Raw genomic sequence first — 57671 nt, forward strand, 5'->3', positions numbered from 1 at the left:
TGGGAAGGCCAAGAATTTCGGCGGGGTTGGTCATGCTGTTTCTCCCTTGCGCCGACGTCCCCCCCTCGAGGGGAGGGTGGCCCGAAGGGCCGGGTGGGGTCGCCGATGAAGTGCTCGATCTTATCTTACTGCTGTTCGAAACTGACATGGATTTGAGGCAACGCGATCATTCTCCTCCCAAGGCGCCAACCAGGTCGGCGCACTGCACGCAGGACCCCTCTCGGCCCTTCGGGCCACCCTCCCCTCGAGGGGGAGGGAAAATCGAGCTTAGAACGCTTCCGCCGGCAGTGCCATCAATGTATCGGCGCCGCTGGAGATGCGGGCGAGGTGCGCCGACGTTTCCGGCATGATCCGCTCCATGAAGAAGCGCGCCGTCACCAGCTTGCTATCGTAGAACGCCGAAGAACCATTGGCGCCGTTCGCCAATTTCGCCCCGGCCGCCTTGGCCATCTGCGCCCACATATAGCCCAGCGCCACCAGGCCGAAGAGATGCATGTAGTCGGTCGAGGCGGCACCGGCGTTATCGGGCTTGGCCATGCCGTTCTGCATCAGCCACATCGTCGCCGCCTGCAGATCGTTGAGGCCCTTCTTCAGCGCCTTGGTAAAGGGCGCCATCTTCTCGTCAGTGCGGTTCTCCTCGCAGAACTCGCCGACCTCCTTGAAGAAGGCCTGCACGGCACGGCCGCCATTCAAGGCCAGCTTGCGGCCGACGAGGTCGAGCGCCTGGATGCCGTTGGCACCCTCGTAGATCATCGCGATGCGGGCATCGCGCACGAACTGGCTCATGCCGTGCTCTTCGATATAGCCGTGCCCGCCGAACACTTGCTGCGCCATCACTGCGTGGTCGAAACCCTTGTCGGTGAGCACGCCCTTGACCACCGGCGTCATCAGCCCGGTGTAGTCGTCGGCGGCCTGGCGGTCCCTGTCGTCACTGGCACGGTGGGCGATATCGGACTTGATCGCCGTCCACAGTGCCAGTGCGCGACCGGCCTCGTTGAAGGCCTTCATGGTCATCAGGCTGCGGCGGATATCGGGGTGGACGATGATCGGGTCGGCCTTCTTGTCCGGCGCCTTCGGCCCAGACAGCGAGCGTCCCTGCAGGCGATCCTTGGCATAGGACACAGCGTTCTGGTAGGCGACCTCCGACAGAGAGAGCCCCTGCAGGCCGACGCCGAGCCTCGCTTCGTTCATCATCGTGAACATGGCTTTCAGCCCGCCATTCGTCTCGCCAAGCAGCGTGCCTTGTGCCTCGTCATAATTCATGACGCAGGTCGAATTGCCATGGATGCCCATCTTCTCCTCGATCGAGCCGCAGGAGACGGTGTTCTTCTCGCCAGGATTGCCTGATGCATCGAGCTTGAGTTTCGGCACGATGAACAGCGAAATGCCCTTCACGCCTTCCGGCGCGCCGTCGATGCGGGCCAGCACCAGGTGGACGATGTTGTCCGCCAGGTCGTGCTCACCGGCCGATATGAAGATCTTCTGGCCTGAGATCCTGTAGGTGCCGTCGCCATTGGGAACCGCCCTGGTGCGCAGCAGGCCGAGATCGGTGCCGCAATGCGGCTCGGTCAGGTTCATGGTGCCGGTCCAGACGCCTTCGACCAGCTTCGGCAACCAGAGCGCCTTCTGCTCGTCGGTGCCATGGGTAATGATCGCGGCGATCGCGCCCTGCGTCAGGCCGGGGTACATCATCAGCGACATGTTGGCCGAAATCATATATTCGGAAACAGCGGTATGCACCGCGTAAGGCAGACCCTGGCCGCCAAATTCGACGGGTGCGGCCAGCCCCAACCAGCCGCCCTCGCGGTATTGGTCGAAGGCCTCCTTGAAGCCCTTCGGCGTCGTCACCGAACCGTCGCCATGGCGCTCGCAGCCTTCCATGTCGCCGACGCGGTTCAGCGGCTGCATGACATTTTCAGCGAGCTTGGCGCCCTCGGCGAGGATGGCCTCGACGACGTCCGGCGTCGCGTCGGAAAATCCGGGAAGATTGGAATAGCGCTGGTAGCCCAGCACTTCTTTCAGCACAAACAGCGTGTCCTGGACCGGCGCCCTGTAGATCGGCATGCATTTCCTCCACCATGCGGCCTTGGCCCCGAATCCCCAATGTGAAGTCAGACGGGCATGCGGACCAATGTTCAGGTCGAAATAGCAAAAGTTGACGTTTGCGTAAACGTCAATTTTTTGATGCGACAAATTAATCCCCGCCGCTCGCTCATAGCGTAACGGCGCTGGCCGTAGCCAGTCCGAACAGATTGAAAGATATTCGTCCCGTCGCAGCCGCAAGACAAAGGGAAGAGCCGCGCAGCCAAGGCCCACGCGGCTCTCTCCCAGAAGGTTCACCGGAAACGGGCGAAGAATTACCCGGCGACGCTGGCCTGCGGCGCCGAGCGTTCGCTCAGCATCTGACGCACCGCCGCCATCGAGTTGCTCAACTCGTTGATGGCATCGTCGATCAGAGCCCGCTGCTTCTGCAGGCGGGCAAGCTGCTTCTCCGACTTGTCGAGCGTCAGTCGCAACTGCTTGGTGTTGGAACCGCTGGGGTCGTAGAGGTCCATCATTTGCTTGACGTCGCGCAGCGAGAACCCGACCTTGCGGCCGAGCAGGATCAGCTTCAGCCGCGCCTTGTCGCGGCGCGTGTAGAGACGGGTCGAGCCGTCGCGCTGCGGATTGAGAAGGCCCTTGTCCTCGTAGAAACGCAGCGTACGCAGCGTTACTCCGTATTTCTTGGCCATCTCGCCGATGCGGACAAGATCCTCGCCGGCTTTATCGGACATGTCATTGGTATTGGCCGCGGCTTCGCCGGGCGAAACAAGTTTCATGGTCACTGGCTTTCCCCATCTGGTGGCGCCGCGGCCCTGGACCGTGCGTCGCCTGAGTCGAAGCGGGGGCGTGCTTCCACTCGTGGTTTCAACAAACAAAATCGCAAACGGCACAATCTGCACCCTTACGTTTACGTCAATTCTATACCGATAGCCGCCTCACGAAGCAAGGGCGTCGTGCGGGAGGACCTTTTTGCCGCATCCGCCACCGCATGGCCCGGCGGCGCTTCAGGCGCTCGTCAACATCGTTGCAACTTCTTAAGCTTGGTTAACGCGTTGTTTACCACGTTGGGCGAATTGTGCGCATGTCGGTCACCCGTGGTTATCCTGTAGCGAATTTTTCACGGTTTCGGAGTCCACCGCAGCAAAGCCGCGGCCGTCTTCGTTTCCGGCAGGACTTTGGGAACTGGTCATAAAGCCAGCAGTGAAACTGAACGGGCGCATCGATGAACAGCAAGCGGTCCTATCTCGATACACTCAACACCGGCCGGCAGCGCAGGCCATACACCACGCTTGAACAGCTCAACCGTTCCCTGGAAACGCTGGAGCAGCGGCTGGAGCGGACGCGCGAGGACTTGAGCGAACGTCCCGATCCGCGCCGGCTGAGCGCGGAGCCGCGCTATGCCAGCGCCCGGCCCTATGAGGATCCGCGCCCCGAGCAGCCGCCGAAAAGCCCGGCGCCGGCTGCCTTCGACCAGAATTACCAGGCGATCGCCCGCGACATCGACCGCGTGCGCGGCCAGGAGGACGGCGTCGCCGTGGTCGGCAAGATCGCCGGCGAATTGCGCGGCCTGCGCGAGGAACTGCGCCACCAGATGACCGCCGGCCTGCAGCGCGAATTCGAAGCGCTGCGCAACGACATCGAGCGGGCTTTCCAGGCAAGCACCGAGCCGGGTGGCCAATCGACGGGAGGCAAAGGCAGCGCCGAACTCGGCGTCGAGTTCGAGCGGCTTTCCGGCGCCATCCAGTCCCTGGCCGAAAAGAGCGACGACAGAAGCGTCAACATGCTCCGGCTCGATCTGGAGCAGGTCAAGGCCGCGCTCGACACATTGGCGCGCGAGGAGAGTGTGCAGGCGGTCGGCCGCCGCTGGGACGAGTTCGACCGCCGCTGGACCGCGTTCGAGGATCGTGTCGATGCCGATCAGCGACAGCGGTCGGACGCACCCGGTCTTTCGATGCTGACCGAACGGCTCGAACAGATCAGCAATGCCGTCAACAATCTGCCGGAATCGCTGTCGCTGCGTTCGCTCGAAGAGAAGGTCCGCACGCTTGCCGGCGCCGTCGAGCATTTCGCCCGCCAGCAGGACAGCCTCGGCAGCAGCACATTCGCAATGATCGACGAGCGGCTGGACGAGATTTCCCGCGCCATTGTCGCCTCGACCGTCGCCGCGCAGGCCAATTCATTCGACCCCGAAGCATTCGAGCGTATCGAGAAGCGGATCGCCTCGCTTGCCGAACAGATCGAGGAAGTGACGCAAGTCCACCCCAGTGGCGAGGTCATCGACCGCCTCAACATGCTGTCGAGCCGGGTCGACGATCTTGCCAGCCGGGCCAATTTGCCTGAGCAGGCGATGGAGCGTCTCGACAAGCAGATCGCGCTTATTGCCGACAAGATCGACCGGGCGCCTACCATGCCGGACGCCGACTATATCTTCCAGGGGCTGGAACAGCGTTTCGACGTGCTGTCCGGCATGATGGAGCGTCGCCAGGGCGACGCGATCGAACAAGGCAACATGCTGTTTCGCGATCTCGAGCGCCGGCTGGACGAAGTTGGCGACAGGCTGGACCAGCGCATGCCGCAGATCGACGGGGCCGGCATCATGGACGCCCTCGACGCCCGCTTCAGCGCGCTGGCCAAGCGCTTGGAGACGCGCGTTCCCGATCACGCAGGTGAAGCCGCGATCCGTGGCCTGGAAAGCCGGCTCGAAGACATTTCAATCCGGCTGGATTCATCGGCGGCACAAGTCGCCGGTATCGACCCGGCCCTGATCCGCAGCCTGGAAGCGCAGGTCGCGGGCCTTTCGGCGCACCTTTCGAAACCCGGCGCGCCACTGCCGGAATTGGAGGATATCAGCCCTCGTCTCAACGAAATCGAGAAGTCGCTGGCTGGCACCCGCGATTCCATCCTCAGCGCGGCGCGCGAGGCAGCCGAGAGCGCCGTCCGTTCGTTGGCGGGCTCCAGTGCCAACACGGCGGCCGTCTCTGGCCTCGCCCAGGATCTGAAGACGCTCGAAGCACTGACGCGCCGTTCCGACGAGCGCAATTCGAGGACCTTCGAAGCCATCCACGACACGCTGCTCAAGATCGTCGACCGGCTGGGCTCGCTGGAAACCGGCGAGCCGACCGACGCTGTGAGCGAACTTCTGAATACGCAACCGGCAGAGCCGGACAGCTGGCGCGGCGTGCGATCGTCAAAGATGGCCGTACGTGACGCGCCGTCCATGGACATCGACCAGCCACTGCCGCTGACGGAAGACATGGCCGACCTCGACAGCCATGTCTCTGCCATGATCAGCGATGAACCAGGTTCCCATAGCGAACCGAGCACGCGCACGCCGGCCGAAGCCGCCGCGGCCGCGGCCATGGCGGCGCTTGGCTCGGACACGTCGGAAAAAAGCCAGCCGACCGGCGGCCGGAAGTCGATGCTCGGCGGACTGGCACGCGCCTTCAAGGCCAAGAAGGAGACGATTGTTCCACCGCTTGCCGGCTCCGCGCCTGATGTCGAGATACCGGTTGCCGATCTCGACGAGCCGCTGGACCCGAAGGTTGCCAACCGGCCGCTGGAGCCCGGCTCCGGCCCACCTGACCTCAACGCCATCATGAAGCGCGTGCGCGACGAACGCGGCCCGCCCGGCAGGGCCGGCAATGCCGACGCATCGAAATCCGACTTCATCGCCGCAGCCAGGCGCGCGGCGCAAGCGGCCGCTGCCGAGGCCGACGCTCTCAAACGGCAATCGACGATGAGGGGGCCGGTAAAGGCGCTCAGGATCGGCGACTTGCTCAAGGCGCGACGCAAGCCGATTCTGATGGCAGCCGCCGCGGTCATGCTGGCGCTCGCCGGCCTGCAATTAGGCAAGGCCTTTGTCTCCGACCCGGTCGATATTGCCAGCAACGACACGGCGCCGATGGCGGCCGCGCAGCCAGCGGAAAGCGCATCGATCGGTACCGTCAACGAGCCGAAGACGGACACAGAAACTGCAGGGGATAGCGCACCAGACCACGCTGTCCGGCAGGCAGAGCCATCCGAATCGGTAGCCGAGGACGACATGCCGGCGCAGGCCGCCATCGTCACGCCGTCATATGGCGAAAGATCGGCGGATGCCGAAACGCCGATCGACTCAGGGTCCGCGGCCGAGCCTGTTCCTGCGCCAATGGCTTCAACGACGTCGCCCGATCCGGCGGCGGCGAACGTGACAGCGTCGGCACCTGCGGGCTCGACCGCTGCGGACGCCGAACCAATGGCCACCGCGCCGGACGCCACGCCCGCGACCCAGGACATGACCGGCACGGTGACGTCAGCGGTTGCTTCGACGGCGGCGGCCACTGCCAAGATCGACATTCCAGCCGATGCCGGCCCGGCTGCCTTGCGTGACGCAGCGGCCGGCGGCGACGCCAAGGCACTGTTCGAGATCGGCTCGCGCTACGCCGAATCGCGCGGCGTCAAGCAAGACATGGCAGCGGCCGCCAAATGGTACGAGAAATCAGCCGAGCTCGGCTTCGCACCGGCGGAATACCGCATCGGCAACTTCTACGAGAAGGGCACCGGCGTCGCGCGCGACGTCAAGAAGGCGAAGACCTGGTACCAGCTCGCCGCCGCGCAGGGCAACGCCAGCGCCATGCACAACCTCGCCGTGCTCTTCGCCATGGCGGCGGACGGCGTGACCGACAATGAATCGGCCGCGCACTGGTTCCAGGCCGCCGCCGATCTCGGCGTCAAGGACAGCCAGTTCAATCTCGGCATCCTGGCGGCGAAGGGCGTCGGCATGAAGCAGAATCTCGAAGAGTCCTACAAATGGTTCGCGCTCGTCGCCAAGACCGGCGACAAGGATGCGGCGGCAAAGCGCGACGAGATCGCCAAGGCGCTCAGGCCCGAGCAGCTCGAACGCGCACGCGCCGCCACGGAGCTGTGGAAGGCAAAGCCGCTCGATCCTGCGGCCAATTCGGCCGATATTCCCGAATCGTGGCAGGATGGCACGCCGCAGACGACCGCCAGCGTCGACATGAAGAAGGTCGTTCAGAACATCCAGCGCATTCTCAACAAGAACGGCTACGAGGCCGGCAATGACGACGGCGTGATGGGCCAGAAAACCAAGGATGCCATCATGGCTTTCCAGACCGACAACGATCTGAAGCCTACCGGCACGGTCGACGAAAAGCTGGTCAAGGCGCTGCTTGCGCGCAAATAACGTCAGATGCGTCGTTTCCGCGACGCCTTTGCCACACATTTGCCTGTTAACTGATTGAGTTGTTTTTTGTTTCGGCGACGTGGCGAGGTTTGACTTCGCCGCCCGGCCGGCGCAAGAACGGACAGGCTTTTGGCGCGAATGCCCGCTACGGTTGCATTCGCCGACGGGCAAACTGATCGAGACTGACGGGTGGGCATCTATCTCCCGATCGCGGAAATTTCCGTCAACATCTTCGTGCTGCTGGCCATGGGCGCGGCGGTGGGTTTCCTCTCGGGCATGTTCGGAGTGGGCGGCGGCTTCCTGATCACGCCGCTGCTGATCTTCTACAACATACCGCCGGCGATCGCAGTCGCCACCGGCGCCAACCAGGTCATCGCCTCCTCCTTCTCCGGCGCATTGTCGCACGTGAAGCGCGGCACGCTCGACTTCAAGCTCGGCGGTGTGCTTTTGGCCGGCGGCATCGTCGGCTCGACCGGCGGCATCTTCGTCTTTGGCTTCTTGCGCCGGCTCGGCCAGCTCGACCTGTTCATCTCGCTGCTCTATGTCGTGCTGCTCGGCACCGTCGGCGGGCTGATGCTGGTCGAGAGCGTCAATGCGCTGCGCGCCACGCGCAGCGGCGCGGCACCGGTGCTGAAGAAATCCGGCCAGCACAACTGGATTCACCGCTTGCCGCTGAAGATGCGGTTCAGGGCCTCGAAGCTGTTCGTCAGCGTCATCCCGGTGCTCGGCCTCGGCGCCGGCATCGGTTTCCTGTCGTCGATCATGGGCGTCGGCGGCGGCTTCATCATGGTGCCGGCGCTGATCTATCTCTTGAAAGTGCCGACCAACGTCGTCGTCGGCACCTCGCTGTTCCAGATCATCTTCACCTCGGCCTACACCACGCTGGTCCATGCCACCACCAACCAGACGGTCGACGTCATGCTCGCCTTCTTGTTGATGGCGGGCGGCGTCGCCGGCGCGCAATACGGCGCCAAGGCCGGCCAAAGGCTGCGCGGCGAGCAGCTCAGGGCGCTGCTCGCACTGCTGGTCCTGGCGGTTGCCATCCGGCTCGCCATCGATCTGTTCGTGACGCCGCCCAGCCTGTATTCGCTGTCCGGCGCGGATCCGACCTGATGGCGGGTTTTAGGACGTTCCTGGCCGTTGCCTCGCTGTCGCTGTTCGCCGCCTCGTCACCGGCAAGAGCGCAGACGCCGGTTACCGAAAACATCCAGATCGGCCTGTCCACCGACCATGTCTCAATCACCGCCGGCTTTTCCGGCGCCGACCTCACCATCTTCGGCTCATTGGAAAATGCCGACCCGCGTGTCGCGCGCCAGGGGCGCTACGACATCGTGGTCGTGCTTGAGGGTCCGGCCCGGAAGGTCGTCGTGCGCCGCAAGGACCGGGTGCTCGGCATCTGGATCAATCTGGAGTCCGAGACCTTCAAGAATGTGCCGGTGTCCTATTCGGTGGCGACGACGCGGCCGCTGCAGGACGTCACCGACCCCAACAGCTACAAGCAACTGTCGCTCGGCGCCGCCAACATCTATATGCAGCCGGCCGACGCTGGCGACAGTCCGGCGACCATCGAGGAGTTCACCGCGGCACTGCGCGAGCGCAAGACGGCGACCGGCCTCTACAGCGTGAATGTCGGCGGCGTGCAGTTCCTGTCGCAGAACCTGTTCCGCGCCACCGTCAGGCTCGCCCCCAATGTTCCGGTCGGCACCCACAAGGCACGCGCGTTCCTGTTCAAGAGCGGCCTGTTCATCAAGGAAAGCTCCGCCCAGCTCGAAATCCGCAAATCCGGTTTCGAACAGTCGATCTTCCGCGTCGCCCACGATTATTCTTTCCTGTATGGCGTCTTCGCGGTGTCGTTGGCCATGCTGACCGGCTGGCTCGGAAGGCTCGTCTTCCGGAAGGATTAAACTCTCTTCAACAGGCGGTTCCCCTTTTTACGCTCGTGGGTTAGACCGCGACCCCGGCCCGGCCGAACACCGGCTGTCGCTCCCCAAATAAAAAATACAGGACTTTGCGATGCGACCAGCATTCGGCGGTATCGACTTCGGCACTTCGAACTCCACCGTCGGCGTGATCAGGAACGGGCAGCCGCATTTGGTGGCGCTGGAAGACGGCGAGGTGACCCTGCCCAGCGCGGTGTTCTTCAATTTCGAGGACAACCGCACCTACTTTGGGCGCCGCGCCATCGCCAACTATACCGACAGCATCGAGGGTCGCCTGATGCGCTCGCTGAAGAGCGTACTCGGCGGTACGCTAGTCCATGAAAAGACGCGCATCAAAACCCGATCGATCGCCTTCACCGAGATCATCGGCCTGTTCGTCGGTCATCTCAGGAAAAGGCTGGAAGAGGATGCGGACGATACGGTTGAAAGCGTGGTGCTCGGTCGTCCCGTGCAGTTCGTCGACGACGATGCCGAGGCCGATGCCAAGGCCGAAGGTGAACTCGAAAACGCCGCCCGCACCCAGGGCTTCAAGCATATCGCCTTCCAGTTCGAGCCGATCGCGGCGGCGCTCGACTACGAGCAGACGGTGACGGGCGAAGAGCTGGCGCTGATCGTCGACATGGGCGGCGGCACGTCCGACTTCTCGATCGTGCGGGTCTCGCCGCAGCGCGCCCGCTCCCTCGATCGCAAGGACGACATTCTGGCCAGCCGAGGCATCCACATCGGCGGCACCGACTTCGACCGGCTGTTGAGCATCGCCCATGTGATGCCGCAACTCGGCTACCTCTCGCCGACCAAGGACGGCAAGCGCAACTTGCCGGCCAGCTACTTCATCGACCTGGCGACATGGCAGCGCATCAATCTGGTCTACACCGCCCGCGCGATGACGCATCTGCGCCAGATCCGCTACGAGGCGGAACGCGCCGACCTGGTCGACCGGCTCATCTACATCGTCGAGCATCGTTACGGGCACGCGCTGGCCGCTTTGGTCGAGAGGGCCAAGATCGAGCTGACGGAGCAACCGTCCGCCGAGGTGATGGTCGCGCTGACGGGAGCGAAGTTTGCGACCGAAATTACGCGCGCCGGGATCGAAGACACGATCGCCAGGGATATCGAACGGGTGGCCGCGACGGTTGGTGAGACGATCCGCGACGCGCAGGTGAAACTGTCCGACATCACCGCGGTGTTCCTGACCGGCGGATCGACCGCCATCCCGCTGGCAAGGCAGCAGATACTGGCCCTGGTGCCGCAGGCGTCGGTCATCGAAGGTGATATGTTCGGCTCGGTCGGGCTTGGGCTGGCGCTCGATGCGCAGCGGAAATTCGGCTGACCCGGCTTACCCGCGGACGGTCTCGCCGGCCCTCACGCCCAGATGCGCCTTGAGCGCCATCTGGGCCAGACTTGCCTGCCGGTCACGATGCGTGATCATGGCGAAATCGCGCTTTGGCAGATCGATCGGCACGGCTCGCAGGCTGCCCTCGGCGACCGCGCGTTCGACAACGAGCTCCGAAATGATGGTGGCGCCGGCGCCGGCCTCGACCGCCTGACGGACCGCCTCGTTGCTCGGCAGCACCAGGAATATCCGCAGCTCTGCGAACGATATCCCTTCGCGGCGGGCAAGATCTTCCAGCACCTCGCGCGTGCCCGATCCGCCTTCCCTGATGATCCAGCGGAGTTCCCTGATATCGGGATGCCCGCGCGAGACTTCGGCGATCTCGGGATGCGAATGCGCCACGACCAGCATCAGGCGATCCACATCGACCTTGGCGCGCCGCAATATGTCCGATTCAGTGCGCCCCTCGACCAGGCCAAAATCAGCCGTACCGTCGAGTACGGTGGTCTCAACCTGCCTGGTGTTGCCGATGGTCACGCTCAGCCTGACGGCGGGATAGGCCTCGTGGAAGGAGGCCAGCCGGCGCGGCAGCCAGTAGCTGGCGATGGTCTGGCTGGCGGCGATGGAAAGGCTGCCGGTGATCGTCTGCGAGACGTGCTCCAGCACGTCGTGGGCGGCAGCCGCCCGTTCGAGCACGGCCTTCGCCTCGGGCAGAAACCTGCGCCCGGTCTGCGCCAGTTCGATGTTGCGACCGACCCGGTTGAACAGCTGGACGCCATGCTGCTGTTCGAGCGAGCGGATGGCGGCCGAGGCGGCTGACTGGGAAATGCCCAGCAGCTCGGCCGCCTTGGTCATGTGCCCCCGTTCGGCGACAGCAACGAATATCCGCAGTTGGTCCAGGGTCATGCGGAGAATTAAGAAAGAATTTCGATTGGAATTACAAGAGCAACTTGTTAGACGGATCGATTGCTTTGTTCTAATTTTCCCGGCGGAGTTGGAAAAATCGCGGCCAACCTGGAACGGGTAGAAAAGTGATCGGGCGGTTCAAATCCTTGTTTGCCCATTGGACCCGCGGCCTGCGGCGTCGGCTTGCCGGCGACCGTTATCATCCGGAAGAACACTATATGCGCGGCCCCGGGCCGAAGACGAGAGCCAAATTCGCAGACCGCAAAAGCGCCGAATCATGAACCACGGACCGCTGCGCGGCGCCAATTCCGCACCGTCCCAACGGTCGCTTGCCGACACCCGCGCGCCCGACGAGGGTGATGGCGTCGATACCTCGCCTGATGTCTCCGACAGCATCGCCAAGACCACCTGCTACATGTGCGCCTGCCGCTGCGGTATCGACGTCCACATCAAGGACGGCAAGGTCCGCTACATCAACGGCAACAAGGACCATCCGGTCAATCGCGGCGTGCTGTGCGGCAAAGGCAGCGCCGGCATCATGCAGCACTACAGTCCGGCCAGGTTGAAGAAACCATTGCTGCGCAGCGGTCCGCGCGGCTCGGGAGAGTTTCGCGAGATCGAGTGGGAGGAGGCCTTCTCGATCGCGACGGAACGGCTTTCGAAAATCCGCCGCACCGACCCAAAGAAACTCGCCTTCTTCACCGGGCGCGACCAGTCGCAATCGTTGACCGGCTGGTGGGCGAGCCAGTTCGGCACGCCGAATTTCGCCGCCCATGGCGGCTTCTGCTCGGTCAACATGGCGGCCGGCGGGCTCTATACGATCGGCGGCTCGTTCTGGGAGTTCGGCGAACCCGACTGGGACAACACCAGGTACTTCATGCTGTTCGGCGTCGCCGAGGACCATGATTCCAACCCGATCAAGATCGGTCTCGGCAAGCTCAAGGCGCGCGGCGCCAAGGTGGTCTCGATCAATCCATGCCGCACCGGCTACAACGCCATTGCCGATGACTGGATCGGCATCCGGCCCGGCACCGACGGCCTGTTCGTGTTTGCTCTCATCCATGAACTGCTGAAGGCCGGCCGCGTCGATCTCGATTATTTGCTGCGCTACACCAACGCCCATGTCCTCGTCATCCAGGAGCCGGGTGCAGCCGATGACGGGCTGTTCGCACGCGACAGCGGCGGCAATCCGCTGGCCTGGGACAGGCTGGCCAAAGTCTCCGTCAGCGCCACCGATACCGACGCAAAGCCGGCGCTGACCGGCAACTTCCAGGTCGATGGCCGCCGCTGCGTACCGGTCTTCCAGCTTATCGCAGACCGCTACCTGCACGAGAGTTATTCTCCCGATGCGGTCGCCGAACGCTGCGGCGTTGCCGCCGACATCATCCGCCGCATCGCCGCCGAACTGGCGCATGTCGCCTTCGAGCAGGCGATCGAACTGCCGGTGGCGTGGACCGACTGGGCCGGCCGCCGACACGAGACGATCAAGGGCCGGCCGGTGTCGATGCACGCGATGCGCGGCATCTCGGCCCATTCGAACGGTTTTCACACCTGCCGCGCCATCCACCTGCTCCAAGTACTCCTGGGTACGGTGGACGTGCCCGGCGGGTTTCGCTTCAAGCCGCCCTATCCGCGGTCGGCGCCGCCGGGGCCGAAGCCGGCGGGCAAGGACGTCAGGCCGATGACGCCGCTCGAAGGCATGCCGCTCGGTTTCGTCTGCGGCCCGGACGATCTGCTGGTCGACGACACCGACACGCCGATCCGTATCGACAAGGCCTATTCCTGGGATGCGCCGCTGGCAGCACACGGGCTCATGCACACGGTCATCCGTAACGCCTGGGCCGGCGACCCCTACCGGATCGATACGCTGTTCATGTACATGTCCAACATGGCTTGGAACTCGTCGATGAATACCGTCGAGACGATGGCGATGCTGACCGACATGGATGCGTCAGGCGAGTACAGGATCCCGTTCATCATCTATTCCGACGCCTATTATTCCGAGACTGTGCCGTTCGCCGATCTCGTGCTTCCCGACACCACCTATCTCGAGCGTCATGACTGCATCAGCCTGCTCGACCGGCCGATCAGCCACGCCGATGGACCGGGTGACGCTATCCGTCATCCGGTTGTCGAGCCGGACCGCGACGTGCGGGCGTTCCAGACGGTGCTGATCGAGCTCGGCGCGCGGCTCGGCCTGCCCGGCTTCGTCGCCGACGACGGCTCGGCCAAATACCGCGACTATGCCGATTACATCGTCAATCATGAGCGCAGGCCAGGCATCGGCCCGCTCGCCGGCTGGCGCGGCAAGGACGGAATTTTGATCGGCAAGGGCGATGCCAATCCCGACCAGCTTCAGCGCTACATCGACAATGGCGGCTTCTGGCACCACGATTTTGCCGGCGACCAGCGCTACTACAAGATGGCCAACCGATCCTACCTCGAGTTTGCCGAGACCATGGGTTTCATCCCGAAGGCCGAGCCGATCGTGTTCCAGCTCTATTCCGAGCCGATGCAGCGGTTTCGCCTCGCCGCGCGCGGCCATGGCAGGGTGCTGCCGCCGGAGGCGGAGCGCAGCCGCATCGAAACCTATATGGACCCGTTGCCGTTCTGGTACACGCCCTTCGAGGAGGCGGTTGTCGACGTTGAGAAATACCCTCTGCATGCGCTGACGCAGCGGCCGATGCACATGTATCATTCCTGGGGCTCGCAGAACGCCTGGCTCAGGCAGATCACCAGCCAGAACCGGCTGTTCGTGCACAGCCGAACCGCCGCCGGCCTCGGGCTTGCCGATGACGACTGGGTTTGGATCGAGAGCATCAACGGCAGGGTCAAGGGACAGATCAAGCTGGTCGACGGGGTCAACGCCGACACGGTGTGGACCTGGAACGCGATCGGCAAGCGGCGCGGCAGCTGGGGCCTGAAGGACGACGCGGCCGAATCCAACCGCGGCTTCCTGCTCAACCACATCATCGGCGACCAAACTTCTGCCGATGCGAACGGCAAGCGCTACTCGAATTCCGATCCGATCACCGGCCAGGCGGCATGGTTCGACCTGCGCGTCCGCATCGTCAAATGCGCGGCTGAAGAAGCCGGCTTCACCGAGCCGCAGTTCGAGCGCTTCCGGCAGCCACCGCATTTCAAACCCTCGCCCGACAAGCTCAGTTTTGGCGCCGAGTTTCGCCGGGCAAGAGAAGCTTCCAGACCATGACCTGCCTTCCCGCCCATACCGACAAGAAGCTCGGCCTGGTCATCGACCTCGACACCTGCGTCGGTTGCCAGGCCTGCGTTACCGCCTGCAAGGAATGGAACACCGGCGGTCACATGGCGCCACTGACCGACATCGATCCCTATGGCGGCGATGCCGACGGGGTCTGGTTCAACCGCGTGCACAGCTATGAGCACATGACGGAGATGGGTGGGCGCACGGTCAATTTCCCACGCTCCTGCCTGCATTGCGAGACACCGGCCTGCGTCACCGTCTGCCCGACCGGCGCCTCCTACAAACGGGCCTCGGACGGCATCGTGCTGGTCGACGAAGACAAGTGCATCGGCTGCAAATTGTGCAGCTGGGCCTGCCCTTATGGCGCGCGTGAGTTCGATACCGATGTCGGCGTGATGAAGAAGTGCACGCTGTGCGTCGACCGCATCTACAACGACAATCTGGCGGAAGAAGACCGCGTGCCGGCCTGCGTCGCCGCCTGTCCAACCAGCGCGCGGCACTTTGGCGATCTCGGCGACCCGGCATCGGCGATCTCGCAACTGGTGGCCGAGCGCGGCGGCGTCGACCTGATGCCCGAACTCGGCTATCACCCGACCAACAAATATCTGCCGCCGCGCGCCCACACGCCGCGCGCCGCATCAGTGCCGGCGCCGAGACTCGAACCGGTGCGGGCTGAAGGCGGTTTCCTCGGCTGGGTCGACCGCATGCTTTCGCATTGATCAGCATCCATGCATCCAGCCTTCTCCGTCGTCTTCTTCACCACTGCCACGGGCGCCGGTTACGGCCTGCTCGCGCTGCTCGGCGTGCTGGCCGGACAAGGATTTGTCCCGCCTGACTTCTGGCTCGGCCTCGTCGGCATGGGCCTGGCTCTCGGCCTGATCTCGGCCGGCCTGTTGTCGTCGGCCGGCCATCTCGGCCGACCAGAACGCGCCTGGAGAGCATTCTCGCAATGGCGCAGCTCATGGCTGTCGCGCGAAGGCGTTGCCTCGGTCGCGACCTTCGTGCCGGCGGGATTGTTCGCCTTCGGCTGGCTGTTCCTCGGCCGCACAAACGGCTGGGTGGCCGTCGCCGGGCTGCTGGCTGCGGTCGGCGCGGTCGCCACCGTCTGCGCCACCGGCATGATATACGCATCGCTGAAGCCGATCGCCCAGTGGCACAGCCGCTTCACTTTGCCCGGCTACCTGATCTTTTCGGCGATGAGCGGCAGCGTGCTTCTCAACGCGCTGCTGCAGGCTTTCGCGCTCGGCTCGACTATCGTTCTGACAGGTTGCGTGCTGCTGACCTTGCTCGGCTGGGGCTGGAAGCTGGCAAATTGGCGATACAATGACAGGCTGGAAATCCCGACCAACGCCAACACCGCGACCGGGCTTGCCGGCGGTACGGTGCGGTCGCTGGAATGGCCGCACACCGAAGAAAACTACCTGCTCAAGGAGATGGGCTTTCGCATCGCCCGCAAGCACAAGGCGCGGCTGCGCCAGATCACGCAAGTGCTGGCCTTCGCTCTGCCCGTCTTGCTGCTGATTGCCGCGTTCGCCTTGCCATGGCCCTATGCGGCGGTGCTGTCGGCACTCGCCACATCAGCCCAATTCGCCGGCATGCTGGTCGAACGCTGGCTGTTCTTCGCCGAAGCGAAACACACCGTCACCCTCTACTACGGCAGGTAGAGCAGCTCAGCCCGGCCGCAGCATCGCGTGGGAAATCGCAAAAATGCGCTCGGTGCCGAGCATATAGGCCATCAGCGTCTCGCGGCGGAACAGCCCGGCATAGGCGCGGTCGAGCACATTGAGCGAGCCGGTATAGGCGCCGAAGGCCGGCATGATCATGCGGCCGCCGTCGCCGGCAAAGCAGCGCCGCCGCACCGAGCGGCCCTGCTGCACGATGCGGGCGCAAGGGTGCAGATGACCTGATACCTCGCCTTCCACTCTCACCGCCGAAGGCTCGTGCCGGAATACGAGAGAGCCTATGGCCAGCTCGCGCACCGTCTCGCCGGGCAGATCGGCCGGCGCATCCGGGTCATGATTGCCGGCAACCCAGAACCAGTCGCGGCCGGCCATCAGCGCTTCCAGGCGTTCGCGAAAGCTTGCATGCATGCGCGCGGCGCCGCCGCCGTCATGAAAGCTGTCGCCGAGGCTGATGACGATCGCCGGCTGATAATCGGCAATCACCGCCTGCAACCGCAGTAACGTCGCACCGGTATCATAAGGCGGGATCAACGTACCGCGCCGTGCCAGCGACGAACCCTTTTCCAGATGCAGGTCGGACACGGTCAGAAGCCGAAGCTCGGGAAAATAAAGCACGCCGCGCCGATCGCAGATCGCACGCTCGCCGGCGATGCCGATAGGATCGGCATCCGCCAGGAGCGCCGTCATGGCGAGTGCGAATGTCATTTCGTCCCCATGGCCTCCTCGACCAGCGTTGCCGCATCCATCAGCAGCGTATCATCGGCCTCGCCATGCACCGGCATCTTGCCGATCTCGAGCATGATCGGCACGGCGAGCGGCGAAATCTGCTCGAGGTCTTTATGCACGATTCGTCCCTGGATACGCGAGAGCATCTCGGCAAGTCTGCTGACATCCAGCAGACCCGTGGCCGCGTCGGCACGCGTCGCCTGCAGCAGGATATGGTCGGGCTCATGGCTGCGCAGGACGTCGTAGATGAGGTCGGTCGAGACGGTGACCTGGCGGCCGCTCTTCTCCTGGCCCGGATGACGCTTTTCGATCAGTCCGGAAATGAGCGCGCAATTGCGAAAGGTGCGCTTCAAGAGCCAGCTGCCGGCGAGCCAGGCTTCGAGATCGTCGCCCAGCATGTCCTGGTCGAAAAGCGCGGCCAGCGACGGTTTCTTCGCCCGGAACATCCTGCCCATATCGGCCAGCGACCAGATGGCAAGCGCATAGTCGGTGGCGACGAAGCCGAGCGGCCTGGCTCCCGCCCGGTCGAGGCGGCGGGTGAGCAGCATGCCAAGCGTCTGGTGCGCCAGCCTGCCCTCGAACGGGTAGGCCACCAGATAGTAGCGGTTGCCGCGCGGAAAGGTCTCGATCAGCAGGTCGTCGCGCTTCGGCAGCACCGATTTGTCGGCCTGGAAGCGCAGCCAGTCGGCGACCTGTTCCGGCAGCTTCTTCCAGCGCTGCGGGTCGTCCAGCATGATGCGGACCTGTTCGGCGAGGTAAGTCGAAAGCGGGAATTTGCCGCCGCCATAATAGGGCACCTTGGCGTCACTGCCGGGCGCATTCGACACGAAGCACTCATTGTCGCGGATGCCCTCGAAGCGCAGCACCTTGCCGGCGAACATGAAGGTATCGCCATGCGTCAGCGTTTCGAGGAACGCCTCCTCGATCTTGCCGAGAACCCGACCGCCGCGCGAGGCAGAGCCTTTGCTGCCGGCCTTGACATAACGCACGTTGAGCGCCGGCACCTCGATGATGGTGCCGACATTCAGCCGGTACTGCTGGGCGATGCGAGGATTGGAGACGCGCCACAGCCCGTCCTTGTTCAGGCGGATGCGGGCGTAGCGCTCGTAGTTCTTCAGCGCATATCCGCCGGTGGCGACGAAGTCGACGACACGATCGAACGTCGGCCGGTCGAGTTCGGCATAGGGCGCGGCGGTTCGCACCTCCTCGAACAGCGCATCGGCATGAAAAGGCGCGCCGCAGGCGCAACCCAGGACATGCTGCGCCAGCACATCGAGCCCGCCATTGACCGCCGGCGGCGTGTCCTGGGCGCCGAGGTAATTGGCGTCGAGCGCCGCCCGGCATTCCAGCACCTCGAAGCGGTTGGCCGGAATCAGGATCGCCTTCGACGGCTCATCCATGCGGTGGTTGGCGCGGCCGATGCGCTGCGCCAGCCGGCTCGCACCCTTCGGTGCGCCGACATGCACGACCAGGTCGACATCGCCCCAGTCGATGCCGAGGTCGAGCGTCGACGTGGCGACGATGGCACGCAAGGCATTCTCGCCCATGGCTTTTTCGACGCGCCGGCGCTGGGCGACATCGAGCGAGCCGTGATGCAGCGCGATCGGCAAAGTGTCCTCGTTGACCCGCCACAATTCCTGGAACAGCAGTTCGGCCTGGCTGCGCGTGTTGACGAACAGCAGGGTCGTCTTGTGTCGCTTGATCTCGCTATAGATTTCCGGTGTCGCGTAGCGGGCCGAATGTCCGGCCCACGGCACGTGCTGTTCCGAGTCGAGGATGGAGATGTCGGGCTTGGCGCCGCCGGTGACGACGATCAATTCGGCCATGCCGCCGGGTGGATTCTGGCTGACCAGCCAGCGCCGCAATTCGTCCGGCTCGGCGACCGTCGCCGACAGGCCGATCGTCTGCAAGCTGGGAACAAAGGATCGCAGCCGAGCCAGCCCGAGCGACAGGAGATGCCCGCGCTTCGACGTCACCAAGGAATGCAGTTCGTCGAGCACGACATAGCGCAGATCCTCGAAGAAGCGCCTGGCGTCGGGCGCAGCAATCAGCAGCGCCAGTTGCTCGGGCGTGGTCAGGAGGATTTCGGGCGGGGCCCGCTTTTGGCGCTGGCGCTTGTGCGCGGGCGTGTCGCCGGTGCGCGTCTCGATGGTGACGGACAGACCGATCTCTTCCACCGGCTTGCCGAGATTGCGCTCGATGTCGACGGCCAGCGCTTTCAGCGGCGAGATGTAGAGCGTGTGGATGCCGCGACGCGCCTGCCCCGGCTTTCTCCCCGGCCTCCGGGCCAGCTCGGTCAGTGAAGGCATAAACCCGGCCAGCGTCTTGCCGGCGCCGGTCGGCGCGATCAGCAGAACCGATTGCCCGGCCTGGGCAGTCGCCAACAATTCGATCTGATGGGCGCGCGGCGACCAGCCTCTTTGCGCGAACCATTTGAGGAATGGCTCGGGCAAGCGCACGGCGGCATTCTGTTCGGCGAGGCGCGGCTGCTCTGTCACCCGCCAGAGGTAGCGCGGCGCCGCGCAATCGCCAAGCAGAATCGGAACAAAAGGTGATCGTGCGCGGCTTCGGTCGCAAGTGAGGTGGGCGCTCTACTGCGCCCCCTCTGGCCTGCCGGCCATCTCCCCCACAAGGGGGGAGATTGGCTGTCTTGTCTGCTTCCGCTAATCACCAACGTTGCAGGATTGGCGGCCAGAGCGAAACTGCCATTCTCCCCCTTGTGGGGGAGATGTCCGGCAGGACAGAGGGGGGCGCCTCGCGCCGGCGTATCAAGTCGCACCGGCGAGCCCCGCCTCGATGACAATATGCTGGCAGACATTGTCGATGTCACGAATGACGTCGTCGTTCCAGAAGCGCAGGATGGTCCAGCCATCCCGTTCCAGACGCTTTGTCCTCGCCTCGTCGCCTGTATTGGCTTCTGCATGCTGCGAACCATCGACTTCGACGACGAGCTTCTTGTCCGGGCAAGCGAAGTCGACGATGTAACCAGCGATCGGAAATTGTCGGCGGAAGCCAAGCCCCATCAGCCGATGCGCGCGAAGCTCGTTCCAAAGCTTCAGTTCGGCGTCGGTCATGGCTTTGCGCATCGATTTGGCATTTGCGCGATTTCGCGGAGGCAGTGGCGTGTGAGGCATTTGGTCAGTGCTCGGTCCGTATTGAGGTTGGCGCTCTACGGCGCCCCCCTCTGTCCTGCCGGACATCTCCCCCACTTGGGGGGAGATCGGCAGCTTCGCTTTGGCCGCCAATCCTGCAACGTTGGTGATTAGAGAAGGAAAAGCGCTTGCGCTACGGCCGCCTAAACCCTGTCGGACCGCCATAGAGATAGCCGAGGCGGGCGAGGGCTTGCCTGAACCCTTCACGCGAGACCAGCATGGTGTGGCCGTTGGCGTGGATCATCGTTTCCGGGTCGGTCATGACAGCGACATGGCCTTTCCAGAACACCAGGTCGCCGCGCCGCAACCCGGCAAGATCCGGACCCGGGTCGAGCGGCTCGCCGATGGTCGCCGCCTGCATGTCGGAATCGCGCAGCACTTGCCTGCCGGTCATGTGCATCGCCAATTGCACGAGGCCGGAGCAATCGATGCCGAAGCCGGAGGCGCCGCCCCACAGATAGGGCGTGCCGAGAAAAGCCTCCGCGACCGCGACATAGTCGGCAGCCGGCTCTCCCAGAGGCCTGAGATGGCCTGATATGACAGCCTCGCCGGACGGCAGCAGCGCATAATGCGTGCCGCGCGTTTCTGCCGCGCCGGTCACCGTCAGCGCCGATCCCATCGACAGCTGCCCGCTCAGCGGAAGCCGCAAATCAGGTCCCGGATAGAGGAAGGTGCGCGGCACCGAGACGACCTGGGTGGGCGCATGGTCCCGTCCGCCCAGCACGGTGTCGGCGACATAGCCGACGTAGCCGTCGCGCTCCGACTGGATCCAGGCCCAGCCCTCGGCATCTTCGAAGACGAGGACGTCGTCACCGAACAGGGCTTGCGTGTTGACGCCGGCATCCGACCGCGGCGCCTTGCGGATGTCGGCCACTGCGGCTGAAACCCGCGCTGGCCGCCCGGCGACGAAGCGATCGGCGGCGACCTCGCCTTTCAGCCTGATATCGGCGAGATCGGAACGGAAGGCGTGAAGGCGGGCATCCCTGGCGGTCAAATCGGCAACTCGGCTCTGGCTTGGTGTTGGAGCATGGTCCCGAAAACGGTGCTGCTTTGCTTCGCTGACCTGCGGTTCGGAATCCTGCTCTAGATCGGCAATTCCTGGGCTCTGGCAATGATAACATCGCCGAAGCGCTCGACAAAGAGAGCCCCTTCTACGGTTCGCTTGACCAGCACGTTGCGCTTGTCGAGCTCATCGCGATGGCGCGAAACCAGCTTCATTGCGCCCATCGTGTCTAGCGCCCTGGTGATCACCGGCTTGGTGACATTGAGCCGCGCGGCGAGGCCGCGCACTGTATGCGGCGGTGGATCGAGATAGATCGTGAACAGGATCGCCGTCTGGCGCATGGTGAGGTCCGGCGCATCGTCGCGCACCTGGTGCAGCATCACCTGCTGCCACAGTCGCAAGGCCTGGCTCGGGCGCATCGAAATCGACATCCGGCCACAATGACGGCAAATTGTTTCGGTTCCGTTTCAGTCACGAGAATGTCCTGCACCGCACCGTCAGGCGTAGCGTTTCGAGATCACCCTTTCCAGCGCGCGGATGCCTTGCGCCTCGCCGCCGGCGAGACCGTGCGGACGATCGGACGGGTTCCAGGCGAAGATGTCGAAATGCGCCCAGGCGGCGGTCTTCTCGACGAAGCGCTTCAGGAAAAGCGCCGCGGTGATCGAGCCGGCGAAACTGTCTGACGTGACATTGTTGATGTCGGCGATCTTCGACGACAGCTTTGCGCCATAGGGTTTCCACAGCGGCATGCGCCACAGTGGATCCTCGACTGCGACGGAGGCCGCAGCCAGGTCGGAGGCCAGCGCTTCATCGCCGGTGTAGAACGGTGGCAGATCGGGACCGAGCGCGACGCGAGCAGCCCCGGTCAAGGTCGCCATGTCGATCAGCAGTTGCGGCTCGTCGTCGTCTGCCAGAGCCAAGGCGTCCGCCAGCACCAGCCGTCCCTCGGCGTCGGTGTTGCCGATCTCGACGGTGGTGCCCTTGCGGCTCACCAACACGTCGCCGGGCCGGAAGGCGTTGCCGGCAATCGAATTTTCGACCGCCGGGATCAGCACACGCAGCCGGACCTTCAGCCCGGCGGCCATGATCATCGAGGCGAGGCCCAATACGTTGGCAGCGCCACCCATGTCCTTCTTCATCAAAAGCATGCCCGAGGACGGCTTGATGTCGAGACCACCGGTGTCGAAGCAGACGCCCTTGCCGACCAGCGTCACCTTCGGGGCGTTCTCCGGTCCCCAGATCAGGTCGATCAGCCGAGGTGCGCCGACGGAAGCGCGGCCGACCGCATGGATCATCGGGAAATTGTTCTTGACCAGGTCGTCGCCCCTGGTCACCGACACTTCGGCGTCGTACGTCCCGGCCAGCGTCCGAACTGCCTTCTCCAACTCGTCAGGTCCCATGTCGCTGGTCGGCGTGTTGACCAGATCGCGCGTCAGGAAAACGCCATCGGCGATGCGGCGAACGTAAGCCGCTTCAGCGCCGGGCGGCAGCGAGAAACGCAGTGTCTTGCCAGGCTTTTTGCCGTAGCGGGTGAAGACATAGCCGCCGAGCGCCAATGCGATGGCCGCGATTTCCGGCTCCGCCAGTGTGGAGGCGAAATGCCAGTCGCCTGCGGGCAAGGCTCTCGCCAGCGCGCCGATGGCAAGCGCGCCTTCGCCATCGCCCGTGCCGAACAGTGCTCCGGCAAGCGCGCCGTTTTCGTCGGGCAGGATCAGCGTCCTCCCGGCCTGACCGGAAAAGCCGTTGGCCTTGGCCCAGGCGAGCGAGGAGGAGGCAAGCCCTGCCCCCTCCAGTCTATCCTTCGCCACCAGATGAACCGGCAAAGTGGTCTTCAGTTCTCTCTCGATGAGTTCGACTGGCATTCGACGGTCTCCGGCTTCCGAGTCGGCGCGTTTTAACGATCCGTTAGGGTTAACAGAATATTTCTGCGAGAGGGAAGATGGCCACGTAAAAGCCAATTTGACGAATGGAGGCCCTGGTGCAGATGCCGACCAACCGCATGACCAACGCCACGGCGAAGCGGCTGATCACCACGGCGTTCATAATAGCGCTCGCGGCCAGCGTCGCAGGCTGCGGAACCAGCAAGCTGACGACCGGCTCGATCGGACGCCCCAGCGGCAAACCCTTGGAAACCATGTCGGCCGGCGAGTTGCACAAGGCGACGATCGCGCTGGGTCAGTCCTACGCCAAGAACCCCAACGACAAGCGGATCGCGACGAATTATGCCGCGGCGCTGCAAATGGATGGCGACGCCGACCAGTCGCTCGCCGTGATGCGCAAACTGGCGATCGTGCTGCCGAAAGACCGCGACGTGCTCGCCGCCTATGGCAAGGCACTTGCCGCCAACGGACAGTTCGAGCCGGCGCTCGACGCAGTGCGCCGCGCGCAGACACCGGAATATCCCGACTGGAAGCTGGTGTCGGCGGAAGCCGCTATTCTCGACCAGCTTGGCCAGAGAGACGGGGCGCGCCAGAATTACCGCAAGGCGCTTGACCTCAAGCCGAACGAACCTTCGATCCTTTCCAATCTCGGCATGTCCTATGTTCTGGAAGGTGACCTGCGCACGGCTGAAACCTATATGCGCTCGGCCGCCCAGCAGCCGAATGCCGACAGCCGCGTCCGCCAGAACCTGGCGCTGGTCGTCGGCCTGCAGGGCCGCTTCGACGAGGCCGAGACGATCGCCTCGCAGGAGCTGTCGCCCGAACAGGCGCAGGCGAACGTGACGTACCTTCGCCAGATGCTCGCCCAGCAGAACGCCTGGAGCCAGCTCAAGGACCAGGACAAGACAAAGCCCGCCACCAACTGACCGCGCCTGCCATACATATCGATGTCGGCGCTGCCCCTCATTGCCCTGCCGGGCATTTCTCCCCGTATAGTGACGGGGAGAAAGCCCCGTCGTCGACGGTTTCGCCAACGACAAGCATTGCAGGAAGGGCGCCGAGGGGCATCCAGCTACTTTCTCCCCGTTTACGGGGAGAAATGCCCGGCAGGGCAATGAGGGGCAGCGCCGACCTGTCAAGAATGCATTACTGGCTGCTCGATGCCGGCTGGTCGCCGAAAATGCCGCGCTCGCTGACCTGGATGCCGGCGGGGCCCAGAATGATGGCGAACAGCACCGGCAGGAAGAACAGGATCATCGGCACGGTGAGCTTCGGCGGCAAGGCCGCGGCCTTCTTCTCGGCGGCGTTCATGCGCATGTCGCGGCTTTCGCCGGCAAGCACGCGCAGTGCGTGCGCCACCGGCGTGCCGTAGCGCTCGGCCTGGACCAGCGCCTGCGACACCGACTTGACCGATTCCAGGCCGGTGCGGCTTGCTAGGTTCTCGTAGGCCTGCTTGCGCTCCTGCAAGTAGGAAAGCTCGGCATTGGTCAGGATGAACTCTTCGGCAAGCGCCACCGACTGCGCGCCGATCTCGTCGGCGACCTTATGAAACGCCGCCTCCACCGACATGCCGGATTCGACGCAGATAAGCATCAGGTCGAGCGCGTCCGGCCACGCCATCTGGATCGACTGCTTGCGCTTGGTGGCGCGGTTGTTGACATAGAGCACCGGCGCGTAAAAACCGGCATAGGCGACGACGATACAGACGAACAACTTGATGAGAGGCGGCTGCTCCGGCAACCCGCCGAGCACGAACAGATAGATCGCAGCCAGGGCAAAGCCGACAAACGGCAGGATCAGACGGAAGAAAAGGAAACGCGTCAACGGATTCTGCCCGCGGAAGCCAGCCACCTTGAGTTTCTGCAAGGTGCCTTCATCGGCCAGGGCGCGCCTGAGGTCCAGCCGGTCGACAATATTGCGCATGCCGATCGACTGTTGCTCGCGCAGGCCCTTGCGGCGGCGATCGGAATCGAGGGCAAGCCGCGCACGCTGCTTGGCGCGCAGTTCGTCGCGCTCCAGCGCCACCGATTTCATGCGCGCCTTGAGCTGGTTTCCGCCAAAGGCAGGCAGCAGCGTGAACACGGTGGCAAACACCGCAATGCCGACCAGCAGGGCAATCAGAAATGCCGGATCGGTAAGGGTTTTGACGACGTTCTCGGTCATGCGGTGAAATCCTAAACCTCGAAGTTCATCATCTTGCGCATCACCAGGATGCCGATCGACATCCAGACCGCGGAGCAGCCGAGGATCAGATTGCCGACGCTGGTGGTGAACAAAGGCATGATGTAGTTCGGGCTTGTCAGGTAGACGAGACAGGCGACGACGAAGGGCAAGGCGCCGATGATCACCGCTGACGCCTTCGCTTCCATCGACAGCGCCTGGACCTTGGCCTTCATCTTCTTGCGGTCGCGAAGCACCCGCGAAAGATTGCCCAGAGCCTCGGAAAGATTGCCCCCGGCCTGGGACTGGATCTGGATGACGATGCCGAAGAAGCTCGCCTCGGTGCACGGCATCGTCTCGGCCATGCGCATGCTGGCGTCGGGGATCGACAGGCCCATCTGCTGCGAATCGATGATGCGGCGGAACTCGGTCTTGACCGGTTCGGGGGATTCATTGGCGATCAGGCGGACGGCGTCGTTCAGCGGCAGGCCGGATTTGACCGCACGCACGATGATGTCGAGCGCGTTCGGAAATTCGTTGAGGAACGCCTTGACCCGGCGGGCGCGGCTAAACGAAACGAACCAGCGTGGCAGCCCGAGGCCACCGACCAGCAGCGCACCCGGCAAGACATACAAAGGCGCACCGGCGAAATAGGCGAGAAACGTCAGGACGACGCCGCAAACCGCCGAGTAGAGATAGAAGCGCTCGAGCGAGACCTTCATGCCCGCCTGACGGATCTGGGCCTTCAGAGGCGGCTTTTTGGCAAGGCTCTGGCTGGTTTTGTGCTTCTGTTCGAGGTCCTTCAGTGAATCCTGAACCGATTTGCGCCGCTTGGCCGCTTCCGCCACGCGATCGCGAGAAGCCTTGACGACGGCACCATCCGTCTCGGCGGTCTTGATCGTTTCAAGCCGCCTGCCGACCTGCTTTTCGGTACTGATCCGGTTGAACAGAAAAGCATAGGCGACCGCGCCGGCGCTGAAGCCGGCGAGCACGACGAATGCCAGCACGGTGCCGTCAATTCCAAACATCGGCCCTGGCCCCTACGCCTCCAAATGAATCAGTCAGCGCGTTTCTCCATCGCCTCGAGCGCATTGGCGAGGCGCTGTTCCTCGCCATAGTAGCGGGCGCGCTCCCAGAAATGCGGACGACCGATGCCTGTCGAAACGTGCTCGCCCAGCAGCCTGCCGTTCGCGTCCTCGCCTTTGATGTTGTAGAGAACGATGTCCTGCGTGATGATGACGTCGCCCTCCATTCCGATCACCTCGGTGATGTGGGTGATGCGCCGCGATCCATCGCGCAGGCGTGCGGCCTGGATGATCACATCGACGGAACCGACCACGATTTCACGCACGGTTTTCTGCGGCAGCGTGTAACCGCCCATCGCGATCATCGATTCGATACGGTTCAGGCATTCGCGCGGGCTGTTCGAGTGGATCGTGCCCATCGAGCCGTCATGGCCGGTGTTCATCGCCTGCAGAAGATCGAACACTTCAGGTCCGCGCACTTCGCCGACGATGATGCGCTCGGGCCGCATGCGCAGGCAGTTCTTGACCAGATCGCGCATGGTCACCTCACCCTCGCCCTCGAGGTTGGGCGGGCGGGTTTCCAGACGCACGACATGCGGCTGCTGCAGTTGCAGCTCGGCCGAGTCCTCGCAGGTGATGACGCGCTCATCGCGGTCGATATAGTTGGTCAGGCAATTGAGCAGCGTCGTCTTGCCCGAACCGGTACCGCCTGAAATGACGATGTTGCAGCGGACGCGGCCAATGATCTTGAGAATCTCGGCGCCGGGCGGCGAAATGGCGCCGAACTTGACCAGCTGGTCGAGTGTCAGCTTGTCCTTCTTGAACTTGCGGATGGTGAGAGCGGCGCCGTCGATGGCGAGCGGCGGCGCGATGACGTTGACGCGGGAGCCGTCGGGAAGGCGCGCGTCGCAGATCGGGCTCGATTCATCGACGCGGCGGCCAACTTGGCTGACGATGCGCTGACAGATGTTGAGGAGCTGCTGGTTATCGCGAAAACGGATGCCGGTCTGCTCGACCTTGCCGTTGACCTCGATATAGACGTCCTTGGAGCCGTTGACCATGATGTCGGCGATGTCGTCGCGAGCGAGCAACGGCTCCAGTGGCCCGTAACCGAGCACGTCATTGCAGATGTCCTCGAGCAGTTCTTCCTGCTCGGCGATCGACATCGCGAAATTCTTGATCGCGATGATGTCGTTGACGATGTCGCGGATTTCCTCGCGCGCGCTTTCGGGATCGAGCTTGGCGAGCTGCGACAGGTCGATGGTGTCGATGAGCGCGGCAAAGACCTGGCTCTTGGTGTCGTAATAGGTTTCGCTCTTCTGGCGCTGGAGCTTTTTCGGCTCAGGGGTCAATGGCGGCGCCTCGACCGCACGGCGCACGGGCGGCGGCGCAGCAGACGCGCCAGGTGTGCCAGATGGCGGCGGTGCGGGCTTGGCAAGAACCGCCGTTTCCGCAGGTTTTGCCGCCGGCGCGGCAGGCGCAGGTGCCGGCTGACGGAATTCCGGGGTGAATCGGCTGCCGTCGTCGCTGCCTTTTTTACCAAACATGATCGATTACCAATTCCGCTCCGGAAGCATCACTTCTTGCCGCGCGAGAGCTTGCCAAGGAGATTGCCGAGGCCCGCTTTCTTTCTTGCCTTGATTTCGCTGCGCCCGGTCAGCACATGCGCAATCTCGTTGATAATGCCGACAACCGGGTTCCTGGCATCCATTTCGCCGAGCATGCGCCCGTTGTTGGCGGCGTTTCCGAACAGCAGCGGCTCGAAAGCAATGACCGACATCGGCGACAGGCCGAGCGAGTCGGCGAAGTCGGACGACGAAATCTCCGGGCGCTTCGGCACGCCGGCCTGATTGATGATCAGCTTCGGCGGCGGATCGTTCGGGCGAAGCCGCTTGAACATGTCGGCCAGATTCTTGGTGTTGCGCAAATTGGCCAGCTCCGGCGTCGCCGTGATCACGATCTCGTCGGCTTTGACCAGTATGTTCTTGGTCCAGCCCGTCCAGACGTGCGGAACATCGAGCACCAGCAGCGGCACGCTGCGCTGCGCCGTGTCGATAAGCTGGGTGAAAGCCTCCGGGTCGAAATCGTAGACCCGATCGAGCGTTGAAGGCGCTGCAAGCAGCGACAGATGCTCGGCGCACTGGGCAAGCAGCCGATCGAGATAGACCTCGTCGAGGCGCTCCGGTGAGAAAACAGCTTCGGCAATGCCTTGCGCCGGATCCTGATCGAAATTGATGTTGGCCGTTCCGAAAGCCAGGTCGAGATCGGCGACAACCACTTCGGACTTGAACAGCGACGACATCGCCCAAGCCACATTATGGGCAATGGTCGAGGAGCCGACGCCACCCTTGGCGCCAATGAAGGCGATCGAGCGGCCGATCGGCTCGGCTTCCGGATCAACGAAGATCGTCGATATCACGCTGACGATATCGGCCATCGATACCGGCGCGATGACATATTCGGAAATGCCGGAGCGGATGAGCTCGCGATAGAGCCCGACATCGTTGTAGTGGCCGATGACCACGACCTTCGAGGTCGGATCGCAGTATTCGGAGAGCTGCGTGAGCTGCTCGAGCAATTGCTTCGGCTCGCTGCGCGATTCCAGCAGGATCAGGTTCGGTGTCGGCGCCGACTGGTAGAATTCGATGGCGGTGGCGACACCACCCATATGGACCTTCAGATGGGCCTTCGCCATGCGGCGATCCTCGCCGGCGCGCTCGACCGGATTGGCAACGCCCTCGGTCTCGCAAAATGCCTGGATCGAGATGCGCGGGATCGGCCGCAACGCCTGCATGGCGGCGACATCCTGCTGAGAGGTATCGCCGCCATCTATCGCCGTGTCGTAGGCAAGATTGCTCATTGTCATTTCTTTCCGTGACTTGTCTTCCCGTGACTTGGGCGGCTCGAGCTCAATACTCGACTTCCGAATTGCCGAGGAATTCGTCCGAAATGCCTCTCTGGCGGTAGACGTCGACTACCGCGCCGCGATTTTCCGCGTCGATATCGGATTGCTTGCGCGGCCCGAGCAGATCGGTCGGATTTGCGATCTGGGCGGCAAGATTGTTCTGATACGAGCAGCCGAAATCGGCATAGTGCTTGTTTTCCGAGGTCTGCATCAGGTCTTCGGGCCAGCGTCCGCACCTGTCGGTCTGTGCCTTCACCGAGACATAGGCGACGCGGATCGGGGCGGACGCTTCGGCCGAAACCGACTGGTAGGTGGTGATGACGATCCGGTTGCGGCTGATGCCGCTGGCAATCGCAAGCCTGGCGAAATCGCGACCGGCCGCGGTCGCGGCGATCTCGTTGGCCGAACCGCTCGGGATCGAGATCGTCAGGGTCGGAGCGGCGCTCTTGTCATAGCCATCCAGGAAGCCGAGAAGCGTGTCGCGCTGGGACCCGGTCATGCCGCGATCGCCGGCGCCGACCGGAAGGTCGATCTTCTGGTTTTTCTCCGTAATGACGATCGGATGGTTGGTGCGATAGTCGTCCGGAACAGCGCCGACCGTGATGCTGTCCCGGTTGGCGCAGCCCGCCAACAATGCCGCGACCGCAATCGCCAGGACCGGCCGGCAGATCCGCGAACGGCCGGACCGCGTCGCTGCGGTGATCGTGCTTGGCTTCAACGCTGACTGAGACATGTCCGCTTCCCCGCTTACTTGTAGATGAAGCCGACGACGCCGTGGTAACGGCCGTTGGGCTTGTCGGTCTGCATGGTGCCGTAGACGCGATTGACACGGCCAAGGAACATGCCGGCGCCATCGCTGGCCGCGTTGAAATTGTCGTCCGGCTTGGCAAGGGCGTTGCGCGTCACTGGCTTGACCAGATAGGGCGTGATGATGATGACCAGCTCGGTCTCGTTGCGGACGAAGTCACGGCTGCGGAACAGCGTGCCAAGCACCGGGATTTTGGTCAGCCCGGGCAGGCCGTTGACGGCTTGCCTGATGTCATCCCGTACCAGGCCGGCGATCATCATCGAGCCGCCGGAAGGCAGCTCCACTGTCGTGTCGGCCAAGCGTTTGCGGAGCGACAGGACGTTCGTGCCGGGGCTGGTTACACCCTCGGACAAGGATACCGATCCCTCCGTCGTCGGCTCGGAAACCGAAGTCCTGACCTTCAGGCTGATGCGGCCGGGAGACAGCACCACCGGCTGGAATTCCAGGCCAATGCCGTATTCGAGCTTCTCGATGTCATACGTCTTCACACCGGTCTGGTTATCGTCGGACACAGCTTGGGAAACGCCGGTCACCATATTGTACTCGCCGCCGACCTTGAAGGTCGCCTTCTCGCCGGATACGGCCGTCAACGTCGGCTCGGCCAGGGTTTTCATGACGCCTGACTGTTCCATGGCGTTGATGTAGGCGTCGAGCGTCGAGGTGCCGATAGCCAGGCCAGAGTTCGACAGCGACTTGCCCAGGCCGGTGAAATTGTCGCTTACCGCGGCCCAACTGATGCCGTTGCTGCTGCCGCTGCCGATCAGGTTGACGCCGAGCTGCTTCATCACCGAGCGGCTGACCTCGGCCACCGTCACTTTCAGCGTCACCTGGTCGTCGCCGATGATCTGCAGCAGGTTGACGATCTGGCTGACGCGACGCTCGGAATCCGGATTGTCGATGTCGACACCGGCTTCGGCCGAGCCGCCGGAGGCGGTCTGCGAATACTGCCCCGTGGTCGCTTCACCGCCGGACACGAAGATGGTGGCCAGATCGACCGCGCGCTTGGCATCCAGCGGAGTGTCCACGGTTCCGGTCAGGACGACGTTGTCGTTCAGCAATTCGACCGTGATGCTCGAAGACGGTATGAAGCGCCTGATATAGTCTTCCAGTCCGGCGACGTCGCGTTCGACCGCCAGATCCAGGCTGACGATCTGTTCGCCATTAGGGCCGAAGACGAAGATGTTGGTGTCGCCGACCGCCTTTCCGAAGAGATAGATGCGCCTCGCGGTGCGGGTCACCGCATCGGCGACAGCCGGGTTGGCGACGAGAATATCATAGGCATCGCTCGGCAGGTCGATGACCACCGACTTGTTGAGACCGAGCTTGACGCGCTGGGTGGCGGTCGAAGCCGACACCTCGGCGCCTGCCGCATTCGCCTCGAGGGGGCCATGCGCATTCGATGCAAGCAGGAACAGGCCGATTGCCGCAGCCAGTGCGACCGGAGCGTTTAACCTCATTGCCTTGCTCCCACTTCTGAAACTTCGCCCGACTTGATCAGGCGCACTGTCCCGCGCCGGCCATTGCCGGAAACGAGATAGTCGGCCTCGCCCAGGTTCTTCTCCTGGGTGTCGGTGATCGACCGCAGCGCCAACGTCAGGCGATCCGCCATCTGCTGGGCGACGGTGATGATTTCCGCCTGCTGCGGTGTCAGTTCCAGGGTGGCGGTCTGGCCGACCCTGGTCCGCTTGCCTTCCTCGTCCTCCTGGATGGTCTGGTCGATCGCCAGGACGCGAATGTTCTTGAGGATGGTCTCGGTGGTAAAACCGCTGCCGCCGGCCGCCGGATCGGCTCTGCGGGTCATGATGACGTCGACGAAATCGTTGGGAAGAATGAAGCCGCCGGCCGACGTGTCGGCCGATACGGCTGTGGCGACGGCCCGCATGCCGGAGGGCAGGATCGACGACATGAAGCTCTGTCCCTCGCCGATCAGCTTGGAGCGCCGCAACGGCTCACCGGCATACATCGCCACACGGGCGACGCCGCCTTTCAGCTTCTCCAACGCATCGGGCTCCGCGGCGCGGGTTATGAAATTCGCGTTGATGCCGTCGGCCGGCCAGGACTGCCAACTGATGTTGTTCTCCAGCGGACTGCCCATCGGAACGTCGCCCGACAGGACAAGCACGTCCTGCAACGCGATTGCCGGCGCCTCGGGGCCGGAATCGACAATTTGAGGCGGCGGCGCCGCCACCATGTTTTTTGCGACATATCCTGCGCCACCCGCCGCGGCCACCGCCACGCCTAGAATGATCAGTCGGGATGCTGGCATCTGTCCGAACCTCGCCTTGGCAAACAACCTAGCCAAGCCGGACCTTGCAGCGGCAATCGTCAAAACAAGGTTAATTTAATACTTACGATCGTGATTAATTTAAGGTTTATATAAGTTTGAAGCATCCGGTCCGGCCAGCAATAAAGGCGGCCAAGCCGCCTGCTCCAACGCCAAATCGAATGTGGTAGGCTGGCCTGACGCGGGAAGAATCAGCCTGCCAGGCTTGCGAGCGCCCATGCCATCAACGGCGAAGCCGGAAAGGTGAGCAGGCCGCCAATGCCAAGCGCAATGCCATAGGGAACGCCTGATGTCTCGTCGGCGAAATGGCGTAAAAACCGGCTATGGCTGGTAACGGCCGCAAGCGGTGATTTCCGATAGACGAGGATGGCGAGCGTCAGCAGGCCGCCGAGGACGGTCGAGACCAGGAGGTATTCGACGAGGTGGATGTTCAGCCCCATCCAGACGGCGCTGGCGGCCAGCAGCTTGGCGTCGCCGCCGCCCATGCCGCCGAGCGCGAACAGCCCGAAGGTCACGGCGAGGACCAGGCCGCCGGCGGCAAAATGCCAGCCATAGCTTGCCCAGTCCATGCCGGTCAGCGGCGCGACCAGGGCGAAGACGGCGACAAGCAGCACCGGCACGCGATTGGCGATCGTCATCGACAGCATGTCGGAGATCGCGGCGAAAAGCATGCAGAACGGAAAGACAACGAAGATCAGGGCTTCAAGCATGGGCGTGGCGCCTGTGGTCGAACTGTGCTGGTCTCAGCCTAGGCATGTCCGATTAACGATTGATGAGGCCGAAAATTCAAATCATGCGGCATGAATGGATAAGGGCCGCCAGTGCGGCGGCCCTATCTGGAAACAGCTGAGCGCCGTTAGCTGCCTTAGGGGGTTGGGGTGGCGGGGGCGTTGGGGGCGTTGGTCACCGCGGTTCCGATAGCCTTGAACTTGGTGTCCAGGGCAGTGCCGAGCTGGCCGGCGCCGACCATGATGGCGAGCGCGATGAGAGCGGCGATCAGACCGTATTCGATGGCGGTCGCGCCGGATTCGTCCTTCACAAAACGTGCAATGAGATTAGACATTCGAGAGCTCCTACTCCAGGTGTTACAGCAATTCCGTCAACTTCTCTGTTGGCTGATCGGATACTGCCAATCTATCGAGAAGCTCTTTCAATCGGCTTAATAAACAGCCTTACCGATTCCTTTCCGGCTTCGATGACATTGCGTGGTTAACCGTAGACTAAGTGACGCCTATGGACCCGACAGGCGCAGCAGGCTGCGAAAGGCGCAATTTAGCGACCTGAGAAAGGGGCGGGCCGCTCCTGGCGATCCCAGCTCCAGGCGATCAAAGGGCCGAGCCCGACATCATCACGGCTCCCCTCCGCTTAACCCTTGCTTCACCAATCTCGTTCATGTTCCGTTGAGCAAATTGCCGCCGTGGAGCGCTTCAATGACCGGGCCGAGATCGTCCTTTCCAATTGCCGCGCTGCTTGCCGCCACCGCCTTCGTGGTGACGGCCAAGGCCGGCGCCGGCATCGAGGTCACCATGAACCAGGCGAAGATCGTCAAATTGTCGCGCGCTGCCGATACGATCGTCGTCGGCAATCCGGCGATCGCCGACGCCTCGGTGCAGGATGCTTCGACGATCGTGCTGACGGGCAAGGGCTTCGGCGTCACCAATCTCGTCGTCCTCGATCAGGAGGGCCGTCCGATCGTCGACGAGCAGATCACCGTCGTGCGACAGGACGCGTCCTCGGTGCGCATCTATCGACGCGCCGAAATACAGACCATGTCGTGCACGCCGTATTGCGAAAGCTCATATAAAAGCGAGGCGGAAAAGGCCTCGGAAGCCGAGATGAGCGCCGGCCAGTAAGCGACCCGACCGTTTCGTCTCGCTGAAAAAGCCGCTTCGGTTATCGGCCTGTTAAAACCCTCCAGCCGAATTTAACGATCATCCAAACCGCACTTCAATGGGTTTGCGCTAATGTTGCTCCGACACCCCTAAGGGATCGGCAGGCACGGGACATGAGCAAAGCAGGACGATCAGGCTTTTCGGCGCGCTTCGTTGGCGACCGGCGCGGCAGCACCGCTTTGGAGTTCGCGATGCTTGCGGTGCCATTTGCGCTCCTCGTCTTTGCCATACTGGAGAGCTGCATTTCATTTGCCGGGCAAGAGGTGATGGCCAATATCACCGACGATGTCGCGCGCCAGCTGCGGACTGGCCAGATAAGGCAGGCCAACGTGACCGAGGCGACGCTGAAGTCCATGATCTGCAGCCGGCTGGAGATCATGGTCGTCAAGGACTGCCCGGGATTGGAAGTGGATCTGCGCGGGTATCCGAGCTTCGCCGCTGCGGCCCAGGCGGGCTTCAATATCCAAGACGGCGAAATCGCCTTGACCGGGACGACCCCCTCGACTTTTACGGTATCCCCGGGCTTGGCTGAATCGATAAACATGCTGCGGGTTTTTTACAAATGGCCCGTCATGACCGATTTCATGGCCAAGTCGATGGCCAATCTGAAAGACGGCAACACGCTGCATTTCGCATCGATGACCTGGAAGAACGAGCCGTTCGACGACTGAAAATGCAAACCGCTGCGTGGGAAAAGGACGATAGCATGGGGCGTGCGGGGGCACATATGAGGACCGCTGGGATCTGCGCGAAAGCCATACGGTTCTGCCGTGATCGCCGCGGTGTCGCGGCGGTTGAGTTTGCCTTCATCGTGCCCGTCCTGCTGATGATGTACTTCTTGACCATGGAAGCCTCGCAAGCCATCGAGACCAACAAGAAGGTCAGTCGCATCGGCAGCATGGTGGCGGATCTCGTCACCCAGCAGCAGACCGTCACGCCGGCCGAACTCGATGCGATCATGCAGATCGGCAACTCCACCCTTCAGCCGTACAACCGATCGACCCCGGAAATCACCATCACCGCAATAGAGGTCACGAACCAGCCGACGCCGCGGGTGCTGGTCGCTTGGTCACGCAAGATGGTCGGCGATGCCTTCAGCGCCGGCGCCGCCAAGAACTCCGTCACCACGGTTGCACCGCAGCTCGAGGTCAAGGGCACGTTTCTCGTTCGCGTCGAAAGCAATCTGGCATACGAGCCGATCATCACCTGGTCGGCGGATAGTGAAAAGCGGCTTGGCTTCAGTTCGGCTTTCAACTCGATATCGATGGGCGAAACTTATTATCTCAGGCCCCGCAGGAGCCCGACGATTACCTGCGACACCTGCTGAACGACGGCGCCCGATCGCCATTGCTATCGGCCTGACACCAGGCGCACGATAGCCGCGGATGCCTTGCATGTCGCATGTGAGTTCCCTCTCGTTTTCGTCGATCCACGCCGATGCCGGCGACAATTCTACCATCGCGCCCGGACGAGCACACAGCCGTCTGGTTCCGAATTGCCAATGGCGGCGCGGCCGCCTATGTCTGGGCTGACAGACAAACGATAATAATGATCCCCTGCATGGCGCGCGCCTTCCTTTTTGTTCTCGATTCCTTCGGCATCGGCGGCGCGGCCGACGCCGAGCGCTATGGCGACACCGGTTCCAACACGTTCGGACACATCGCTCGAGCCTGCGCGGAAGGCCGGGCGGATCGCGAGGGGCTGCGCAAAGGCCCGCTTTTCGTGCCCAACATGCTCTCGCTCGGCCTGGCGCACGCGGCGAAAACCGCGACAGGATTCTGCTTCGACAGCGGCGGCCTGCTTGCCTCCGCCTTCCACGGCGCGGCGCAGGAGATTTCCAGCGGCAAGGACACGCCGTCAGGCCATTGGGAAATCGCCGCCTTGCCGGTCCGCTTCGACTGGGGCTATTTCCCGGACACGGTTCCCGCCTTTCCAGCCGACCTGACCGAAGCGATCATTCGCGAAGGAGAGGTGCCGGGCATTCTCGGCAATTGCCATGCTCCGGGCACCGAGATCATCGAGCGGTACGGCGAGGAGCATGTCCGCACCGGCAAGCCGATCTGCTACACGTCGGTCGACTCCGTCCTGCAGATCGCCGCGCATGAAGTTCACTTCGGCCTGGAGCGGCTCTACGAATTCTGCAAGGTGGTGCGCAGGCTGGTCGATCCGCTGAACATCGGACGGGTGATCGCGCGGCCTTTCATTGGGGAAACTGGCGCCAGCTTCGAACGGACGCACAACCGCCGGGACTATTCGGTGCCGCCGCCCGAACCGACCCTGCTCGACCGGCTGACGGCGCGCGGCAGCCGGGTCATCGCTGTCGGCAAGATCGGCGACATCTTCGCGCATCGCGGCATTTCGGAAGTCCGCAAGGCCGCCGGCAACATGGCGATGTTCGACAAGGCGCTCGGCGCGATGGATAACGCAGGCGACGGCGATCTCGTCTTCGCCAATTTCGTCGATTTCGACACCGAGTTCGGCCATCGGCGCGACGTTGCCGGCTATGCCGCCGCGCTCGAGGCCTTCGACCGGCGGCTGCCGGAGGCGCTTGCACGGCTCAGGGAAGGCGACCTTCTCATCCTGACGGCCGACCATGGCAACGACCCGACCTGGCACGGTACCGATCATACGCGCGAACGCATTCCGGTGATCGGCACCGGACCAGGCTTTGGTGGCGACATCGGGTTGAGAGCGACGTTCGCCGACATCGGTGAAACCGTCGCCGAACATCTTGGGTTGGCACGCGGCCGTCACGGCACCTCCTTCTACACAGCGATAGGCGGCCATGCCTGAGTTGCCTGAGGTCGAAACGGTGCGGCGGGGCCTGCAGCCGGTTCTGGAAGGTGCCCGCATCGCCCGTGTCGAGGCGCGCCGGCCCGACCTGCGCTTTCCGTTTCCCGAGAAATTTTTGGAGAGGCTGACCGGCAAGACGATTACGGCGCTCGGCCGCCGGGCCAAATACCTGACGATGCACCTGGAAGGCGGTCCGGTGCTGATCTGCCATCTCGGCATGTCGGGTTCGTTCCGCATCGAAACCTCCGATGGCGGCGAAATACCCGACAGCAACGAAATGTTGGGCGCGTTTTATCACGAGCGCCCGAAGAGCGCGGCGCACGACCATGTCGTCTTCCATATCGTCTCTCCCCAAGGCGCCCGGTCCCGGGTGACCTTCAACGATCCGCGCCGTTTCGGCTTCATGCTGTTTTCCGAAGGGACGCCTGACACGCATCCGATGCTGGCGGGGCTTGGCGTCGAGCCGACAGGCAATGCGTTGGACGGCGAGCTGCTCGCCTCGCTGCTGAAAGGCCGGAAGTCGCCGCTAAAGGCAGCACTTCTCGATCAGCGGCTGATCGCCGGGCTCGGCAATATCTATGTGTCGGAGGCGCTGTGGCGCGCCGGCCTGTCGCCGTTGCGCGAGGCGGGCACCATCGCAAAGCCTGGAAAGAAGGCCAAACAGCAGCGCGACGCCCTGGCCGAAGCAATCCGCGAAGTGATCGCCGATGCGATCGCCGCCGGTGGATCGTCGCTGCGCGACTACGTGCAGACCGACGGGTCCCTGGGCTATTTCCAGCATTCGTTCGCCGTCTATGATCGCGAGGGCGAGCCCTGCTCCAAGCACGGCTGCAGCGGCCATATAGAACGCATCGTGCAAAGCGGGCGTTCCAGCTTCTATTGCCGGACCTGTCAGTTGTGACTTAGGTGGGGGTGTAAGCCAGGTGCCGGGTGTGAGTTGGACGCCTGATGCAAGGAGATGACCGAGTGAGGAGATACAGTCATGGCCTATGAAACGATTATCGTCGAAACCCGCGGCAAGGTCGGGCTGATCACGCTGAACCGGCCGAAGGCGCTCAATGCGCTGAACTCGCAGGTCCTGGCGGACGTGGTCGCGGCCGTGAACGGCTTCTGCGCGAATGCCGACATCGGCGCGATGGTCATCACCGGCTCCGAAAAAGCCTTCGCGGCAGGTGCCGACATCAAGGAAATGCAGGCGATCTCTTTTGTCGACGCCTATGTGCAGGATTTCTTTATCGGCTGGGAAGAGCTCACCCGGGCGCGCAAGCCTGTCATCGCGGCGGTGGCCGGCTATGCGCTCGGCGGCGGCTGCGAACTGGCGATGATGTGCGATTTCATCATCGCCGCCGACAACGCCAGGTTCGGCCAGCCCGAGATCACGCTCGGCGTCATGCCGGGCATGGGCGGATCGCAGCGCCTGACCCGTTTCGTCGGCAAGTCGAAGGCGATGGACATGTGCCTGACCGGACGGATGATGGATGCGGCGGAAGCCGAGCGTTGCGGCCTGGTGTCGCGTGTCGTGCCCGCCGGCGAATTGCTCGAGGAGGCGTTGAAGGCGGCGGCCAAGATAGCCGATTTTTCGCTGCCGTCGGTGATGATGGCGAAAGAGGCCGTCAACCGCGCCTATGAAACGACACTGGCCGAGGGGCTGCGGTTCGAGCGCCGGCTGTTTCACTCACTGTTTGCGCTCGATGACCAGAAGGAAGGCATGGCGGCCTTTGTCGAGAAGCGGAAGCCAAATTTCTCGAACAGGTAGCCAAATTTATCGAACTGGTAGATGGGGACGACATCAGCCGGGAGCGAGCGACAGCAGCGGCCCAAAAAGAAGGCGAAGCAGCGTTGACGCGCCGGAAAAGCTGAACTATAAGCCGCACCAACCGAGGCGGCCCTGTGGCTGCCCGTTTGTTTTTTGCGCCTTGCGGCATCCCGCATGCGCCCACCAGATCAGAAGAGAGGCATCATGGCCAATACCTCCTCGGCCAAAAAGGCAACGCGCAAGATCGCCCGCCGCACGGCGATCAACAAGAACCGCCGCTCGCGCGTGCGGACCTACATCCGCCAGGTCGAAGAGGCGCTCGCCTCGGGCGACAAGGCGGCCGCCCAGGCTGCTTTCAAGGTGGCTGAGCCGGAATTGATGCGCGCCGCGAGCAAGGGCGTGGTGCACAAGAATACGGCATCCCGCAAGGTGTCGCGCCTGGCCCAGCGCCTCAAGGTGTTGTCGGCCTAACCCGGATATCCGGGCTGATATACCTTTACTAAACTTGTCCTTTTCAGACCCGGCCGCTCGTGCCGGGTTTTTTCGTTTGCCGGCAAGTACTTAAAAAGAAAGCCCGCAAGCAACACCCCGCACGATTTCGAAGTTCGAATTGCTTTGCCGGCATATACATGCCGGCTGACAGGCGCAGCCGCTGAAAGCGTTCACGGCGAAAATATCAACTGTCGAAAATGACCTTTATTTTTCAAACGGTTGCGGACGGTCATCCACAGCTTGTTCACATCGGGTGCGAGGGATGGGGGACAATTGCCTGTCAAGAAAATTATTTGATAAAATTTCGCGCGACGCGGCCTTTTTTACATTCGCCGGAAAAGGGTTTGAATCACAATGGGTTTGTCAAAACAAGCCAGTGCAACGCAGGCTCCGAACCCGTTTGCGCTAACCACATTCCTTAAAAATCCGTTAGTCGTGGCCTTGCCCTATCCACAGCGATTTCGCTAAGGTCTGTCTATCGAGAGGGACGGGCCGTTGGCCCTTAACCCAGCCTGAATCGGCCAGCAAAAAAGTGGCAGAATTCATGACGCGGATCATCTCCGCGTACGGGTTTGGTTTGCCTTTTCGATACGGTAGGGGAATGGCGTAATTGTACATGGCAGATCAATGACGCGCCGGCGTTTCGCCGGGCGGAATTGCATTGCCCTGACATGACCAAAGCGGGCTGGCTCCGAGGAGCCGGCGCCGGTTCCCCGACAATGAGGCGACATCAGCTGCCGGCGGCGGCGATGGTGTCGCTGTGAGGACACGGTCGCCGGAAACATGGATGCAGGAGGCGCATTCCCGGCGGAAAAAGGTACAAAAGGACAAGGAACTCGATCATGCAGAGCGGCATCGAAAGGGAGCTTACGGGCGACCTCCCATTCCCTGGGACCTTAACCGGAGGGGACGCTATGTCGGCTTCCATCGACGCGGAACAAAAGTTCGACCGGGTCAAGGCCCAGTTGAAGGCGCGTCTGGGAACCGAAGTCTATTCGAGCTGGTTCGGGCGCATGAAGGTCGCCGAGGCGTCCCGGGGCATTGTCCGCATCTCGGTGCCCACCGCCTTCCTGCGCTCGTGGATCAACGGCCACTACCTCGACCTCATCGCCGAGCTGTGGAAACACGAGGATCCTGAAATCCTCAAGATCGAGATCGTCGTGCGCACCGCTACCCGCCCGGGGCGCAACGGCGTCGAGCCCGAAGTGGCCCCGGCGCGCAAGATGACCAGGCAAGCGCAAACGGCGCTGGCCGCGGGAACAGCGGCCCCCGGCAGGGTGGAGCGGGTACCGGCACCTCGCCCGGGAATGCCTGCCGAGACCGAGTTCCGGCACAATGTGCTCGGTTCGCCGCTTGACCCGCGCTACACGTTCGGCTCCTTCATCGAAGGACCGTCGAACCGGGTGGCCTTCGCCGCCGCCAAGGCGGTGGCGGAATCGCAGTCGAGCGCGGTGCGCTTCAATCCGCTGTTTCTGCACGCGACGGTGGGGCTGGGCAAGACGCACCTGCTGCAGGCGATCGCGGCGGAATCGCTGAAGCAGAATCCGAAGTCGCGCGTCGTCTATCTCACGGCCGAATATTTCATGTGGCGGTTTGCCACCGCGATCCGCGATAACAACGCGCTGACGCTGAAGGAACAGTTGCGCGACATCGACCTCCTCATCATCGACGACATGCAGTTCCTGCAGGGCAAGTCGATCCAGCATGAATTCTGCCATCTGATCAACATGCTGCTCGACAGCGCCAAGCAGGTGGTGGTCGCCGCCGACCGGCCGCCGTCGGAACTGGAATCACTGGAGCCCCGCGTCCGCTCGCGCCTCAACGGCGGCGTCGCGCTCGAAATGTCGGCGCCGGATTTCGCCATGCGGATCGGCATGCTCAAGCTGCGCCTTGCCACCGCCAAGGCCGACGATCAATCGCTCGACATCTCGGAGGAGATCCTCAACCATGTCGCCCGCACGGTGACCGGCAGCGGGCGTGAACTCGAAGGTGCGTTCAACCAGCTTCTGTTCCGCCAGTCGTTCGAACCGCAGATCACCATCGACCGCATCGATGAGATCCTCGGCCACATCTATCGTTCGGGCGAGCCGAAGCGGGTGCGCATCGAGGACATCCAGCGCATCGTCGCGCGCCACTACAATGTGTCGAAGACGGAACTTCTGTCCAACCGGCGCACCCGCACCATCGTCAAGCCGCGGCAAGTCGCGATGTACCTGTCGAAGGTGATGACACCGCGCTCCTTGCCGGAGATCGGGCGGCGTTTCGGTGGCCGCGACCATACGACGGTGCTGCACGCCGTGCGCAAGATCGAGGATCTTTCAGGCGTCGACAACACGCTGGCGCAGGAGCTCGAATTGCTGAGAAGACTGATCAACGACCAGGCCTGACCGGCCCGAAAAAACAGAAGCGTGTCGCGTCTGGATGGCTGCAACGCGCTTGAAATCTCTGTCTTTATGCACGTCGTTGCCGCAAAGCCCATGCACACTCTCGGGCCTGACCCGAGGGCATGCTTTTGGGCGACAGGCATGGCTTGCGGGCTTCGCCGGTTTTAACCCAAGAAAGCCCGCGTAACCGGCCCGAACCGTCAGCACGGGCTTGCGTTCACGGGTTTTTTCCTGTCAGTTTGTGCAGATTCTGAGCCTGTTCAGACCTTTCGCGGGTTGCCGCTTGCCGGAGACCCGCTCATTCATTCAAGCGAGCCTGTTTCGTCATGCGTGTTATCCTGGAACGGTCAAATCTCCTGAAGTCGCTCAACCACGTTCATCGCGTGGTCGAACGGCGCAACACTATACCGATCCTGTCGAACGTGCTGCTGAGCGCCGAAGGCGCCACCCTTGAAATGAAGGCGACCGACCTCGACCTGGAGGTGACCGAAGCCACGCCCGCCAAGGTCGAGCGCGGCGGCGCGACGACGGTCCCGGCGCACCTGCTCTACGACATCGTGCGCAAGCTCGCCGACGGCGCGGAGGTCATGCTGAAGACCGACGAGGACGGCAACGCCATGACGGTGACCTCGGGCCGCTCGAGCTTCCGCCTGCAGTGCCTGCCGCAATCCGATTTCCCGGAGCTTTCGGCCGGATCGTTCTCGCATATCTTCCGGCTCGATTCGGTCGCGCTCAAGGGCCTGATCGAGAAGACCCAATTCGCCATCTCCACCGAAGAGACGCGCTATTACCTGAACGGCATCTACCTGCACACGCATGACGCCGACGGCAAGCTGAAGCTGCGCTCGGTAGCGACCGACGGCCATCGGCTGGCGCGCGCCGAGATCGACGCGCCGGCAGGATCGGAAGGGATGCCGGGCATCATCATTCCGCGCAAGACGGTGAGCGAATTGCAAAAGCTCGTCGACGACCCTGATATCGCGGTGACCACCGAATTGTCCGACACCAAGATCCGTTTCACCATCGGCAGCGTCGTTTTGACCTCGAAGCTGATCGACGGCACCTTCCCGGACTATCAGCGGGTGATCCCGACCGGCAACGACAAGAAGCTGATCATCGACCGCCAGAGTTTCGCCGCCGCCGTCGACCGCGTCTCGACCATTTCGTCCGAACGCGGCCGGGCGGTGAAGCTTTCGATTGGAGAAGGCCAGGTCACGCTTGCAGTCAACAATCCGGATTCGGGCAGCGCCACCGAGGAACTGGCCGCGGATTATTCGTCCGACGCGATCGAAATCGGCTTCAACGCCAAATATCTGCTCGACGTCGCCGCCCAGTTGACCGGCACCGAGGCAAAATTCATGCTGGCGGATGCCGGCTCGCCAACGCTGATCCACGACATGGCCGACGAAACCACCCTCTACGTGCTGATGCCGATGCGGGTCTGATGCATGTCGCGCAAAAGTGTGCAGCGGTTTTGCGATAACGACATGCATAAAACAACAAACCTAAAGCGCGTCCCATGAGGCCGGTCAAACGCGGCGCGCTTTAGGCCCGAACGAGGCCATCTTGCTGTCATGACCGGAGTTGCGAAGCAGCCTGAGCGCGATCAGCAGACTCATATAAGTAAGCTTTCGCTTACCAATTTCCGCAATTACACAACACTTTCGATCGATCTCGATCCCGGCCCGGTGGTTTTTTCCGGTGACAATGGTGCCGGCAAAACCAATCTGCTGGAGGCGATTTCCCTGTTGACGCCGGGGCGCGGCCTGCGCCGTGCGCCTTATGCCGACGTGGCGCGCGAAGGCGGCGACGGCGGCTTTGCCATTCATGCCCGGCTCGATGGGCCGGTCGGCCCGGCCGAGATCGGCACCGGCATCGCGGGCGGCGACGCCGCCGAAGGCGGCCGGCGGGTGCGGATCAACGGCGCGGCGGCGCGCTCGGCGGAGGACATGCTGGAATGGTTGCGCGTCGCCTGGCTGACACCGGCGATGGATGCATTGTTCACCGGGCCGGCCGCAGATCGGCGGCGCTTTCTCGACCGGCAGGTGCTGGCGATCGATCCGGGCCACGGCCAGCGCGCGCTCGATTACGAAAAAGCGATGCGCGGCCGCAATCGACTGCTCGCCGAAGGCTCGCGCGATGGCGCCTGGTTCGATGCGATCGAGACGCAAATGGCCGAAACCGGTGTGGCGATTGCCGCGGCGCGTGCCGAACTGGTGCGCCTGCTCACCGCCATGATCGACAGGCTGCCAAGCTCCGGTCCATTTCCGCAAGCCGACATCGGCCTGTCCGGCTCGCTGGAAAGCGAGGTCACAACCAGCGCGGCTGTCGATGTCGAGGAGCGGTTCCGCCGCGCGCTTGCCGAAGTTCGCGATCGCGACCGCGCCGCCGGGCGCACGCTCGACGGCCCGCACCGGTCGGACCTCGTGGTGCGGCACCGGCCCAAGGCGATGCCGGCCGAACTCTGTTCGACGGGCGAGCAGAAGGCGCTGCTGGTCGGCATGGTCCTGTCGCACGCCCGGCTGACCGGCGAGATGTCTGGCATGACGCCGATCCTGCTGCTCGACGAAATCGCCGCCCATCTCGACGCGGGCCGACGCGCCGCGCTGTTCTCGATCCTCGAAGAGCTGAATTGCCAGGCTTTCATGACCGGGACCGATGCGGCGCTGTTTTCCAGTCTCGACGGACGCGCGCAGTTTTTGACCGTCGATCATGGCACGGTTCGGTGAATGGTGAAGGGTGAAGGGTGAAGGGTGAAGGGTGAAGGGTGAAGGGTGGTGAGAGCGCCATTATTTCACTAATCACTAATCACTAATCACTACTGAGTGGTCGCTATTCACTATTCACTATTCACTATTCACTATTCACTATTCACTATTCACTATTCACTATTCACTATTCACTATTCACTGTTTACTATTCACTATTCACTATTCACCATTCAACCGCTGCGCACCCCGATGGCCAAGCCGATGGCAGGCTTTGGCAACGTGCATTACCGCCTGACAAGGTTTTTCTCCCGCTATATGGTCCGGCGATGATCACCACCGCGCTCACCGACGAAGAACTCGAACGCTACGCCCGCCACATCGTGCTGCCCGAGATCGGTGGCGCCGGCCAGCAGCGACTGAAGCGGGCTCGGGTCCTGGTCGTCGGCGCCGGCGGGCTGGGAGCGCCGGTGCTTGAATATCTTGCCGCAGCCGGCGTCGGCACGCTCGGCATCGTCGACGACGACAGCGTCTCGCTGTCGAACCTGCAAAGGCAGGTGATCCACGGCACCGGCGCTGTCGGCATGGCGAAGACCGACAGTGCCAAGGCGGCGATCGCCAGCATCAACCCCAACGTCGCCGTGGAACTACACAATCTCAGGCTGACGGCGGACAACGCCCCTGCCCTAGTCGCCGGTTATGACATCGTCGTCGACGGCTCCGACAATTTCGAAACCCGTTATGCGGTGGCCGACGCCTGCGCCGCGGAAAAGCGGCCGCTGGTCCATGCCGCCGTCGGCCGCTTCGACGGCTCGGTGACCGTGCTGAAACCGTTCGAGACCGGCACCGACGGCAGGCCGAATCCGAGTTATCGCGATCTTTTCCCGGAACCACCGCCGGCCGGCTTGGTGCCATCCTGCGCCGTGGCCGGCGTGCTCGGCGTGCTGACCGGCGTCGTCGGCACGCTGCAGGCCATGGAGGCGATCAAGCTGATCGCCGGCATCGGCGAGCCGCTGGTCGGCCGGCTGCTGCTTTACGATGCGTTGGCCGCGCGCTTCGACACGATCCGCTACAAGAGCAGCTAGATTTTGGGCAGCCTGGTTTCCGTCGCGCAGCTTCCGGCCGATTTCGAGCGTTGGGACGAGGTGCTGGCGCTGATCATGCGCGCCTTCGCTGCCATGGACGGCGTCATCGATCCGCCATCGTCAGCGCATCGGCTTACGGTCGAGAATCTCCGCGACAAGGCCCGGCAGGAGACGGGCTTTGCGGCGCTGAACGACGGCAGGATTGTCGGCTGCGTTTTTGTCCTCGAGCGGGCCAACGATTTCTATGTCGGAAAGCTCGCGGTCGAACCGGACTTTCAGGGACAAGGCATTGCCAGGCGGCTGATGCAAGCTGTCGAGGACCTTGCCCGCGACCGCGGCAAGCCTGCGATCGAGCTTCAGACGCGGATCGAATTGACCGGGAATCACGCGGCCTTTGCCCGCCTTGGCTTTCGCGAAACGAAACGGACGGCGCACAGTGGCTATGACCGACCGACCTCGATCACCATGCGCAAGGTGCTTTTGTAAGTATACGCTAATTTAAGATGGCAGCCGGTCACGTCCGCAGCGGCAGTACGCGATCCGGCGGCCGATGGCCATCGAAGAAGGCGCGGATGTTGATGATCACCTTCTCGCCCATGTCGATCCGGCCTTCGAGCGTCGCCGACCCCATATGCGGCAACAGCACGACCTTGCCCTTGGCGGCGAGCTTCAGCAATTTGCTGTTCAGCGCCGGCTCATGCTCGTAGACGTCGAGCCCGGCGCCGGCAATCTTGCCGTCCTGGATCAGCTTGACCAGAGAGTCCTCGTCGATAATGTCGCCGCGCGCCGTGTTGACGATGTAAGCGGACGGTTGCAGAAGCGCCAGCCGCCGCGCCGAAAGCAGATGGAAGGTCGCCGGCGTCGACGGACAATTGACCGAAATGATGTCCATGCGGGCAAGCATCTGGTCGAGGCTTTCCCAATAGGTCGCCTCCAGCTCATCCTCGACCGCGGCAAGCACGCGATGGCGGTTGTGATAGTGGATCGACAGGCCAAACGCCTTGGCCCGCCGGGCGACGGCGGTGCCGATGCGGCCCATGCCGACAATGCCGAGGCGTTTGCCCCAGATACGCCGGCCGAGCATCCAGGTCGGCGACCAGCCGGCCCATTTCTTGTCGCCGGTCAGCACATTGGCGCCTTCCGCCAGCCGCCGCGGCACCGCCAGCATCAGCGCCATGGTCATGTCGGCGGTATCTTCGGTCAGCACGTTCGGCGTGTTGGTGACGGTAATGCCCTTCTTCGCTGCTGCTGACACGTCGATCTTGTCGACGCCGTTGCCGAAATTGGCGATCAGCTTGAGGTTGTCGCCGGCCTGAGCGATCAGCGCCGCGTCGATTTGATCGGTTATGGTCGGCACCAGCACGTCGGCTTCCTTGACCGCCGCGACCAGTTCCGGCTGCGTCATCGGCCGGTCTTCGACATTCAGCCGGGCGTCGAACAGCTCACGCATGCGGGTCTCGACCGGGTCGGGCAGCTTGCGCGTGATGACGACGAGGGGCCTTTTTCTGCCTACCATTGTTTCCTCGAACCCGACCTCGTTGAGACCTCTTTAACCAAGACAGGCGAAACTGCAGGCCGGTCGCGGTGCCAGTTCTCCATGTAACAAGAGGTTCCGCCGAAGACAAAGAAAAAGGGGGCGCCAAGGCCGATGAGCCGGCGCCGAAAGGGAACGAAAGTGTCTGGTTTCGCGTCGCTCCGCCTGGCCCTCAGCGCAGCATTTCTCGGCGCTCTGCTTTATTCCCCGGATGTGGTGGCACAGAATGCGGCAGCACCGACCCAGAGCGTCACGCTCGGGCCGAGCGGCCTGCCGCTGCCGCGCTTCGTCAGCCTGAAAGCCGGCCGCGTCAACTCCCGCGTCGGACCAGGCGTCAACTATTCCGTCGACTGGATGTATATGAAGCCCGGCCTGCCGATGGAGATCATTCAGGAATTCGACACCTGGCGTCGGGTGCGCGATGCCGACGGCTCGGAAGGCTGGATCAACCAGTCGCTGCTTTCCGGTCGCCGCACGGCGATCGTAGCACCCTGGCAGCGCGGCAAGGATGCCCGAATCAACCTTCTCGACGACCCGCAAAAGGATGCCGGCATCGTCGCAATCGTCGAGCCGGGCGCCATGGGCACGATCAAGTCCTGTGACGGCGAGTGGTGCGAAATGACCTTCAATGGCCACACCGGCTGGCTCGCCCAGTCGCTGGTCTGGGGCGCCTATCCCGGCGAACGCGTCAAGGACTGACTCTTCTTGCCGATCGAGTCCGGAGGCCGATACCGGCGAAACGGTATCTCGCGGCCTTATGACGAGCCGATCACTCGCAGCGTTTGGGGCGCAGCCTCACGACGATATCGACATTGGCGATCTCCATCCCCTCCGGTGGCTCCGGCAGGTTGGAAACCGTGACAGGACCGCTGGCGATGTCGAAAATCCTGTTTTCGCCCTCAATGTAGAAATGATGGTGATCGGAGGTGTTGGTGTCGAAGTAGGTCTTCGACCCCTCGACGGCCAGGATGCGCAGAAGGCCCGCCTGGGTGAATTGATGAAGGGCGTTGTAGACGGTGGCGAGCGATACCGGCACGCCGGCGGCGATCGCCTCCTCGTGCAGTTCCTCGGCCGACAGATGGCGGTCGCCTTTGGCAAAAAGCAGATCGGCCAGCGCAATGCGCTGACGCGTCGGCCTCAGGCCAGCTTCGCGAACCCGCTTGTCCACAGCGACATTTTCCTTCCGGCAGCCCAGATCCATCTATCCGTCCAAGCTCAAGTTTCGCCTCAAGAGCTGCCCAGAACGGCAAAAAACGAACATTGACCGAACCTGGACATCCCCCGACATATATTCTGTCGGCCGAATACGATCAATAGCGCGCATTGACCGTGGCAGGCGGGCAGGTTAAGCGCAAACGCCGGTTTCCGGCCGGAAATAGATTGTGCTAGGAACCAACGACAAGGGCGCGCTACCGCCCGGACGATTATTGGGGACGGAGACTGATGGCGGTTTCGAAATCCAGCTACGATTACGAGGAACTGCTTGCCTGCGCCCGCGGCGAGCTGTTCGGACCTGGAAACGCCCAGCTCCCCTATCCGCCGATGCTGATGTTCGACCGCATCACCGAAATCAGCGAGACTGGCGGCGCCTTCGACAAGGGCTTCATCCGCGCCGAGTTCGACATCAAGCCGGACCTGTGGTTTTTCGCCTGCCACTTCATCGGCAACCCGATCATGCCGGGATGCCTGGGCCTCGACGCCATGTGGCAATTGACGGGATTCTACCTCGGCTGGCTCGGCGAGCCGGGCAAGGGCATGGCGCTGTCGACCGGCGAAGTGAAATTCAAAGGCATGGTGACGCCGTCGGTCAAGAAGGTAGAATATGGCGTGGATTTCAAGCGCGTGATGCGCGGCCGGCTGGTGCTGGGTATCGCTGACGGCTGGCTGAAGGCGGATGGCGAACCCATATACGCAGCAACGGATCTCAAGGTGGGTCTGTCCAAGCAATCGGCCGCCGCCTGACCGGCGCCTGCGCAGCGCGGCGAGCCCGCGGGAGGCGCAAAGGAAGCTGTAGAACTTAATTTGCGCATCCTTGTCCGGCAGGTTTCGGGTTCATGCGCTGGAAGGAGTTGCGAATGAGACGGGTCGTAGTGACAGGCCTCGGCATCGTGTCGTCGATCGGCAACAATGCCAACGAGGTGCAGGCCTCGCTGCATGATGCCAGATCCGGCATCAGCTTCTCCGATTCCTTCGCCGAACACGGCTTCCGCTGCCAGGTCTGGGGAGCGCCGACGCTCGACCCCTCGGCGCTGATCGATCGCCGCGCCATGCGCTTCCTGTCGCAAGGTGCGGCCTGGAACCATGTCGCCATGGACCAGGCTATCGTGGACGCTGGACTTGGCGAGAGCGACATCACCAATGAGCGCACAGGTATCGTCATGGGATCGGGCGGACCATCGACCAGAACCATCGTCGAAGCCGCTGAAACCACGCTCAAGAACGGCAGCCCCAAGCGAATCGGCCCGTTCGCGGTGCCGAAGGCGATGTCGTCGACCGCTTCGGCGACGCTCGCCACCTGGTTCAAGATCCACGGCGTCAATTATTCGATCTCTTCGGCCTGCTCGACCTCGGCGCATTGCATCGGCAATGGCTACGAACTGATCCAGTGGGGCAAGCAGGACATGATCTTCGCCGGCGGCCATGAGGATCTCGACTGGACGATGTCGGACCTGTTCGACGCGATGGGCGCCATGTCCTCCAAGTTCAACGACCGGGCATCGGCTGCCTCGCGCGCCTATGACGTCGATCGCGACGGCTTCGTCATTGCCGGCGGCGCCGGCGTGCTGGTCCTGGAAGAGCTCGAGCACGCCAAGGCGCGCGGCGCCAAGATCTACGCCGAGGTCGTCGGCTATGGCGCGACCTCGGACGGCTTCGACATGGTGGCGCCCTCGGGCGAAGGCGCGGTGCGCTGCATGCGGCAGGCGCTGGCGACCGTCTCTTCGCCGGTCGACTACATCAACACGCACGGCACCTCGACGCCGGTCGGCGATTCCAGGGAAATGGGCGCGATCCGCGAGGTGTTCGGCGAAAACATGCCGTTCATCACCTCGACGAAATCACTGACCGGCCACTCGCTGGGTGCGGCCGGCGTGCAGGAATCGATCTACTCGATCCTGATGATGCAAGGCGGCTTCATCGGCGAGAGCGCCCATATCGAGCAGCTCGATCCGGAATTCGAGGGTATGCCGATCGTGCGAGAGCGCATCGACGATGCCAGGATCGACACCGTCTTGTCCAACTCGTTCGGTTTCGGCGGCACCAACGCAACGCTGATTTTCCAGCGCTATTCCGCATAAGGACTGCCGCCATGGACGGATTGATGAAGGGCAAGCGCGGGCTTGTCATGGGTGTCGCCAACGACCATTCGATCGCCTGGGGCATCGCCCGGAAACTGTCCGAACATGGGGCGGAACTCGCCTTCACCTATCAGGGCGAAGCCTTCGGGCGCCGGGTCAAGCCGCTCGCCGACAAGCTCGGCTCCTCGCTGGTCGTGCCTTGCGACGTCGAGGACAGCGCATCGGTTGCCGCTACCTTCGAGACCTTGGGCGAGGCCTGGGGCGGCCTGGACTTCGTCGTCCACGCCATCGGCTTTTCCGACAAGAACGAGCTGAAAGGCCTTTACGCCGACACCAGCCGCGACAATTTCGTCCGCACCATGGTCATCTCCTGCTATTCCTTCACCGAGGTCGCCCGTCATGCGGCCGCGCTGATGAAGGACGGCGGCTCGATGATCACACTGACCTATGCCGGTTCGGTCCGCGTCATGCCGAACTACAACGTCATGGGCGTCGCCAAGGCCGGGCTTGAAGCCAGCGTCCGCTATCTCGCCAACGACTACGGCCCGCGCGGCATCAGGGTGAACGGCATATCCGCCGGACCGGTGCGGACACTGGCCGGCGCCGGGATTTCCGACGCACGCCACATGTTTTCCTACCAGCAGCGCAATTCGCCGCTGCGCCGCACAGTGACCATCGACGAAGTCGGTGGTTCCGCGCTCTATCTGCTGTCCGACCTGTCGTCGGGCGTCACCGGCGAAATCCACTATGTCGATTCCGGCTACCACATCGTCTCGATGCCGGCGCTCGACGAGCTGAAGCGGACCGACAGCGGACGAGAGTAATTCGGCCGCAGAAGATGCCTTAAAGCGCGTCGCGTTTGAATGGATTCATGCGCTTTAAGTTCTTGTTTATGCATGTCGTTATCGCAAAACCGCTGCGCACTTTTGCGCGACATGCATTGGTCCCCGTGAACCAGCCTTCAGCGGCGCGCCGCGAAAATCTTGAACATGCCGTCGCGGGCGATCTCGGCATGGCTGGAGAAGGCGGCCGCCAGCACCGGCTCGTAGGGAAGCTGGCGGTTCGCCACCATGAACAGCCGACCGCCCGGCTTCAGCGCCTTTGCCGCGGCGCGGATCATGCCGGCGCCGATCTCGGGCTCGGCCGCCCGGCTGCGATGGAAGGGCGGGTTCAAGGCGACGGCGTCATAGCGCCGCTCGACCGGCTCGCTCAAAAGATCGATCCAGAAGAAACCGGGTTCCGCCGCTGTGTTGCCGATATTGAATTTCGCCGCCTCCAGCGCATCGAACTCGGCCTCGTAGAGATCGAGCGCCGATATGCCAGGTGAGCGGGCGGCGACCTCGGCCGCCACATAGCCCCAGCCGGCGCAGAAATCGGCAACGCTGCCACGCAGGTCGCCGGGCAGATTGTCGACCAGCAATCTCGAACCTGCATCGATCTTGTCGAAAGAAAACATGCCTGGTGCGGTGCGGAACCGATCCTCGACCAGAAGGGCTGGATTGGCGGCGCGAAGTGCCGCTGCGACCGCGGCATCGGCAGGTTGATGAAACCAGAAGGCGATGCCGTGATGTTTCGGCAAATGGCCGTCGAGCGGCACAAGCTCGTCGATGCGCTTGCGCAGGCTGGCAATGCCATCGTCCTTGGCGCCGGCAACGACAATCGATCCGCCCGGCCGCACACGCTCAATCGCCTCGGCGATGCGCAATTCGTTCTGCCCGCGATGGCGGCCGGCAAGCACCAATGCCGCATCGAAACCTTCGCCCTCCAGGCGCGGCGTGACGGTGAAACCGGCCGCCTGCAGCGCGCGAAAGTGCGGCCGGAAGCCTTGCACCAGATGCAGTGCTGCATCAAAACCTTCGGGCAGGCGGAAGCCCGGCTCAGCGCCCAGAAAGAGGACACGCTCGCCCTTACGCGGCAAGGCAACAGCCTCGGCCTCGAACGGATGGAACAGTGTCTTCAGCGGCTCGGCGGACATTTTTCGATCTCGAAGTGCAGCTGGCTTGACCAGAAAATGAAAGCGGGCGCGACCTGTCGGCGCGCCCGTTTCGATTGTACGGTCAGATCGCTCAGGCGGCGTCTTCTTCGCCGTCGGCCTTCTTGTCGCGGGCGATTTCCTTGCCGGTGGCCTGGTCGACAACCTTCATCGACAGGCGGACCTTGCCGCGCTCATCGAAGCCCATCAGCTTGACCCAGACCTTGTCGCCTTCCTTGACGACGTCCGAAGTCTTGGCGACGCGATCATTGGCGAGCTGCGAGATGTGGACGAGGCCGTCACGCGGACCGAAGAAGTTGACGAAAGCGCCGAAGTCGGCGGTCTTGACGACCGTGCCCTCGTAGATTTCGCCGACTTCCGGCTCGGCGACGATGGTGTGGATCCACTTCTTCGCCGCCTCGATCTCCTTGGCGTTGGACGAAGCGATCTTGACCGTGCCGTCGTCCTCGATGTTGATCTTGGCGCCGGTCTTTTCGACGATCTCGCGGATGACCTTGCCGCCCGAGCCGATCACGTCGCGGATCTTGTCGGTCGGGATGTGCATGACCTCGATGCGCGGCGCGAATTCGCCGAGTTCGGAGCGCGCGCCGGACAGCGCATGGCCCATTTCGCCGAGGATATGCTGGCGGCCGTCCTTGGCCTGATCCAGCGCGATCTTCATGATCTCCTCGGTGATGCCCTCGATCTTGATGTCCATCTGCAGCGAGGTAATGCCGTTGGCGGTGCCGGCAACCTTGAAGTCCATGTCGCCGAGATGGTCCTCGTCGCCGAGGATGTCGGAGAGCACCGCGAAGCGCTCGCCTTCCTTGATCAGGCCCATGGCGATGCCGGCGACCGGCTTGGCCAGCGGCACACCGGCATCCATCAGCGCCAGCGAGGTGCCGCAGACGGTAGCCATCGACGACGAGCCGTTGGACTCGGTGATCTCCGAAACGACGCGCAGCGTGTAGGGGAACTGGTCCGATGTCGGCAGCATCGGGCGGATCGCGCGCCAGGCGAGCTTGCCGTGGCCGATCTCGCGGCGGCCGGGCGACCCCATGCGACCGGTTTCACCGACCGAATAGGGAGGGAAGTTGTAGTGAAGGAGGAACTTTTCCTTGTACATGCCGGTCAGCGAATCGACATACTGCTCGTCCTCGCCGGTGCCGAGCGTGGCGACGACCAGCGCCTGGGTCTCGCCGCGGGTGAACAGCGCCGAGCCGTGGGTGCGCGGCAGGACGCCGACTTCGGAGACGATCTTGCGAACCGTCTTCAGATCGCGGCCGTCGATGCGCGAACCGGTGTCGAGGATGTTCCAGCGCACGACCTTGGCCTGGAGCTCCTTGAACACGGTGCCAATCTGCTCGGACGTATACTTGGCTTCTTCGCCTTCGGCGGGTGCGAACGCAGCCTTGACCTTCGCCTTGACGGCGTCGACGGCGGCATAGCGCTTCTGCTTGTCGGTGATCTTGTAGGCATCGCGAAGCTCGCTTTCGACGATCTTCAGCATCTCGGCTTCAAGCGCCGAATAATCCGGCGCGGTGAAGTCACGCGGATCCTTGGCGGCGACTTCTGCCAGCTTGATGATGGCGTCGATCACCGGCTGGAAGCCGCGATGGCCGAACATGACGGCGCCGAGCATCAGATCCTCGCCGAGTTCCTTGGCTTCGGACTCGACCATCAGCACGGCGTCGGAGGTGCCGGCGACGATCAGGTCAAGCTTGGATTCCTGCATCTCGTCGACATGCGGATTGAGCACATATTCGCCGTTGATGTAGCCGACGCGGGCGCCGCCGATCGGACCCATGAAAGGGACGCCGGACAGCGTCAAAGCCGCCGAGGTGGCGACGATCGACAGGATGTCCGGGTCGTTTTCGAGATCATGCTGGACCACGGTGACAACGATCTGCGTGTCGTTCTTGTAACCGTCAGCGAAGAGTGGGCGGATCGGCCGGTCGATGAGACGGGAAACCAGCGTTTCCTTTTCGCTCGGACGGCCTTCGCGCTTGAAATAGCCGCCCGGGATCTTGCCGGCGGCATAGGTCTTTTCCTGGTAGTTGACGGTCAGCGGGAAGAAGTCGAGGCCGGGTTTTGGTTCCTTCATCGAAACGACGGTGGCGAGAACCTTGGTTTCGCCGTAGGTGGCGAGCACCGCGCCGTCAGCCTGGCGCGCAATCTTGCCGGTTTCGAGGATGAGCGGACGGCCGCCCCATTCGATTTCCACTTTGTGGTGATTGAACATGTCTTGTCCTTCATATGCGGAAAGGGCCGCGCCATTTCACCGTGCGCGAATGCCCCTTTCCCTTGGCTTCGTTCTCGGGCAGCCACGGGCAAGACAACGGGAAGCTCGGGTAAATCCGGCGCGGGTGCCGCGCGAGCGTCCTGCAATCCTGCCCCATGACCGTCCATGGGCGGTTTCGAATGGCCCTGTGCTATCTCGAAACCGGGTCTGGCCAATCGATCCGACTGGCCTTGCGCACGACCCGAGAACCGCGGCTCTCGGAAATGCCTTGCGCAAATTCAAAGTTTCAGAGCGTCCCATGTGCGCGTCCAAATCGAAGCGCGGCGCTCTACTTCCTTCATTGGAGCAATGGACTGCTCCAATGCGCGACCGGCGGGCTCTCGAAAGAACCCGCCGGTCAATTCGTCAACGGCGCAGACCGAGCTTCTCGATCAGCGTCTGATAGCGCGCGTCGTCCTTGCGCTTGAGATAATCAAGCAGGCTGCGGCGCTGGGAGACGAGAGCGAGCAGACCACGGCGGGAATGGTTATCCTTCTTGTGGTCCTTGAAATGGTCGGTCAGGTTCTTGATGCGCTCGGAAAGGATGGCCACCTGGACTTCCGGAGACCCGGTATCGCCCTTGGCGGTTGCGAATTCACCCATCAATTCCTTCTTGCGCTCGGCAGTAATCGACATCGTGTTTTTCCTTATCTGTTTGAGGAAACGGGACGCCCTCGGCCGGGATGTCGTCCAGCAGGGGCCGGTACAAGCAACGTGGCATTGCACGATGCTGCGGCGCATATAGGGCAATTCAGGCAAAAACACCAGCCCAATTCACAAGCCGGCTTTTTGCTGCACAAACGAAGATTTCGCCTCGGCTAAAGCCACTTCTTCCATCTGAAGAAGGCGACAAGCCCGAGCGCGACAACGGCCATGAACACCAGCGCTGCCGGATAGCCGTATTGGGCCTTCAGCTCCGGCATGTTCCATGGCGAGGCTTCGGGGTCGAAGTTCATGCCCCACACGCCAGCGAGAAAGGTGAGCGGGATGAAGATCACCGAGACGATCGTCAGATAGCTGATGACGTCGCTGGTGCGTGCCTGACTCAGCGACAGATGCATCTCGATCAGACCGGTCAGCATGTCGCGCTGGGTTTCGACCAGTTCGATGAGCCGAAGCGAGTGATCGAGCGTGTCGTTCAGGAAGATCTTGGTCTCGGGCTTGACGTAGGGCACGTCGTTGCGGATCAGCGTCGCCAGCGCGTCGCGCATCGGCCAAAGCACCCCCTTCAGCACATTGGCGTCGCGCCGCAACTCGTGAAGCCGCCGCATCTGGTGCTTGTCCGCCGCGCGCAGCATCTGGTCCTCGATGCTGTCGACCAAATCGCCGGCGGACTCGATCGGCGGGAAATAACTGTCGACGATGGCGTCGATCAGCGCATAGGCGAGATAGTCGGCGCCGCGTGAGCGCAGCCGGTTGGGCATCGAGCTTTCGATGCGCTTGCGCACGGGATCGAACGGATCGCCTTCGCGCTCCTGGAAGGTGACGACGAAGTTCCTGCCGAAGAAGACCGCGATCTGCTCGTAGCGATGCGCGGTGACGTCGTCGATCATCCTGACGACGACGAAGGCATGGTCCTCGAAGAAGTCCACCTTCGGCCGCTGGCCGGTGTTGACGACGTCTTCCAGCGCCAGCGGATGCAGGCTGAAAATCCGGCCGATCTCCTCGATCAGCGGGATGTTGGCGAGACCAGTGCAATCGAGCCAGATGACCGGCCATGCGTTGCAATGAGCATTCAGGTCGTTGATGCTGGCATCTTCGATTGTCTCGAATTTGTCGGGCGACATCAGTGTCAGTCGCAGTTCGCTGCGCCGCGCCGCAGGGTCGGCGATCAGTGTGCCTGGTGATGCGCCGATCGGCGGCCGCCGTGCTGTCACCGGCGCCCGCTTCCTGATCGTCTCGGCCTTTGCCATGTGCCCCTCGAATGTACCTCTGATCGAGATTAGACGAGGGGGCTCAGCCGGCAAAGACCCGCTTCGGCTTGAACATGCCTTGCTCGATGGCGCCGATGGCGACCAGCTTGCCGCGCGCCGTGGCGCAGGCTTCCTCGGCTTCCACCGGCGCGTCGCGGCCACGGATAATGACCGGGTTGCCGAGGCGGATTTTTGTTGCCGCGTCGTCGCTGATCGCGATCTGCGGCAGGCAGTCGAGCGCGGCTGACGTGTCGACCAGAAACGCGTCGATGGCGTCGAAGTCGACCGGCACCGTGTCCGCTGAATCCGAACCCTCATCGGGCTGTTCGCCGAAGCGGGCGGCTTCCAGCTCGGCGATGGTGACGAAGTCTTCCTGCGTGAACGGCTCGACCTCGATCCGGCGCAGTTCGGCGATGTGACCGAAACAGCCGAGATCGCGGCCCATGTCGCGGGCCAGCGAGCGGACATAGGTGCCCTTGCCGCATTCGACCTCGAAAATGGTGCTGTCAGCACTGTGCTCGATCAGGTCGAGGCGGCCGATCTCGACTTCCCGCGCCGGAATGTCGACCGTCGCGCCGTCGCGGGCAAGATCATAGGCGCGCTCGCCGGCGATCTTGATGGCCGAAAATTGCGGCGGCGTCTGCATGATGACGCCGGTGTATTTCGGCATCAGCAAAAGCACATCGGCTTCAGCCGGACGCTGGTCGGAGCTTTTCGTCACCGGCCCTTCGAGGTCATCGGTCGAACGCTCCTCACCCCAGGCAACCGTGAAGCGGTAGACCTTGGCGCCATCCTGGACATAGGGGACGGTCTTGGTCGCTTCGCCGAGCGCGATCGGCAGCATGCCGGAAGCGAGCGGGTCGAGCGTGCCGGCATGGCCGGCCTTTTCCGCCTGGAACAGCCATTTGATCTTGGAGACGGCTTCGGTCGAACCCATGCCGACGGGTTTGTCCAGCACCAGCCAGCCGGAGATCGGCCGACCCTTCTTCTTGCCGCGACGCGCCACTATTTTTCGTCCTTGTCGTTGTCTTTGTTCTGGTCGCCGATCTGGGCGTCTGGGCCGAGATCGCGCGCCACTTCGGGCGAGTGCAACAATTCGTTGATCTTCTGGAAATTGTCGTAGCTGGTGTCGAGCCGGAAGCGGAATTCCGGCATGTACTTCATCTGCCGGAGCGCGCCGGAAACGCGGCCGCGCACGAATTTCGCATGCTTGTTGAGCGCCTCGACCACCGCATCGGCATCACTGGCGCCAAGCGGCGAGACGAAAGCGGTGGCGATCTTCAGATCGGGCGACATGCGCACCTCCGAGACCG

General features: G+C 63.0%; 50 protein-coding genes (1 of these 50 cut by a window edge). 24 read left to right on the forward strand and 26 right to left on the reverse strand.

The window, feature by feature from the left end; translation table 11 throughout:
• Positions 1–267: 267 nt before the first annotated feature.
• Positions 268–2064: an acyl-CoA dehydrogenase gene (locus tag AC0L2M_RS21415; RefSeq protein WP_023802167.1), complete on the reverse strand. Its 1797-nt coding sequence runs from the start codon at positions 2062–2064 to the stop codon at positions 268–270.
• Between the two features lie 293 nt (positions 2065–2357).
• The gene (locus AC0L2M_RS21420) at positions 2358–2819 is read right to left on the reverse strand and encodes a MerR family transcriptional regulator (protein ID WP_023802166.1); all 462 of its coding nucleotides are present in this window, start codon (positions 2817–2819) and stop codon (positions 2358–2360) included.
• A 446-nt stretch (positions 2820–3265) separates the two neighbouring features.
• Between AC0L2M_RS21420 and AC0L2M_RS21425 the strand changes: the two genes are divergently transcribed.
• From AC0L2M_RS21425 to AC0L2M_RS21440, 4 genes are all read left to right on the forward strand, one after another.
• The gene (locus AC0L2M_RS21425) at positions 3266–7225 is read left to right on the forward strand and encodes a peptidoglycan-binding protein (protein WP_473535820.1); all 3960 of its coding nucleotides are present in this window, start codon (positions 3266–3268) and stop codon (positions 7223–7225) included.
• 189 nt (positions 7226–7414) lie between these two features.
• Entirely contained in the window at positions 7415–8338 is a 924-nt protein-coding gene (locus tag AC0L2M_RS21430) for a sulfite exporter TauE/SafE family protein (protein WP_023802164.1), read from the forward strand.
• Positions 8338–9129: a TIGR02186 family protein gene (locus tag AC0L2M_RS21435; RefSeq protein WP_236379107.1), complete on the forward strand. Its 792-nt coding sequence runs from the start codon at positions 8338–8340 to the stop codon at positions 9127–9129. The genes AC0L2M_RS21430 and AC0L2M_RS21435 overlap by 1 nt, the downstream gene beginning before the upstream one ends.
• Positions 9130–9238: 109 nt before the next feature.
• The gene (locus tag AC0L2M_RS21440; protein ID WP_473535821.1) at positions 9239–10495 is read left to right on the forward strand and encodes an Hsp70 family protein; all 1257 of its coding nucleotides are present in this window, start codon (positions 9239–9241) and stop codon (positions 10493–10495) included.
• 6 nt (positions 10496–10501) lie between these two features.
• Here AC0L2M_RS21440 and AC0L2M_RS21445 read toward each other — a convergent pair whose 3' ends face one another.
• Positions 10502–11404 (reverse strand): LysR substrate-binding domain-containing protein, encoded by a 903-nt coding sequence (locus AC0L2M_RS21445; protein WP_023802162.1) that lies wholly within the window; start codon positions 11402–11404, stop codon positions 10502–10504.
• A gap of 277 nt (positions 11405–11681) precedes the next feature.
• On the opposite strand from AC0L2M_RS21445, the gene AC0L2M_RS21450 reads away from it, so the two are divergent.
• Genes AC0L2M_RS21450 through AC0L2M_RS21460 form a run of 3 tightly spaced genes read left to right on the forward strand, consistent with a single transcriptional unit; the run spans position 11682 to position 16291 of the window.
• The gene (locus tag AC0L2M_RS21450) at positions 11682–14615 is read left to right on the forward strand and encodes a molybdopterin oxidoreductase family protein (protein ID WP_473535822.1); all 2934 of its coding nucleotides are present in this window, start codon (positions 11682–11684) and stop codon (positions 14613–14615) included.
• Positions 14612–15346 (forward strand): 4Fe-4S dicluster domain-containing protein, encoded by a 735-nt coding sequence (locus tag AC0L2M_RS21455; protein ID WP_027155154.1) that lies wholly within the window; start codon positions 14612–14614, stop codon positions 15344–15346. Before AC0L2M_RS21450 ends, AC0L2M_RS21455 begins: the two co-directional genes overlap by 4 nt.
• A 9-nt stretch (positions 15347–15355) precedes the next feature.
• Positions 15356–16291, forward strand: a complete 936-nt coding sequence (locus tag AC0L2M_RS21460) for a dimethyl sulfoxide reductase anchor subunit family protein (RefSeq protein ID WP_473535823.1) — start codon at positions 15356–15358, stop codon at positions 16289–16291.
• Positions 16292–16297: 6 nt separating this feature from the next.
• On the opposite strand, the gene pdeM is transcribed toward AC0L2M_RS21460, so the two are convergent.
• The 6 genes from pdeM to AC0L2M_RS21490 all read right to left on the reverse strand — a co-directional run bounded on the left by pdeM (position 16298) and on the right by AC0L2M_RS21490 (position 23052).
• Positions 16298–17014, reverse strand: coding sequence for a ligase-associated DNA damage response endonuclease PdeM (pdeM, locus tag AC0L2M_RS21465; protein ID WP_027155152.1), 717 nt, complete (start codon positions 17012–17014; stop codon positions 16298–16300).
• Positions 17011–19533 (reverse strand): ligase-associated DNA damage response DEXH box helicase, encoded by a 2523-nt coding sequence (locus tag AC0L2M_RS21470; RefSeq protein WP_473535824.1) that lies wholly within the window; start codon positions 19531–19533, stop codon positions 17011–17013. Before AC0L2M_RS21470 ends, pdeM begins: the two co-directional genes overlap by 4 nt.
• Positions 19534–19803: 270 nt before the next feature.
• The gene (locus tag AC0L2M_RS21475; protein WP_091600317.1) at positions 19804–20169 is read right to left on the reverse strand and encodes an endonuclease domain-containing protein; all 366 of its coding nucleotides are present in this window, start codon (positions 20167–20169) and stop codon (positions 19804–19806) included.
• Between the two features lie 151 nt (positions 20170–20320).
• A complete protein-coding gene (locus tag AC0L2M_RS21480; protein ID WP_473535825.1) occupies positions 20321–21181 on the reverse strand; it encodes a C40 family peptidase in 861 nt (286 codons plus the stop codon).
• An 89-nt stretch (positions 21182–21270) separates the two neighbouring features.
• Entirely contained in the window at positions 21271–21621 is a 351-nt protein-coding gene (locus AC0L2M_RS21485) for a MarR family winged helix-turn-helix transcriptional regulator (protein ID WP_027151718.1), read from the reverse strand.
• 66 nt (positions 21622–21687) lie between these two features.
• Complete coding sequence (locus AC0L2M_RS21490) at positions 21688–23052, reverse strand: leucyl aminopeptidase family protein (RefSeq protein WP_419695890.1); 1365 nt, start codon at positions 23050–23052, stop codon at positions 21688–21690.
• A gap of 122 nt (positions 23053–23174) precedes the next feature.
• Here AC0L2M_RS21490 and AC0L2M_RS21495 point away from each other — a divergent pair, with 122 nt between their 5' ends.
• Complete coding sequence (locus AC0L2M_RS21495) at positions 23175–23996, forward strand: tetratricopeptide repeat protein (protein ID WP_128185443.1); 822 nt, start codon at positions 23175–23177, stop codon at positions 23994–23996.
• A 220-nt stretch (positions 23997–24216) separates the two neighbouring features.
• On the opposite strand, the gene AC0L2M_RS21500 is transcribed toward AC0L2M_RS21495, so the two are convergent.
• The 9 genes from AC0L2M_RS21500 to AC0L2M_RS21540 form a co-directional block, all read right to left on the reverse strand.
• A complete protein-coding gene (locus AC0L2M_RS21500; protein WP_473535826.1) occupies positions 24217–25233 on the reverse strand; it encodes a type II secretion system F family protein in 1017 nt (338 codons plus the stop codon).
• A gap of 11 nt (positions 25234–25244) precedes the next feature.
• Positions 25245–26258 carry a type II secretion system F family protein gene (locus AC0L2M_RS21505; protein ID WP_473535827.1) on the reverse strand — a complete coding sequence of 338 codons (1014 nt, stop codon included), beginning with the start codon at positions 26256–26258 and terminating at the stop codon, positions 25245–25247.
• 29 nt (positions 26259–26287) lie between these two features.
• Positions 26288–27802: a CpaF family protein gene (locus AC0L2M_RS21510; RefSeq protein WP_473535828.1), complete on the reverse strand. Its 1515-nt coding sequence runs from the start codon at positions 27800–27802 to the stop codon at positions 26288–26290.
• A 29-nt stretch (positions 27803–27831) separates the two neighbouring features.
• Positions 27832–29115 (reverse strand): CpaE/TadZ family protein, encoded by a 1284-nt coding sequence (locus AC0L2M_RS21515; protein ID WP_473535829.1) that lies wholly within the window; start codon positions 29113–29115, stop codon positions 27832–27834.
• A gap of 49 nt (positions 29116–29164) precedes the next feature.
• Positions 29165–29893, reverse strand: coding sequence for a CpaD family pilus assembly protein (locus AC0L2M_RS21520; RefSeq protein ID WP_473535830.1), 729 nt, complete (start codon positions 29891–29893; stop codon positions 29165–29167).
• A 14-nt stretch (positions 29894–29907) separates the two neighbouring features.
• Complete coding sequence (locus tag AC0L2M_RS21525; RefSeq protein WP_473535831.1) at positions 29908–31425, reverse strand: type II and III secretion system protein family protein; 1518 nt, start codon at positions 31423–31425, stop codon at positions 29908–29910.
• A complete protein-coding gene (cpaB, locus tag AC0L2M_RS21530; protein WP_023802146.1) occupies positions 31422–32234 on the reverse strand; it encodes a Flp pilus assembly protein CpaB in 813 nt (270 codons plus the stop codon). Before cpaB ends, AC0L2M_RS21525 begins: the two co-directional genes overlap by 4 nt.
• A gap of 209 nt (positions 32235–32443) precedes the next feature.
• The gene (locus tag AC0L2M_RS21535) at positions 32444–32962 is read right to left on the reverse strand and encodes an A24 family peptidase (protein WP_473535832.1); all 519 of its coding nucleotides are present in this window, start codon (positions 32960–32962) and stop codon (positions 32444–32446) included.
• 155 nt (positions 32963–33117) lie between these two features.
• Entirely contained in the window at positions 33118–33315 is a 198-nt protein-coding gene (locus AC0L2M_RS21540; RefSeq protein WP_287234998.1) for a Flp family type IVb pilin, read from the reverse strand.
• A gap of 367 nt (positions 33316–33682) precedes the next feature.
• On the opposite strand from AC0L2M_RS21540, the gene AC0L2M_RS21545 reads away from it, so the two are divergent.
• The 12 genes from AC0L2M_RS21545 (at position 33683) to AC0L2M_RS21600 (ending at position 45848) form a co-directional block, all read left to right on the forward strand.
• A complete protein-coding gene (locus tag AC0L2M_RS21545) occupies positions 33683–34105 on the forward strand; it encodes a pilus assembly protein N-terminal domain-containing protein (protein WP_236379134.1) in 423 nt (140 codons plus the stop codon).
• A gap of 152 nt (positions 34106–34257) precedes the next feature.
• Positions 34258–34815, forward strand: a complete 558-nt coding sequence (locus AC0L2M_RS21550) for a TadE/TadG family type IV pilus assembly protein (RefSeq protein ID WP_473535833.1) — start codon at positions 34258–34260, stop codon at positions 34813–34815.
• 35 nt (positions 34816–34850) lie between these two features.
• Positions 34851–35471 carry a TadE/TadG family type IV pilus assembly protein gene (locus AC0L2M_RS21555; RefSeq protein WP_473535834.1) on the forward strand — a complete coding sequence of 207 codons (621 nt, stop codon included), beginning with the start codon at positions 34851–34853 and terminating at the stop codon, positions 35469–35471.
• A 233-nt stretch (positions 35472–35704) separates the two neighbouring features.
• Entirely contained in the window at positions 35705–36937 is a 1233-nt protein-coding gene (locus AC0L2M_RS21560) for a phosphopentomutase (RefSeq protein ID WP_473535835.1), read from the forward strand.
• Complete coding sequence (mutM, locus tag AC0L2M_RS21565) at positions 36930–37838, forward strand: bifunctional DNA-formamidopyrimidine glycosylase/DNA-(apurinic or apyrimidinic site) lyase (protein ID WP_473535836.1); 909 nt, start codon at positions 36930–36932, stop codon at positions 37836–37838. Before AC0L2M_RS21560 ends, mutM begins: the two co-directional genes overlap by 8 nt.
• 81 nt (positions 37839–37919) lie before the next feature.
• Positions 37920–38693, forward strand: a complete 774-nt coding sequence (locus AC0L2M_RS21570) for an enoyl-CoA hydratase (protein ID WP_091599972.1) — start codon at positions 37920–37922, stop codon at positions 38691–38693.
• Positions 38694–38897: 204 nt separating this feature from the next.
• Positions 38898–39164: a 30S ribosomal protein S20 gene (gene rpsT / locus AC0L2M_RS21575; RefSeq protein WP_023802137.1), complete on the forward strand. Its 267-nt coding sequence runs from the start codon at positions 38898–38900 to the stop codon at positions 39162–39164.
• A gap of 935 nt (positions 39165–40099) precedes the next feature.
• Positions 40100–41572, forward strand: coding sequence for a chromosomal replication initiator protein DnaA (dnaA, locus tag AC0L2M_RS21580; protein ID WP_023802135.1), 1473 nt, complete (start codon positions 40100–40102; stop codon positions 41570–41572).
• A 323-nt stretch (positions 41573–41895) separates the two neighbouring features.
• Complete coding sequence (gene dnaN, locus AC0L2M_RS21585; RefSeq protein WP_023802134.1) at positions 41896–43014, forward strand: DNA polymerase III subunit beta; 1119 nt, start codon at positions 41896–41898, stop codon at positions 43012–43014.
• A gap of 129 nt (positions 43015–43143) precedes the next feature.
• A complete protein-coding gene (gene recF / locus AC0L2M_RS21590) occupies positions 43144–44298 on the forward strand; it encodes a DNA replication/repair protein RecF (RefSeq protein WP_473535837.1) in 1155 nt (384 codons plus the stop codon).
• Positions 44299–44606: 308 nt separating this feature from the next.
• On the forward strand, positions 44607–45362 hold the full coding sequence (locus tag AC0L2M_RS21595; RefSeq protein WP_473535838.1) for a molybdopterin-synthase adenylyltransferase MoeB: 756 nt from the start codon (positions 44607–44609) through the stop codon (positions 45360–45362).
• Positions 45363–45365: 3 nt separating this feature from the next.
• Positions 45366–45848 carry a GNAT family N-acetyltransferase gene (locus tag AC0L2M_RS21600; RefSeq protein ID WP_287281055.1) on the forward strand — a complete coding sequence of 161 codons (483 nt, stop codon included), beginning with the start codon at positions 45366–45368 and terminating at the stop codon, positions 45846–45848.
• Between the two features lie 28 nt (positions 45849–45876).
• On the opposite strand, the gene AC0L2M_RS21605 is transcribed toward AC0L2M_RS21600, so the two are convergent.
• Positions 45877–46878 carry a 2-hydroxyacid dehydrogenase gene (locus AC0L2M_RS21605; RefSeq protein WP_023802130.1) on the reverse strand — a complete coding sequence of 334 codons (1002 nt, stop codon included), beginning with the start codon at positions 46876–46878 and terminating at the stop codon, positions 45877–45879.
• Between the two features lie 159 nt (positions 46879–47037).
• Here AC0L2M_RS21605 and AC0L2M_RS21610 point away from each other — a divergent pair, with 159 nt between their 5' ends.
• Entirely contained in the window at positions 47038–47595 is a 558-nt protein-coding gene (locus AC0L2M_RS21610; protein ID WP_473535839.1) for an SH3 domain-containing protein, read from the forward strand.
• A 70-nt stretch (positions 47596–47665) separates the two neighbouring features.
• On the opposite strand, the gene irrA is transcribed toward AC0L2M_RS21610, so the two are convergent.
• Positions 47666–48097, reverse strand: a complete 432-nt coding sequence (irrA, locus tag AC0L2M_RS21615; protein ID WP_023802128.1) for an iron response transcriptional regulator IrrA — start codon at positions 48095–48097, stop codon at positions 47666–47668.
• 242 nt (positions 48098–48339) lie between these two features.
• Here irrA and fabA point away from each other — a divergent pair, with 242 nt between their 5' ends.
• From fabA to fabI, 3 genes are all read left to right on the forward strand, one after another.
• The gene (fabA, locus tag AC0L2M_RS21620; protein WP_023802127.1) at positions 48340–48858 is read left to right on the forward strand and encodes a 3-hydroxyacyl-[acyl-carrier-protein] dehydratase FabA; all 519 of its coding nucleotides are present in this window, start codon (positions 48340–48342) and stop codon (positions 48856–48858) included.
• A 113-nt stretch (positions 48859–48971) separates the two neighbouring features.
• Positions 48972–50192, forward strand: coding sequence for a beta-ketoacyl-ACP synthase I (gene fabB / locus AC0L2M_RS21625; protein WP_023802126.1), 1221 nt, complete (start codon positions 48972–48974; stop codon positions 50190–50192).
• Positions 50193–50203: 11 nt separating this feature from the next.
• Entirely contained in the window at positions 50204–51016 is an 813-nt protein-coding gene (fabI, locus tag AC0L2M_RS21630; RefSeq protein WP_023802125.1) for an enoyl-ACP reductase FabI, read from the forward strand.
• Positions 51017–51153: 137 nt separating this feature from the next.
• Here fabI and AC0L2M_RS21635 read toward each other — a convergent pair whose 3' ends face one another.
• The 6 genes from AC0L2M_RS21635 to rbfA form a co-directional block, all read right to left on the reverse strand.
• On the reverse strand, positions 51154–52167 hold the full coding sequence (locus AC0L2M_RS21635) for a class I SAM-dependent methyltransferase (RefSeq protein WP_473535840.1): 1014 nt from the start codon (positions 52165–52167) through the stop codon (positions 51154–51156).
• Positions 52168–52258: 91 nt separating this feature from the next.
• Positions 52259–54406, reverse strand: coding sequence for a polyribonucleotide nucleotidyltransferase (gene pnp / locus AC0L2M_RS21640; protein ID WP_473535841.1), 2148 nt, complete (start codon positions 54404–54406; stop codon positions 52259–52261).
• Positions 54407–54811: 405 nt separating this feature from the next.
• A complete protein-coding gene (gene rpsO / locus AC0L2M_RS21645) occupies positions 54812–55186 on the reverse strand; it encodes a 30S ribosomal protein S15 (protein WP_274609416.1) in 375 nt (124 codons plus the stop codon).
• Positions 55187–55263: 77 nt separating this feature from the next.
• Entirely contained in the window at positions 55264–56358 is a 1095-nt protein-coding gene (corA, locus tag AC0L2M_RS21650; protein ID WP_473535842.1) for a magnesium/cobalt transporter CorA, read from the reverse strand.
• A 43-nt stretch (positions 56359–56401) separates the two neighbouring features.
• Positions 56402–57364 carry a tRNA pseudouridine(55) synthase TruB gene (gene truB, locus AC0L2M_RS21655; RefSeq protein ID WP_287217761.1) on the reverse strand — a complete coding sequence of 321 codons (963 nt, stop codon included), beginning with the start codon at positions 57362–57364 and terminating at the stop codon, positions 56402–56404.
• Positions 57364–57671 carry the 3' portion of a 30S ribosome-binding factor RbfA gene (gene rbfA / locus AC0L2M_RS21660; RefSeq protein ID WP_128169859.1) on the reverse strand. 130 nt of this gene lie beyond the right edge of the window, so only the last 308 of its 438 coding nucleotides appear in the window; its start codon lies beyond the right edge, outside the window — the gene reads right to left on this strand; it ends in the stop codon at positions 57364–57366. Before rbfA ends, truB begins: the two co-directional genes overlap by 1 nt.

The sequence above is a fragment of the Mesorhizobium sp. WSM4806 genome (assembly GCF_055811635.1).

Coding starts and splice junctions, on each gene's coding strand:
- AC0L2M_RS21475 (WP_091600317.1), bottom strand. CDS start 20,169: ATGCCTCACACGCCACTGCCTCCGCGAAATCGCGCAAATGCCAAATCG.
- dnaA (WP_023802135.1), top strand. CDS start 40,100: ATGTCGGCTTCCATCGACGCGGAACAAAAGTTCGACCGGGTCAAGGCC.
- pdeM (WP_027155152.1), bottom strand. CDS start 17,014: ATGACATTCGCACTCGCCATGACGGCGCTCCTGGCGGATGCCGATCCT.
- AC0L2M_RS21550 (WP_473535833.1), top strand. CDS start 34,258: ATGAGCAAAGCAGGACGATCAGGCTTTTCGGCGCGCTTCGTTGGCGAC.
- corA (WP_473535842.1), bottom strand. CDS start 56,358: ATGGCAAAGGCCGAGACGATCAGGAAGCGGGCGCCGGTGACAGCACGG.
- AC0L2M_RS21425 (WP_473535820.1), top strand. CDS start 3,266: ATGAACAGCAAGCGGTCCTATCTCGATACACTCAACACCGGCCGGCAG.
- rpsO (WP_274609416.1), bottom strand. CDS start 55,186: ATGCGCCGCAGCATCGTGCAATGCCACGTTGCTTGTACCGGCCCCTGC.
- AC0L2M_RS21520 (WP_473535830.1), bottom strand. CDS start 29,893: ATGTCTCAGTCAGCGTTGAAGCCAAGCACGATCACCGCAGCGACGCGG.
- AC0L2M_RS21570 (WP_091599972.1), top strand. CDS start 37,920: ATGGCCTATGAAACGATTATCGTCGAAACCCGCGGCAAGGTCGGGCTG.
- AC0L2M_RS21535 (WP_473535832.1), bottom strand. CDS start 32,962: ATGCTTGAAGCCCTGATCTTCGTTGTCTTTCCGTTCTGCATGCTTTTC.
- AC0L2M_RS21635 (WP_473535840.1), bottom strand. CDS start 52,167: ATGTCCGCCGAGCCGCTGAAGACACTGTTCCATCCGTTCGAGGCCGAG.
- AC0L2M_RS21605 (WP_023802130.1), bottom strand. CDS start 46,878: ATGGTAGGCAGAAAAAGGCCCCTCGTCGTCATCACGCGCAAGCTGCCC.
- AC0L2M_RS21495 (WP_128185443.1), top strand. CDS start 23,175: ATGCCGACCAACCGCATGACCAACGCCACGGCGAAGCGGCTGATCACC.
- AC0L2M_RS21485 (WP_027151718.1), bottom strand. CDS start 21,621: ATGTCGATTTCGATGCGCCCGAGCCAGGCCTTGCGACTGTGGCAGCAG.
- AC0L2M_RS21540 (WP_287234998.1), bottom strand. CDS start 33,315: ATGTCTAATCTCATTGCACGTTTTGTGAAGGACGAATCCGGCGCGACC.
- AC0L2M_RS21500 (WP_473535826.1), bottom strand. CDS start 25,233: ATGACCGAGAACGTCGTCAAAACCCTTACCGATCCGGCATTTCTGATT.
- fabA (WP_023802127.1), top strand. CDS start 48,340: ATGGCGGTTTCGAAATCCAGCTACGATTACGAGGAACTGCTTGCCTGC.
- AC0L2M_RS21515 (WP_473535829.1), bottom strand. CDS start 29,115: ATGAGCAATCTTGCCTACGACACGGCGATAGATGGCGGCGATACCTCT.
- recF (WP_473535837.1), top strand. CDS start 43,144: ATGACCGGAGTTGCGAAGCAGCCTGAGCGCGATCAGCAGACTCATATA.
- AC0L2M_RS21420 (WP_023802166.1), bottom strand. CDS start 2,819: ATGAAACTTGTTTCGCCCGGCGAAGCCGCGGCCAATACCAATGACATG.
- fabB (WP_023802126.1), top strand. CDS start 48,972: ATGAGACGGGTCGTAGTGACAGGCCTCGGCATCGTGTCGTCGATCGGC.
- AC0L2M_RS21510 (WP_473535828.1), bottom strand. CDS start 27,802: ATGTTTGGTAAAAAAGGCAGCGACGACGGCAGCCGATTCACCCCGGAA.
- AC0L2M_RS21450 (WP_473535822.1), top strand. CDS start 11,682: ATGAACCACGGACCGCTGCGCGGCGCCAATTCCGCACCGTCCCAACGG.
- AC0L2M_RS21445 (WP_023802162.1), bottom strand. CDS start 11,404: ATGACCCTGGACCAACTGCGGATATTCGTTGCTGTCGCCGAACGGGGG.
- cpaB (WP_023802146.1), bottom strand. CDS start 32,234: ATGCCAGCATCCCGACTGATCATTCTAGGCGTGGCGGTGGCCGCGGCG.
- irrA (WP_023802128.1), bottom strand. CDS start 48,097: ATGGATCTGGGCTGCCGGAAGGAAAATGTCGCTGTGGACAAGCGGGTT.
- AC0L2M_RS21440 (WP_473535821.1), top strand. CDS start 9,239: ATGCGACCAGCATTCGGCGGTATCGACTTCGGCACTTCGAACTCCACC.
- fabI (WP_023802125.1), top strand. CDS start 50,204: ATGGACGGATTGATGAAGGGCAAGCGCGGGCTTGTCATGGGTGTCGCC.
- AC0L2M_RS21490 (WP_419695890.1), bottom strand. CDS start 23,052: ATGCCAGTCGAACTCATCGAGAGAGAACTGAAGACCACTTTGCCGGTT.
- rpsT (WP_023802137.1), top strand. CDS start 38,898: ATGGCCAATACCTCCTCGGCCAAAAAGGCAACGCGCAAGATCGCCCGC.
- dnaN (WP_023802134.1), top strand. CDS start 41,896: ATGCGTGTTATCCTGGAACGGTCAAATCTCCTGAAGTCGCTCAACCAC.
- AC0L2M_RS21555 (WP_473535834.1), top strand. CDS start 34,851: ATGGGGCGTGCGGGGGCACATATGAGGACCGCTGGGATCTGCGCGAAA.
- AC0L2M_RS21455 (WP_027155154.1), top strand. CDS start 14,612: ATGACCTGCCTTCCCGCCCATACCGACAAGAAGCTCGGCCTGGTCATC.
- AC0L2M_RS21460 (WP_473535823.1), top strand. CDS start 15,356: ATGCATCCAGCCTTCTCCGTCGTCTTCTTCACCACTGCCACGGGCGCC.
- AC0L2M_RS21435 (WP_236379107.1), top strand. CDS start 8,338: ATGGCGGGTTTTAGGACGTTCCTGGCCGTTGCCTCGCTGTCGCTGTTC.
- AC0L2M_RS21505 (WP_473535827.1), bottom strand. CDS start 26,258: ATGTTTGGAATTGACGGCACCGTGCTGGCATTCGTCGTGCTCGCCGGC.
- AC0L2M_RS21525 (WP_473535831.1), bottom strand. CDS start 31,425: ATGAGGTTAAACGCTCCGGTCGCACTGGCTGCGGCAATCGGCCTGTTC.
- AC0L2M_RS21595 (WP_473535838.1), top strand. CDS start 44,607: ATGATCACCACCGCGCTCACCGACGAAGAACTCGAACGCTACGCCCGC.
- AC0L2M_RS21560 (WP_473535835.1), top strand. CDS start 35,705: ATGGCGCGCGCCTTCCTTTTTGTTCTCGATTCCTTCGGCATCGGCGGC.
- AC0L2M_RS21415 (WP_023802167.1), bottom strand. CDS start 2,064: ATGCCGATCTACAGGGCGCCGGTCCAGGACACGCTGTTTGTGCTGAAA.
- pnp (WP_473535841.1), bottom strand. CDS start 54,406: ATGTTCAATCACCACAAAGTGGAAATCGAATGGGGCGGCCGTCCGCTC.
- mutM (WP_473535836.1), top strand. CDS start 36,930: ATGCCTGAGTTGCCTGAGGTCGAAACGGTGCGGCGGGGCCTGCAGCCG.
- AC0L2M_RS21545 (WP_236379134.1), top strand. CDS start 33,683: ATGACCGGGCCGAGATCGTCCTTTCCAATTGCCGCGCTGCTTGCCGCC.